General features: G+C 70.0%; 35 protein-coding genes (2 of these 35 cut by a window edge). 22 read left to right on the forward strand and 13 right to left on the reverse strand.

Going from position 1 to position 57,671, the window contains the following annotated elements:
- From PE066_RS09540 to PE066_RS09560, 5 genes are all read left to right on the forward strand, one after another.
- On the forward strand, positions 1-102 hold the end of the coding sequence (locus PE066_RS09540) for an ABC transporter permease (RefSeq protein ID WP_271236313.1). Its footprint begins 696 nt before the window's first position; 102 of the gene's 798 nt are visible here — the last part of the coding sequence; the start codon falls outside the window, past its left edge; the stop codon is at positions 100-102.
- Between the two features lie 115 nt (positions 103-217).
- Positions 218-637: an organic hydroperoxide resistance protein gene (locus tag PE066_RS09545; RefSeq protein WP_271236314.1), complete on the forward strand. Its 420-nt coding sequence runs from the start codon at positions 218-220 to the stop codon at positions 635-637.
- A gap of 95 nt (positions 638-732) precedes the next feature.
- The gene (locus PE066_RS09550; RefSeq protein ID WP_271236315.1) at positions 733-1,035 is read left to right on the forward strand and encodes a hypothetical protein; all 303 of its coding nucleotides are present in this window, start codon (positions 733-735) and stop codon (positions 1,033-1,035) included.
- Positions 1,036-1,176: 141 nt separating this feature from the next.
- Positions 1,177-1,467, forward strand: coding sequence for a universal stress protein (locus tag PE066_RS09555; RefSeq protein WP_336298462.1), 291 nt, complete (start codon positions 1,177-1,179; stop codon positions 1,465-1,467).
- Positions 1,468-1,477: 10 nt separating this feature from the next.
- Positions 1,478-2,488 carry a serine/threonine protein kinase gene (locus tag PE066_RS09560; RefSeq protein ID WP_271236316.1) on the forward strand — a complete coding sequence of 337 codons (1,011 nt, stop codon included), beginning with the start codon at positions 1,478-1,480 and terminating at the stop codon, positions 2,486-2,488.
- A 10-nt stretch (positions 2,489-2,498) separates the two neighbouring features.
- Here PE066_RS09560 and PE066_RS09565 read toward each other — a convergent pair whose 3' ends face one another.
- Together PE066_RS09565 and htpG are read right to left on the reverse strand one after the other, a co-directional pair.
- Positions 2,499-2,885, reverse strand: a complete 387-nt coding sequence (locus PE066_RS09565; protein ID WP_271236317.1) for a hypothetical protein — start codon at positions 2,883-2,885, stop codon at positions 2,499-2,501.
- 70 nt (positions 2,886-2,955) lie between these two features.
- Positions 2,956-4,869, reverse strand: coding sequence for a molecular chaperone HtpG (htpG, locus tag PE066_RS09570; protein ID WP_271236318.1), 1,914 nt, complete (start codon positions 4,867-4,869; stop codon positions 2,956-2,958).
- A 220-nt stretch (positions 4,870-5,089) separates the two neighbouring features.
- Between htpG and PE066_RS09575 the strand changes: the two genes are divergently transcribed.
- The 6 genes from PE066_RS09575 to PE066_RS09600 all read left to right on the forward strand — a co-directional run bounded on the left by PE066_RS09575 (position 5,090) and on the right by PE066_RS09600 (position 10,328).
- On the forward strand, positions 5,090-5,425 hold the full coding sequence (locus PE066_RS09575) for a hypothetical protein (protein WP_271236319.1): 336 nt from the start codon (positions 5,090-5,092) through the stop codon (positions 5,423-5,425).
- 220 nt (positions 5,426-5,645) lie between these two features.
- On the forward strand, positions 5,646-6,143 hold the full coding sequence (locus PE066_RS09580; RefSeq protein WP_271236320.1) for a hypothetical protein: 498 nt from the start codon (positions 5,646-5,648) through the stop codon (positions 6,141-6,143).
- Between the two features lie 64 nt (positions 6,144-6,207).
- On the forward strand, positions 6,208-6,693 hold the full coding sequence (locus PE066_RS09585) for a spore coat protein U domain-containing protein (protein ID WP_271236321.1): 486 nt from the start codon (positions 6,208-6,210) through the stop codon (positions 6,691-6,693).
- 12 nt (positions 6,694-6,705) lie between these two features.
- Entirely contained in the window at positions 6,706-7,461 is a 756-nt protein-coding gene (locus tag PE066_RS09590) for a fimbrial biogenesis chaperone (protein ID WP_271236322.1), read from the forward strand.
- Positions 7,462-7,531: 70 nt separating this feature from the next.
- Entirely contained in the window at positions 7,532-9,862 is a 2,331-nt protein-coding gene (locus PE066_RS09595) for a fimbria/pilus outer membrane usher protein (protein ID WP_271236323.1), read from the forward strand.
- On the forward strand, positions 9,846-10,328 hold the full coding sequence (locus PE066_RS09600; RefSeq protein WP_271236324.1) for a Csu type fimbrial protein: 483 nt from the start codon (positions 9,846-9,848) through the stop codon (positions 10,326-10,328). The genes PE066_RS09595 and PE066_RS09600 overlap by 17 nt, the downstream gene beginning before the upstream one ends.
- Before the next feature lie 13 nt (positions 10,329-10,341).
- Here PE066_RS09600 and PE066_RS09605 read toward each other — a convergent pair whose 3' ends face one another.
- From PE066_RS09605 to PE066_RS09615, 3 genes are all read right to left on the reverse strand, one after another.
- Complete coding sequence (locus PE066_RS09605) at positions 10,342-10,761, reverse strand: hypothetical protein (protein WP_271236325.1); 420 nt, start codon at positions 10,759-10,761, stop codon at positions 10,342-10,344.
- Positions 10,762-10,915: 154 nt separating this feature from the next.
- Positions 10,916-11,689 carry a pseudouridine synthase gene (locus tag PE066_RS09610; protein ID WP_271236326.1) on the reverse strand — a complete coding sequence of 258 codons (774 nt, stop codon included), beginning with the start codon at positions 11,687-11,689 and terminating at the stop codon, positions 10,916-10,918.
- A 10-nt stretch (positions 11,690-11,699) separates the two neighbouring features.
- Complete coding sequence (locus PE066_RS09615; RefSeq protein WP_271236543.1) at positions 11,700-12,431, reverse strand: Crp/Fnr family transcriptional regulator; 732 nt, start codon at positions 12,429-12,431, stop codon at positions 11,700-11,702.
- Positions 12,432-12,549: 118 nt separating this feature from the next.
- On the opposite strand from PE066_RS09615, the gene PE066_RS09620 reads away from it, so the two are divergent.
- From PE066_RS09620 to PE066_RS09660, 9 genes are all read left to right on the forward strand, one after another.
- Positions 12,550-14,496, forward strand: coding sequence for an AMP-dependent synthetase/ligase (locus tag PE066_RS09620; RefSeq protein ID WP_271236327.1), 1,947 nt, complete (start codon positions 12,550-12,552; stop codon positions 14,494-14,496).
- Between the two features lie 5 nt (positions 14,497-14,501).
- Positions 14,502-15,341, forward strand: coding sequence for an ABC transporter ATP-binding protein (locus PE066_RS09625; protein ID WP_271236544.1), 840 nt, complete (start codon positions 14,502-14,504; stop codon positions 15,339-15,341).
- Positions 15,342-15,356: 15 nt separating this feature from the next.
- Complete coding sequence (locus PE066_RS09630; protein ID WP_271236328.1) at positions 15,357-16,286, forward strand: branched-chain amino acid ABC transporter permease; 930 nt, start codon at positions 15,357-15,359, stop codon at positions 16,284-16,286.
- Between the two features lie 17 nt (positions 16,287-16,303).
- Positions 16,304-17,380 (forward strand): branched-chain amino acid ABC transporter permease, encoded by a 1,077-nt coding sequence (locus PE066_RS09635; RefSeq protein ID WP_271236329.1) that lies wholly within the window; start codon positions 16,304-16,306, stop codon positions 17,378-17,380.
- 107 nt (positions 17,381-17,487) lie between these two features.
- Positions 17,488-18,819, forward strand: a complete 1,332-nt coding sequence (locus tag PE066_RS09640) for an ABC transporter substrate-binding protein (RefSeq protein WP_271236330.1) — start codon at positions 17,488-17,490, stop codon at positions 18,817-18,819.
- A 104-nt stretch (positions 18,820-18,923) separates the two neighbouring features.
- Entirely contained in the window at positions 18,924-19,733 is an 810-nt protein-coding gene (locus PE066_RS09645) for an ABC transporter ATP-binding protein (RefSeq protein WP_271236331.1), read from the forward strand.
- 157 nt (positions 19,734-19,890) lie between these two features.
- The gene (locus PE066_RS09650; RefSeq protein ID WP_271236332.1) at positions 19,891-21,138 is read left to right on the forward strand and encodes a phenylacetate--CoA ligase family protein; all 1,248 of its coding nucleotides are present in this window, start codon (positions 19,891-19,893) and stop codon (positions 21,136-21,138) included.
- 134 nt (positions 21,139-21,272) lie between these two features.
- Positions 21,273-22,259 (forward strand): tripartite tricarboxylate transporter substrate-binding protein, encoded by a 987-nt coding sequence (locus PE066_RS09655; protein WP_271236333.1) that lies wholly within the window; start codon positions 21,273-21,275, stop codon positions 22,257-22,259.
- 264 nt (positions 22,260-22,523) lie between these two features.
- Complete coding sequence (locus tag PE066_RS09660; protein WP_271236334.1) at positions 22,524-23,528, forward strand: Bug family tripartite tricarboxylate transporter substrate binding protein; 1,005 nt, start codon at positions 22,524-22,526, stop codon at positions 23,526-23,528.
- Between the two features lie 168 nt (positions 23,529-23,696).
- Here the strand turns inward: PE066_RS09660 and PE066_RS09665 are convergent, their stop codons facing one another.
- Together PE066_RS09665 and PE066_RS09670 are read right to left on the reverse strand one after the other, a co-directional pair.
- Positions 23,697-24,020: a DUF1840 domain-containing protein gene (locus PE066_RS09665; protein WP_271236335.1), complete on the reverse strand. Its 324-nt coding sequence runs from the start codon at positions 24,018-24,020 to the stop codon at positions 23,697-23,699.
- A complete protein-coding gene (locus PE066_RS09670) occupies positions 24,020-25,288 on the reverse strand; it encodes a class I SAM-dependent methyltransferase (protein WP_271236336.1) in 1,269 nt (422 codons plus the stop codon). Before PE066_RS09670 ends, PE066_RS09665 begins: the two co-directional genes overlap by 1 nt.
- 155 nt (positions 25,289-25,443) lie before the next feature.
- On the opposite strand from PE066_RS09670, the gene PE066_RS09675 reads away from it, so the two are divergent.
- Positions 25,444-25,911, forward strand: coding sequence for a MarR family winged helix-turn-helix transcriptional regulator (locus PE066_RS09675; protein WP_271236337.1), 468 nt, complete (start codon positions 25,444-25,446; stop codon positions 25,909-25,911).
- Positions 25,912-25,936: 25 nt separating this feature from the next.
- Positions 25,937-27,547, forward strand: a complete 1,611-nt coding sequence (locus PE066_RS09680; protein ID WP_271236338.1) for an AMP-binding protein — start codon at positions 25,937-25,939, stop codon at positions 27,545-27,547.
- Positions 27,548-27,627: 80 nt separating this feature from the next.
- Here PE066_RS09680 and PE066_RS09685 read toward each other — a convergent pair whose 3' ends face one another.
- The 6 genes from PE066_RS09685 to PE066_RS09710 form a co-directional block, all read right to left on the reverse strand.
- Positions 27,628-29,778: an efflux RND transporter periplasmic adaptor subunit gene (locus tag PE066_RS09685; protein WP_271236339.1), complete on the reverse strand. Its 2,151-nt coding sequence runs from the start codon at positions 29,776-29,778 to the stop codon at positions 27,628-27,630.
- On the reverse strand, positions 29,779-31,104 hold the full coding sequence (locus tag PE066_RS09690) for an efflux RND transporter periplasmic adaptor subunit (RefSeq protein WP_271236340.1): 1,326 nt from the start codon (positions 31,102-31,104) through the stop codon (positions 29,779-29,781).
- A gap of 6 nt (positions 31,105-31,110) precedes the next feature.
- Entirely contained in the window at positions 31,111-31,971 is an 861-nt protein-coding gene (locus PE066_RS09695) for an efflux RND transporter periplasmic adaptor subunit (protein ID WP_271236341.1), read from the reverse strand.
- A 32-nt stretch (positions 31,972-32,003) separates the two neighbouring features.
- Positions 32,004-33,926: a TolC family protein gene (locus PE066_RS09700; protein WP_271236342.1), complete on the reverse strand. Its 1,923-nt coding sequence runs from the start codon at positions 33,924-33,926 to the stop codon at positions 32,004-32,006.
- Positions 33,927-34,028: 102 nt separating this feature from the next.
- The gene (locus tag PE066_RS09705; protein ID WP_271236343.1) at positions 34,029-48,005 is read right to left on the reverse strand and encodes an Ig-like domain-containing protein; all 13,977 of its coding nucleotides are present in this window, start codon (positions 48,003-48,005) and stop codon (positions 34,029-34,031) included.
- Positions 47,984-57,671 carry the 3' portion of a DUF4347 domain-containing protein gene (locus PE066_RS09710; protein WP_271236344.1) on the reverse strand. It continues 4,328 nt past the right edge of the window, so the window shows 9,688 of its 14,016 coding nt (coding positions 4,329-14,016); its start codon lies off the right edge, out of view; its stop codon occupies positions 47,984-47,986. The genes PE066_RS09705 and PE066_RS09710 overlap by 22 nt, the downstream gene beginning before the upstream one ends.

Below are 57,671 nucleotides of genomic sequence, written 5' to 3' on the forward strand. Positions count from 1 at the left end.
TGGCCGGCCGACCCGCTGCGCAACGCAGCGGTGCTGGCGGGTTATGCAGCGGCCGGCTTCTGGGCCGCGCTGGTGCTGACCCGGCGGCGCTTCGCGACCTGAACCAAGGCCTTTGCGGCCACGCTCGCGCCGGCCCTGTGGTGCAATGTCCTTTCGACCCCGCGGCCCGTCCCGACGCGGCCTGCGCCATGCCCTCTCCAACCAGCGAAAGGTCCCGATGAACAAGCTCGACAAGGTCGTTTACACCGCCCGCGCCCACACCACCGGCGGCCGCGAAGGCGGCCACTCGCGCACCGACGACGGTCGGCTCGAAGTCAACCTGAGCTCGCCCGGCGGCAAGGGCCAGGGCACCAACCCCGAACAGCTTTTCGCGGCCGGCTACTCGGCCTGCTTCATCGGCGCAATGAAGGCGGTGGCCAGCCGCCAGAAGGTCACCCTGCCGCAGGACCTTGCGATCGACGCCGAAGTCGATCTCGGCCCGGTCGGGCAGGCCTTCGGCATCGCGGTGCGGCTCAACGTCAGCCTGCCCGGCATGGAGGCCGGCCAGGCGCAGCAGCTGCTGGACGCCGCGCACCAGGTCTGTCCTTACTCGAACGCGACGCGCGGCAACATCGACGTGCAGATCAGGCTGGCCTGAAGCCGCCGCAGGGCCCCAGGGCCGCCGGCGGCGATGGCGCCGCGACCGCGGCATCTCTATCATCGGTCGGCCATGCGCCTCGCCCGCTCTCGGACGTGCACGCCAACCTCCCGGCGGTGCGCGGGCTGGACGGCTCCTCGGCCGGCCAGGCCGGTGCCGCCTGGACCCACGCCCAGCTCACGCCCGGCCAGCGCGAGTTCCTGCGCGCGCTGCCCCTCAGTGCGCGCGTGGGCGGGGCGCTGCTGGCGCATGCCAGCGCCGACGACCCGCAGGCCTGGCACTACGTCAGCCATCCCGGACGGGCCTCGGCCAGCCTCGCGGCGGCGCAGGCGGCGGGGCGACTCGCTGGTGCTGGGCGGGCACGTGCACGAGCAGCGGCTGTTCTACGAGGGCCGTGACGGGCGCCTGGCCACCTTCGAGCCGGCGCCGGGGGTGCCCGTGCCGCTGGGGTCGCATCGCCGCTGGCTGGCCACCGTGGGGTCGGTGGGCCAGCCGCGCGACGGCGACGTACGGCGCTGCAGCGCGAGCACCTGGCGCGGCTGCGGCGCTGGGCCGGGGCGCTCGAGCTGCCGAGCCATCCCGTGTCGTTCCACGTGCTGCACGCCGGCGACGTGGCGCAGGCACTGGTCGCCTTTGCCCAGGCCAACCACGCGACCCTTCTCATCCTTGGGAGCGCCACCCACGGGCTGTCGCTGCAGCGGGTGGTGCCCACGGTGCCGGTGCGCGTGGCGATGGCTGCGCCCTGCAGCGTGCTGATGGTCAAGCAGGCACTGCCCGTCTCGGCCTTGCAGGCAGGCCCGGCGCCGCCCGCCGCGCGCCCGCTGCGCTGACAATCGCGGCATGCCGGACCCGCACCCCTACCAGGCGCTCACCCCCGACCTCGTGCTCGACGCGCTGGATGCCATCGGGCTGCGCGGCGATGGCCGCCTGATGGCGCTGAGTTCGTACGAGAACCGCGTCTACCAGCTGGCGCTGGAAGAACCCTTCGAAGGCCACGCCCAGGTCGTCGCCAAGTTCTACCGCCCCGGGCGCTGGAGCGACGAGCAGATCCGCGAGGAGCACGCCTTCGCGCGCGAGCTGGCGCAGGCCGAAGTGCCCGCGGTCGCGCCGCTGGAGGTCCAGGGCAGGCTGCTGCACCACCACGGCGGCTTTGCGTTCAGCGTCAGTCCGCGCCGCGGCGGCCGCACGCCCGAGCTCGACGACGAGGAGGTGCTGGCGTGGATCGGCCGCTTCCTGGCGCGCATCCATTCGGTCGGCGAGCGCCGGCCGTTCGAGCACCGGCCCCGGCTGGACCTGGCCAGCTTCGGCCGCGAGCCGCGCGACTGGCTGCTGCAGCACGAGATCGTTCCGCTCGACGTGCAGGCGTCCTGGCGCGAGGTCTGCGACCAGGCCCTCGATGCGGTGGGCCGGGCGCTGGGCGGGGAGGACGGCAACTACGGACCCGGCTGGCGCCTGCTGCGGCTGCACGGCGACTGCCACCCGGGCAACATCCTCTGGACGCCCGACGAAGGGCCGCACTTCGTCGACCTCGACGACGCGCGCACCGGACCGGCGGTGCAGGACCTGTGGATGCTGCTGTCCGGCGAGCGGGCGCAACGCCAGCGCCAGCTCGGCGCGCTGCTGGACGGCTACGAGCAGCTGCGCGAATTCGACCGCCGCGAGCTGGCGCTGATCGAGCCGCTGCGCACGCTGCGCCTGATCCACTACAGCGCCTGGCTGGGGCGGCGCTGGGACGATCCGGCGTTCCCGGCCGCCTTTCCGTGGTTCGGCAGCAGCGACTACTGGAAGGGGCAGGTGCAGGTGCTGCAAGACCAGCTCGAAGCGATGGCCGAGCCCCCCGTGGTGGCCTGAGGCCACGCGTTCAGGGCACGACTTGCTGAGATGCGCTCGGCGCCGCGGTGCCGGCCGGCGCCGGCAGCACGGGCGCCGGCGCCAAGTGGTTGGCCGGGTCGTAGATCACGGTGCCCGTGCCGACCCCGACCCCCGCCCGCACCGGCCCGCCGCCGATCGGCACGCTGGCGCCGACGCCGACACCGCCGGTCACCTGGCCGCGCTGGTTGACGCCAACGCCGACGCCGACCGGCCCGACGCCGGTTCCCACGCCGACATTGACGCCGCCGGTGCCGCCGCCCACGCCGATCGTGACCGGGCCCACCGGCACGCCGATGCCCACGCCAACGCCCGGCGACGCGCAGCCGGCGAGCGCGGCGCAGGCCAGGGCCACTGCGAGGAGGGATGCCGCTTTCATGCGTCCATTGTGGTTGCCGCGCCGCATCGGCGCTGCCCGCCGGCTCCCCCTGTCGCGGTAGGCGCGGGGCTCAGGCCAGCAGCGCATTGACCCGCTTGACGTACGCAGCCGGGTCGTCCGGCATGCCGCCCTCGGCCAGGAGTGCCTGGTCGAACAGGATCTGCGCCAGGTCGTGGAAGTGGACCGAGCCGTCCAGCTTCCTGACCAGCGGGTGTTCGGGGTTGACTTCCAGCACCGGCTTGGCGTCGGGCACTTGCTGGCCGGCCTGCTTGAGCATGCGCGCCAGCTGCGTGCTCATGCCGCCGTCGCTGACCACCAGGCAGGCCGGCGAGTCGACCAGGCGCGAGGTGACGCGCACGTCCTCGGCCTTGTCCTTGAGCGCCTCCTTCAGCCGGGCCAGCACCGGCTTGAACGCCTCGGCCGCTTCCTCCGCCGCCTTCTTCTCGGCCTCGTCCTGCAGCTTGCCCAGATCGACGGCGCCCTTGGCCACCGACTGCAGCGGCGTGCCGTCGAACTCGTGCAGGTAGTTCAGCGCCCACTCGTCGACCCGGTCGGTCATCAGCAGCACCTCGATGCCCTTCTTGCGGAACACCTCCAGTTGCGGGCTGTTCTTCGCGGCCGCCAGCGTGTCGGCGGTGATGTAGTAGATCGCCTCCTGGCCCTCCTTCATGCGGGCCTTGTAGTCGGCGAAGGAAACGCTCACGGTATCCGACTGCGTGGAGGCGAAGCGCAGCAGCCTGGCCAGCCGCTCGCGGTTGGCGAAGTCCTCGCCCAGGCCCTCCTTGAGCACGGCGCCGAACGCGGCATAGAACTTCGCGTAGCGCGCCTTGTCTTCGGCCGATGCGCTGTCGTCCTTCTCGGCCTTGGCCATGTCCTCCAGCATGGCCAGCACCCGCTTGGTGCTGCCCTCGCGGATCGCGCGAACGTCGCGGCTTTCCTGCAGCAGCTCGCGGCTGACGTTGAGCGGCAGATCGGCCGAATCGATCACGCCGCGGACGAACCGCAGGTACACCGGCATCAGCGCCTCGGCCTCGTCCATGATGAAGACGCGCTTGACATACAGCTTCACGCCGGCGGCCTTGTCGCGGTTCCACAGGTCGAACGGCGCGTGCGCCGGGATGTACAGCAACTGCGTGTACTCGGTCGCGCCTTCCACCCGGTTGTGGCTCCAGGCCAGCGGGTCCTCGTGGTCGTGGCTGGTCTGCTGGTAGAAGGCCTTGTACTGGTCGTCCGTGACGTCCTTCTTCGGCCGGGTCCAGAGCGCGCTGGCCTGGTTGACGGTCTCCCACTCGTCGGTGAGCACCATCTCGCCGCCCTTGTTGTCCTCGCCCTCCTTCCACTCCTCCTTGTGCATCAGGATGGGCAGCGAGATGTGGTCGGAGTACTTGCCGATGATGGACTTGAGCTTCCAGGTCGAGAGGTACTCGCCGGCCTCGTCCTTCAGGTGCAGCGTGATGCTGGTGCCGCGCTGGGCGCGGGTGATCGCCTCGACCTCGAAGTCGCCGGTGCCGGTGCTGGACCAGCGCACACCCTGGTCGGCCGGCAAGCCGGCGCGGCGCGACTCGACCGTGATGCGGTCGGCCACGATGAAGCCGGAGTAGAAGCCCACGCCGAACTGGCCGATCAACTGGGCATCCGCCTTCTGGTCGCCGGTCAGGCGGCCCATGAATTCGCGCGTGCCGCTCTTGGCGATGGTGCCCAGGTTGTCGATCGCTTCCTGCTGCGACAGACCGATGCCGTTGTCAGAGATGGTGATCGTCCGGGCAGCCTTGTCGAAGCTCACCCGCACTTCCAGGTTGGGCGCGTCCTCGTACAGCGCGTTGTCGGCCAGCGCCTCGAAGCGCAGCTTGTCGCAGGCGTCGGAGGCGTTGGAGACCAGCTCGCGCAGGAAGATTTCCGGGTTCGAGTAGAGCGAATGGGTGACCAGGTGCAGGAGCTGGGCAACTTCGGCCTGAAAGGAGAGGGTTTGCTTGTTCTGGGACATGGGAGTCTTCTGGGAGCGGAGAAATCGGAAACGCGAGCACAGCTTGCGGTCGCAGCGGCGATTTTCAAGCGGCACGCTGCGGGGATGGTTTCCCCATTGCTGCAACAGCGCCAGCCGTTGCGCGTGAACTTGTCGACGGGCCGGCGCGGCACCTGCAGGGCGCGCTCGCCAGGGCAGGACGGCGGGTTGTTACAGTGCGCCGCAGTTCACGTCCCCGCCCATGTTCATCGAGCTACCCGCCTTCAGCCTGGATTTGGCCCGACCCGACCGCCCTGCCGACGCCCCTGAACGGCACCAGGCGCTCACCGTGGACCGCCAGCGCGGCGGCAAGCCCAGTTCCGCCCGGATGACACTCTCGGGTGCACGGCGCACGGGCCGGCCCGGGCCCCAGCGCATCTCTGTCAGTGGCAGGGATCCAGAAGCCTTCGCCGCCTTCACGAGCACGCCACGGCCAGGCGAGGTCGAACCCGAGCACGGCAGCACCTGTCTTGTGGCCTTTTCGCTTCATCCGACGACCGGCGACGAGCCGGCGATCAGCGGCTCGGCTGGCCGCTGATCGCCGGCAAAGAGCCGAATATCCGTCCTGAAGTCACTTGATTTGTAACAGCACCCGACAATTTCGTGGAAAAACCACGAGCTTTCGTCGCTAAACCGATGCTTCCGCTGGGATCGAGGTTGCAAAGCCAGTCACGCCTGGTTACATTCAGCTCAACCCATAGGGAATTTCCCTAGGGCTTCTAAGCAGATCAGCAACCTTGCTCAACAGGAGCGTCCTCATGAATCGATCGCACCTTGCTCGCCTGGCGGCGCTCACCCTGGCAGCCGTCGCCTGCGGCCCCAGCCTGGCCGCCGACAACACCACCCTCAACGTCTCGGCCACCGTGCAGGGCGTCTGCAAGCTGTACACCTCGGCCACCGGCGCGGCGCTGGGCGCCGGCACGCTGGCCATGGCCTTCACGCTCGACCCCTCGGTGGGCGGCGCGGCCACCCAGACCACCGACGTCTTCTACAAGTGCACCAGCGGCACGTCCGCCATCGCCATTCAGCTGGCCGGCGCCGGCTCGCCGTATGCCGGCACCCTGACGGGCACCGGAACGGCGCTCGGGAACAGCATTCCCTACTCGATCAGCTGGACCAACCCGGCCACGGCCGGCGCGGGCTTCGCGAGCGATGCGCAGTTCGTCACCCTGACCGGCACGATCGCCGCCGCCGACTACATCGCCAAACTGGCCGGGCCGTACGGTCAGAACGTCCCCCTGACGCTGACGCCGTAACAGCAACCAGCCTGCTGGCTCTGCGCGGGAAAGCACTGACTTTCCGCGTAGCGCGGCGACTGCCATGGCGATCTGCAGTTTCCAGACGGGGGCACGGCTCGCCCTCATGCTCCTGGCCTGTGCCGGCGGCGCCGCCGCCGGCCAGAGCACGACGCTGGCTGTTTCGGCCAACGTGCTGTCCAAGAGCAACTGCAAGTTCGACTCGAATGCGGTCAGCGCGCTGAACTTCAACATCGACCCCTCCTCCGCGAGCGACCTCACGGTTTCCACCACGCGCACGTTCACCTGCAACGGCAGCGCCAACCCGGCTTCGTTCTCGGTGACGGCAAGCAACGGCAACCATGCGAGTGGCGGCACGCGCCGCATGCGGCACGGCGTCACGCTGACCGCCTACCTGCCCTACACACTGTCGTTCTCGCCCGCATCCGGATCGGTCGCCAAGGGCGCATCCAGCACGCTGACGATCAGTGGCACCGTGGCGAGCGCTGACTTCCAACCGGCTCTGCTCGGCAGCTACTCGGATACAGTCACGGTCACCCTGTCTCCCTGAATTGCGTCCGTCGTGACCTTCCTGCATGACACAAGGCGGCGCGTCCGTCGCACCCTCTGGAGCCTGCTTGCCGCGGCCCTCGCGCTGTGCCAGGCGCCGGCATTCGCCGCCGAATTCTCGATCACGCCGATCCGCATCGAACTCAAGCCCGGTGTGATGAGCGAAACCGTCACCGTGATCAACCACGCGGACAAGCCGCTGCGGGTCACGGTCAAGCTCGCGGCCTGGACCCAGGACGAGCAAGGCAAGGACGTCTACACGGACAGCGCCGACCTGGTCTACTTCCCGCGCCAGCTCGACTTGCCGCCGGATTCCAAGCGGCTGGTGCGCGTCGGCTTGAAGACCCCCGCCGGGAGCACCGAGCGCGCTTACCGCCTGTTCGTCGAGGAAATCCCCGAGGTGGCGGCGATCACCCAGCCCCAGGTCAATTTCACCTTCCGCTTCGGTGTGCCGATCTTTCTGCCGCCGGTCCAGCCGCGCGCGCAGTTCGAGGTGCTCGAGCCCAAGCTGTCAGCCGGCCAGTTGTCGATCGGCGTTCGCAACGCCGGCAACCAGCATGTGCGCCTGACCAAGCTGACGATCAGCGACGGCGGCAGCTACCAGCAGGAGCTGGCCGGCTGGTACTCGCTCGCAGGAACGCAGCGCAGCTATGCCGCGAACCTCCCGGCCGACGTGTGCCGCCGGGTCAGGAAGCTGGACATCACGGTGGAAGGAAACGGCTTGCGCGTCGACCGGCAACTGCATGTCGATCCCGGCAGCTGTTCGTGATCCCTCCCCACGGACCGGCACCGCGTCCTTGCCGGGCCGCCAGCGGCCCCGCCCCGTTCCAGCGCGCTGGTTGCTGAATCTGTTGCTGGCGGCGGTCCTGCTGCCGCCGGCCACGGCCCTGTCGCAGGTCGCCGCGCCAGCCAAGGCGGCACAGCCGACGGGCGAAGAAGCGATTCTCACTGTCACGGTCAACGGCATCCCCCGGGGCGAGTTCACCCTCATCAAGCAGGTTGACGACTACTGGCTGGGCGCCGGCGAGGTGCAGCGACTCAACCTGCAGCGCCCACCGCCTCCGGCCCAGGGCGGCTACGTGTCGGTCAAGTCACTGGGCGCGCGCAGCGTCCGCTTCGACGAGGCACAGCTTGCCCTGCACCTGGAGTTCCCGGGCGAGAGCCTGCAGGGCACCCGCATCGACCTGTCCAGCCTGCCCAAGACGGTGCCGCTCAGCGAAGCCCCGCCCAGCCTGATCCTGTCGTACCGGCTGTCCAACCGTTCGGCCATGAGCGCCGGCCGGGAATGGACCGCCATCACGGACCTGAACGTGCGAACCGGACCGCTGCTGCTGCGCCAGGAGCACCGGCTCGACATCGCCGGCAGCCAGCGTCGGCTGGCGCGCGGGCGCACGCAGGCCATCCTCGACCAGCCGGCCGCCGCACGGCGCTGGATTGGCGGCGATGTCGTCTCCACAGCCGGCAACTTCGGCTCGTCCATCACGGCGGCCGGCCTGCTGGTGACGAAGATCTGGAACATGACGCCGGACGCCGTCCGGCAACCGCGCGCAGCCCTGCATGCATCGACCGTGCTTCCAGCGGAAGTCGAACTCAGCGTGGACGGCAGCACCGTCTTTCGCGGCAATGTGGGACCCGGACCGATCGAGCTGGACAACCTGATCCTCCATGGAGGCGCACGCAACCTGCGCCTGACCGTCACCGACGTCGCGGGTCGACGCCAGGTCATCGAGCAGCCGTTCCTGTTTGCCGATTCGGCGCTCGCCAAAGGCGTGCACGATTACAGCTACTTCATCGGCCGGCGCTCGGAGCTTGGCCCGGACTTTCGCTGGCGCTATCGCGAGGGCGCCTGGCAGGCCTTCCATCGCTACGGCGCCACCGACAGCCTCACCGTGTCGGCCGGCGGCGAGGGTAGCCCTGACTTCACGACGGCCGGGGTCGGAGCGACCTTGCGCAGCGACCACGCCGGCTTGCTGTCGCTCGACCTGCTGGGCCAACGACAGCGATCAGGTGGCGCTGCCGGCGGCTGGTCGGCCCGCTACGCCTACCAGACCCCGCGCTTTTCCACCCTGCTGGGCGTGCGCCAGTTCGAGCCCAACTTTCGCAGCTTCGCCATCGGCGCCGGCAGCTTTCCCCGGCGCGAGTGGCTCGCCGCCGCTTCGACCAGCTGGGGGCTGGCGACGCTCGCGGCGGAACTGACCCGGGTGGAGTCGGGGGCCGACTCCCGCTCCATCGGCACCCTGCGGCTGTATGCCAATCTCGACCGCGCGTCCCTCCTCAGTGCGGAGTGGCAGACCACGCGCAGCCGCAGCCAGCAGGATCACCGGCTGGCGCTGGTCTACCGCGCCTTCCTGGATGCCAACAACTGGGCTGGCGGTTCGGCGGAGGTCAGTTCCGGGGCCCACACCGTGACCCTGGAAACCGGACGGCACATCCCCCAGTCGGAAGGCTTTGGCTACCGGGCTGCGCTGAGCAGCACGCACCAGGCAGGGCAGGAAAGCCAGACCGCATCCCTGGCGGGCGCCCTGAACCTGCGCCCGGCGACCCTGGAGCTCGCCACGACGCAGCAGACCGGTGGCCGCGGATTCTCCGAGTTCGCCCTGTCGGGGTCGCTCGTCGCCGTCGATGGCGAGATCGGATTGACCCGCAGCGTGCACGACAGCTTCATCCTGGCTCGGCTCGGTGCGCCGCAACCGGGCATCCAGGTGATGTTGAACAACCAGGTGCAGGGCACGACCGACGACAAGGGGCGCGTGTTCATCCCCAACGTGGGCGCCTTCGATCGCCAGGAAGTGTCGGTCAACGACCGCCAGATCCCGATGACCTATCAGCTCGGCCATCGGGTCCAGCCGATTGCGCCGCCCTATCGCAGCGGCCTGCTCGTGGACTTCAAACTGCGCCGCATGCACGCGCTGGTGGGGATAGCCCGGCGCGCCCAACCTCAGGCTCCCGTGGCCTCGGCAAGCTGGTCCATGACGGCTCCCTCGGGCAAGGACGTGCTGATCGAGACCACTTCGACCGGCGACTTCTACCTGGAAGACGTCGAGGCCGGCACCTACCGGGGCACGCTGGAGGTCGACGAAAGCCGCTACGCTTGCCGCCTGACTGTGCCCGAGTTCGACGAACCGATTTATGAATCTGCGGAAGGCATCCTCTGTGAACAGGTTCGATAGATGGCTGCTGCTGGCGCTCGCACTGCCATGCGGCATCGCCCAGGCGCAGACCGTGTGCCGCTTCGACACCTCCGGCAGCCTCGGTTTCGGCGTTTACGACGTGCTTGCCACTACCCCACGCGACTCGCAGACAGATATCCACGTCACCTGCAATCGCGACAGCGGGCCCGCCAACATCAGCCTGACGATCGGGCTGGGGCCGGGCACCAACAGCACGTCGACCAGTTCCCGCAAGCTGGTGTCCGCCACCGGGACCACGCCGCTCAGCTACGAACTGTTCCAGGACAACGCGCGCACGATCCACTGGGGCAACAGTGCGGCAATCGATGCCGCCACCCGCACGCAGTTCATCCCGAACAAGACGCCGACAGCGGTCTTGTTCACCGTGTATGGCCGCATTCCCCCCCGGCAGGACGCGGTGGCCGGCACCTACGCCGATTCGGTGCAGGTGAACCTGACGCCCTGAGGCCTGTCACTCCTCAGTTCGCGACGGCCACCTGGGCGGGCCACCGGTAGCGGCCGGGTGCGACCGACCCGGCGAGCCAGACCCGGAAGCGCAGCTCGACCTGCAACTGCCCCGGGCTCGGGGTCAGCAGCACTTGACCGCCTTCCGGGCCGAGGTGAAGCGCCGCAGGCAGTCCCTGGACGTCCATGCCCGAGACCCATTCACCCTCCAAGGTGAAGCGCAGCATCAGGGCACGCAGGCTGTTGCTGCGCACTGTGAGCGACAGGGGCGCCGGCACGTCCACGTAGCCACGCGAGACGTCGCCGGTGCTGATCTCCAGCGCTGTCGGTTGCGAGCGAAGTTCGATGCTGGCGCTAGGCAGCAGCACGGCGCTGACGCCCAGGGTGGCCGCCCAGCCCGGAGCGCCGAACCCCATGGCCGCTGCCAGTGCCACGCAAAGCGCAACCCGCCGCACCCGCTTCCCCTGTCATGATCCTGATCGGGACCATGCTAGGAAGCCCGCCATGGGCGAGCGTAGGGAGATGGGCCGAGCCCATGCGGTGATTTCCCCGGCAGCTCGTAAGCCAACGACCTAGGCGACCGAAGCGTCAGAACGTCTCGCCTTCCCCCAAGTACCGCCACATCCCCAGCGGCAACTCCCCCAGCCGCACGCGCCCGATGCGCACGCGCTTGAGGCCGACCACCTTCAAGCCGACCAGCTCGCACATGCGCCGGATCTGGCGCTTGCGGCCTTCGGTCAGGACGAAGCGCAGCTGCTCGGGGTTCTGCCATTCCACGCCGGCCGGCTTGAGCGCGCGGCCGTCGAGCGACAGGCCGTGGCGCAGGCGCGCCAGTTGCGCGGCCGGGAACGCCGCCTGCACGTCGCGCGCCACCTCGCCGTAGCTCACGCGCACCAGGTACTCCTTGTCGATGGTGGAGTCCTCGCCGATCAGCTGGCGCGCCACGCGGCCGTCCTGCGTCAGCACCAGCAGGCCGGTCGAGTCGATGTCGAGCCGGCCGGCCGGCGCCAGGCCGCGCAACTGCGCCGGCGCGAAGCGGTGCGCTGAGCGGTCGCCGCTCCAGTGGCTGCGCGCCTGCACCAGCGCGGCCGCCGGCTGGTAGCCATCCTCGGCCTGGCCGCTGACGTAGCCCACCGGCTTGTGCAGCAGGATGGTGACCTGCTGCTGCTGCTGGCCGCGCGCGCGCGGGTCGACCTCGATGCGCGCCTGCGGCCCCACCTGCAGGCCCATCGGCGCGACCTGGCCATCGACGCGCACCCAGCCGCGCCCGATCCAGTCGTCGGCTTCGCGGCGGGAGCACAGGCCGAGTTCGGCCATGCGCTTGTTCAGTCGGGTGGTGGCGGGGCCGGTGGCGTCGGGCATGGGGCCGCGATTATCGGGTGGCCGCCGGCGCGCCACGGCCGCTGCTGCGCAGGGCCTCCAGATCCAGGATGCGCACGCCGCCGTACTCGATGCGGATGGCGCCCTGCGCCTGCAGCTCGCCCAGCGCCTCGTTGACCCGCTGCCTGGACAGGCCGACCAGGTAGGCCAGTTCCTGCTGCGTGATGCGCAGCAGCTCGCCGACGCCGGGGTACAGCACCGGGTTGAACAGCGCGGCCAGGCTGCGCGCCACCCGCAGTTCGGGGCTGGCCATGCGGTCGATCTCCAGCGCCGCGATGAACTGCGCGAGCCGCTCGTTCAGCTGGTTCATCACGAAGCGGTTGAAGCCGATCGAATGGTCCAGCAGCCAGTGGAAGGTGTCGACCGGCAGCCCGGCCACCACGCTGTTGCGCAGCGGCTGAATGTTGTAGCGGTAGTCCTCGCGCTTGAGGGCGGTCCCCTCGCCGAACCAGCCGCCGGGCGGCACCCCGGTGAAGGTCATGGTCTGGCCCTGCTCGCTGTCGGTGCTCATCTTCAGCAGGCCCTCGATCACGCCGAACCAGTAGGTCACCGGGCGGCCGACGCGGCAGACGAAATCGCCGGGCCGGGCATCTCCCACCGTGATCTGGCTGACCGCCCGCTCGTACTCCGGCGCCTGCAGCAGATGCAGCCAGGGAATGCCGGCCAGTTCGGCAGGCGTGGGGCGCCGGCGGCGCTGGTGCAGCGGGAGCTGGTCGGCCTTCATGCGGGAAAACACCCTCAAGGGAATTCCCGGAAATTGTCGTTGCAAAGACAAGCCGGCGTCAAAGTGGCTTCTACCATTCGCGCCATTCAGCCCGGCATCCGCCGGTGCGAGGACCCGGATGGACACCACCTTCCCCCGCCTGCTGCTCCAGCACGCCGCCCAGCGCCCGGCCGCGCCGGCCATGCGCGAGAAGGAATACGGCATCTGGCAAAGCTTCGACTGGTCGGCGCTGGCGCGGCTGGTCGAGCACCTCGCCTGCGGCCTGCACGAAGCCGGGCTGCGCCGTGGCGAGCACATGGTCGTGATCGGCGCCAACCGCCCGCGCCTGTACGCCACCATGCTGGCCGCGCAGTCGCTCGGCGCCATCCCGGTGCCGCTGTACCAGGACGCGGCGGCCGCCGAGTGCGTGTTTCCCATCACCAATGCCGAGGTGCGCTTCGCCTTTGCCGAGGACCAGGAGCAGGTCGACAAGCTGCTGGAGATCCGCCCGCAGTGCCCGCTGCTGCAGGCGATCTGGTACGACGACCCGCGCGGCTTGCGCAACTACACCGAGCCGGGCCTGGCCTCGCTCGACCAGCTGGCGCAGGCCGGCGAAGCGTTCGCGAGTCGCCACCCCGGCTTCTTCAAGGCCGAGGTGGACCGGGCCACGCCCGACGACGTGGCCTCGATGTTCTTCACCTCCGGCACCACCGGCAACCCGAAAGGCGTGGTGCACACGCACCGCACGCTGCTCGACCGCGCCAAGGCCGGCGCCGACTTCGACAGGCTGACCGAACGCGAGGAGGTGCTGGCCTACCTGCCGCCGGCCTGGATCGGCCAGAACATCTTCAGCTATGCCCAGTGGCTGGCCTGCGGCTACGTGGTCAACTGCCCGGAGTCGGGCAGCACGGTGATGATCGACCTCAAGGAGATCGGCCCCACCTACTACTTCGCGCCGCCGCGCGTGTTCGAGGGCCTGCTGACCACGGTGATGATCCGCATGGAGGATGCCGGCGCGCTCAAGCGGAGCATGTTCCACGCCTTCATGAAGCTGGCGCGCCGGGTCGGCCCGGCGCTGATGGACCGCCAGCCGGTCGGGCTGGCCGACCGGCTGCTGTACCGGCTGGGCGACGCCATGGTCTACGGCCCGTTGCGCAACAACCTGGGCTTCTCGCGGGTGCGCGTGGCCTACACGGCCGGCGAGGCGATCGGGCCCGACCTGTTCAGCTTCTACCGCTCGATCGGCATCAACCTCAAGCAGCTGTACGGCTCCACCGAGACCGCGGTGTTCGTCTGCCTGCAGCCGGACGACCAGGCCCGGGCCGACACCGTGGGCGTGCCGATCCAGGGCGTGGAGATCAAGGTGGCCGACAACGGCGAGATCCTGGTGCGCTCGCCCGGGCTGCTCAAGGGCTACTACAAGAACCCGCAGGCCACGGCCGAGGTGCTGACCAACGACGGCTGGTACCACACCAGCGACGCCGGCTTCATCGACGGCCAGGGCCACCTGAAGATCATCGACCGCGTCAAGGACGTCGGCCGCATCAAGGGCGGTGCCAGCGACGGCGCCATGTTCGCGCCCAAGTACGTGGAGAACAAGCTCAAGTTCTTCCCGCACATCAAGGAAGCGGTGGCCTACGGCGACGGCCGCGAGAAGGTCTGCGTGATGGTCAACATCGACTTCGAGGCGGTGGGCAACTGGGCCGAGCGGCGCAACCTGCCCTACGCCGGCTACACCGACCTGGCGCAAAAGCCCGAGGTGTACGGCCTGATCAAGGAATGCGTCGAGAAGGTCAACGCCGACCTCGCGGCCGACGAGAAGCTGGCCGGCTCGCAGATCAGCCGCTTCCTGGTGCTGCACAAGGAGCTGGACGCCGACGACGGCGAGCTGACCCGAACCAACAAGGTCCGCCGCGGCTTCATCGCCGAGAAGTACCAGGCGCTGGTGGACGCCCTGTACGCCGGCAGGACCGAACAGTACGTGGAGACGCAGGTGAAATTCGAGGACGGCCGCACCGGCAAGGTGAGCGCGACGCTGAAGATCGCGGACGCGCGCACCTTCGAGCCGGTCCAGGTGGCGGCATGAACATGATGACCGACGTGGCGTCCGTGCTGGTGCAGGAACAGGAGCCCGAGCAGGCCGCCGCCCCGGCGCGCAAGCTCGGCGACGTGATCCTCGAGGTGCGCAACATCTCGCTGTCGTTCGGCGGGGTGAAGGCGCTGACCGACATCTCGTTCGACGTCCGCGAGCACGAGATCCGCGCCATCATCGGCCCCAACGGCGCCGGCAAGAGCTCCATGCTCAACTGCATCAACGGCGTGTACCAGCCACAGCAGGGCAGCATCACCTTCCGCGGCCGGACCTTCAGCCACATGAAAAGCCGGCAGGTGGCGGAGATGGGCTTTGCCCGCACCTTCCAGAACCTGGCCCTGTTCAAGGGCATGAGCGTGCTGGACAACATCATGACCGGCCGCAACCTGCGCATCCGCAGCAACCTGCTGCTGCAGGCGCTGCGCATCGGGCCGGCCGAGCGCGAGGAGATCCGCCACCGCGAGTACGTCGAGCGGATCATCGACTTCCTGGAGATCCAGGCGTACCGCAAGACCCCGGTGGGCCAGCTGCCCTACGGCCTGCAAAAGCGCGTCGACCTCGGCCGCGCGCTGGCGATGGAGCCGCAGGTGCTGCTGCTGGACGAGCCGATGGCCGGCATGAACCTGGAGGAAAAGCAGGACATGTGCCGCTTCGTGCTGGACGTGAATGACGAGTTCGGCACCACGGTGGTGCTGATCGAGCACGACATGGGGGTGGTGATGGACATCTCCGACCGCGTGGTGGTGCTGGACTACGGCAAGAAGATCGGCGATGGCGCGCCCGACGAAGTGCGCAGCAACCCCGACGTGATCAACGCCTACCTGGGCACCGCGCATTAAGGGAACCGAGACGCAATGGGATTCTTCCTCGAGACCCTGCTGGGCGGCCTGATGGCCGGCATGCTGTATTCGCTGGTGGCGCTGGGCTTCGTGCTCATCTTCAAGGCCTCCGGCGTCTTCAACTTCGCCCAGGGCGCGATGGTGCTGTTCGGCGCCCTGGCCATGGCGCGCTTTGCCGAATGGATCCCGGGCTGGACCGGCATCGAGAGCAAGCTGGTCGCCAACGTGGCGGCGTTCATGGTGGCCGGGGCCATCATGTTCGCGGTGGCCTGGCTGGTGGAGCGGCTGGTGCTGCGCCACCTGGTCAACCAAGAAGCGGCCACCCTGCTGATGGCGACGCTGGGCATCGCCTACTTTCTGGAGGGCGTCGGCCAGACGCTGTTCGGCAGCAACATCTACAAGATCGACATCGGCATGCCCAAGGATCCGGTGATCGCGTTCGACCAGGTGTTCGAGGGCGGCATCCTGATCAACAAGGAAGACCTGATCGCCGCTCTGATCGCCGCCGCGCTGGTGGCGCTGCTGACGGTGTTCTTCCAGAAGACCTCGACCGGCCGGGCGCTGCGCGCGGTGGCCGACGACCACCAGGCGGCCCAGTCGATCGGCATTCCGCTGTCGCGCATCTGGGTCATCGTCTGGTGCGTGGCCGGCATCGTGGCCCTGGTGGCCGGGATGATCTGGGGCAGCAAGCTGGGCGTGCAGTTCTCGCTGACCACGGTGGCGCTGCGCGCACTGCCGGTGCTGATCCTGGGCGGGCTGACCTCGGTGCCGGGCGCCATCATCGGCGGGCTGATCATCGGCGTCGGCGAGAAGCTGTCCGAGGTCTACATCGGCCCGCTGGTGGGCGGCGGCATCGAGATCTGGTTCGCCTACGTGCTGGCCCTGGGCTTCCTGCTGATCCGCCCGCAGGGGCTGTTCGGCGAAAAGATCATCGATCGAGTGTGACGGCCGGAGTTCGAGCCATGCTTTACAGAGAAAACGGCCAGTTCAAGACCAGCTACCGCGCCGACCAGCAGATCTTCCCGATCCAGCAGGACCGCATCTTCATCGGCCTGCTGCTGGCGGTGGCCTTCGTCGTGGTGCCGGGGCTGGCCAGCGACTACCTGTTCCGCGCCATCCTGATCCCGTTCCTGATCATGGCGCTGGCGGCGCTGGGCGTGAACATCCTGGTCGGCTACTGCGGCCAGATCTCGCTCGGCTCGGGCGCCTTCATGGCGGTGGGCGCCTACGGCGCCTACAACTTCTTCGTGCGCATCCCCGGCATGCCGCTGGTGCCGGCGATCCTGCTCGGCGGACTGTGCGCCACCGCCTTCGGCATCCTGTTCGGCCTGCCCAGCCTGCGCGTCAAGGGCCTGTACCTCGCGGTGGCCACGCTGGCGGCGCAGTTCTTCTCCGACTGGATGTTCCTGCGGGTGAAGTGGCTGCTGAACGACTCGCCCTCCGGTTCGGTCGGCGTGACCAACCTGCAGGTGCTGGGCTGGCCGATCGACAGCGCGGCGAGCCGGTACTGGTTCTGCCTGGTGTTCCTGGTGGTCATGGCCCTGCTCGCCAAGAACCTGGTGCGCAGCGCCATCGGCCGCGAATGGATGGCCATCCGCGACATGGACGTCGCCGCCGCGGTGATCGGCATCCGCCCGATGTACGCCAAGCTCAGCGCGTTCGCGGTCAGCTCCTTCGTCGTCGGCGTGGCCGGCGCGCTGTGGGCCTTCGTCTACCTCGGCACCTGGGAGCCGGCCGCGTTCTCGGTGGACCTGTCGTTCCGCCTGCTGTTCATGGTGATCATCGGCGGTCTGGGCTCGATCATGGGCGCCTTCTTCGGCGCGGCCTTCATCGTGGTGCTGCCGATCGTGCTCAACCAGGTGCTGCCGCTGCTCGCATCGCTGGTCGGCGTCGAGTTCTCGACCACCGCCGTGTCGCATGCCGAACTGATGATCTTCGGCGCGCTGATCGTCTGGTTCCTGGCGGTGGAGCCGCACGGCCTGGCCCGGCTGTGGTCCACCGGCAAGCAGAAGTTGCGGCTGTGGCCCTTCCCCCATTGATCGCGCGGATGCAAGCCAACGCCTTGCTCGCATTCACCGATGCGCCGGCAATCCGTCCCGGTTCCACTGACGCTTCCCGTTCGCTTCACCTCAGAAGGAGACATCCCATGAAGCTTCGTTCCCTCCTCGCGGCCGCCCTCGTGGCCGGCACCGCGCTGGCTTCGGCCCCCGCGGCGATCGCCCAGGCCAAGGAGCAGTTCTTCCCGCTGCTGTCCTACCGCACCGGGCCCTACGCGCCCAACGGCACGCCCTGGGCCAACGGCAAGCAGGACTACCTGAAGATGGTGATGGCGCGCGACGGCGGCATCAACGGCGTCAAGCTCACCTGGGAAGAGTGCGAGACCGGCTACGCGACCGACCGTGGCGTCGAGTGCTACGAGCGCCTCAAGAGCCGCCCGGGCGTGACGCTGTTCGACCCGCAGTCCACCGGCATCACCTTCGCGCTGACCGACAAGGCCCTGCACGACAAGATCCCGCTGCTCACGCTGGGATACGGCCTGTCGATCTCGGCCGACGGCATGGCGTTCCCCTGGAACTTCGAGCTCATGGGCAGCTACTGGACCGGTGCCGACATCCTGGTGCAGCACCTGGGCAAGAAGGAAGGCGGGCTGGACAAGCTCAAGGGCAAGAAGATCGCCCTCGTCTACCACGACTCGCCGTTCGGCAAGGAGCCGATTCCGCTGCTGCAGGAGCGCGCGCGCATGCACGGCTTCGACCTGTCGCTGATTCCGGTCACCGCCCCTGGCGTGGAGCAGAAGGCCGCGTGGCTGCAGGTGCGCCAGCAGCGTCCGGATTACGTGTTCCTCTGGGGCTGGGGCGTGATGAACTCCACCGCCCTGAAGGAAGCGCAGGCCACCGGCTACCCGCGCGAGAAGATGTACGGCGTGTGGTGGGCCGGGGCCGAGCCTGACGTCAAGGACGTGGGCGCGGGCGCCAAGGGCTACAACGCGCTGGCGCTCAACCCCAGCAGCCAGCAACCCAAGGTGATCCAGGACATCCTGAAGTACGTGCACGACAAGGGCCAGGGCACCGGGCCGAAGGATGAAGTCGGCCACGTGCTGTACACCCGCGGCGTGATCATCCAGATGCTCAGCCACGAAGCGGTGCGGCGCGCGCAGGAGCGTTTCGGCAAGGGCAAGGTGATGACCCCCGAGCAGGTGCGCTGGGGCCTGGAGAACCTGAACCTCGACCAGAAGCGGCTCGACGCGCTCGGCTTCAATGGCGTGATGCGGCCGCTGTCCACCAGCTGCACCGACCACCAGGGCTCCACCTGGGCCCGCATCCACACCTGGGACGGCAGCAAGTGGAACTTCTCGAGCGACTGGTACCAGGCCGACGAGCAGATCCTCAAGCCGATGGTCAAGGCCGGCGCCGAGAAGTACCTCGCCGACAAGAAGCTCCAGCGCCGCAATGCGTCGGAGTGCCAGTCCGCGGGCTGACGGCGACGTACCGTTCCCCTCCCGCCCGGCGGGATGGGGGAGCGCGGCGGCTCTGGTGAGCCGCCAATCGAAAGGCCCGGCGCCTTTCGATTGGTGAAGACAACATGGCCACATCCAACATCGTTCTGAACGTCAACGGCATCGAGGTCATCTACAACCACGTGATCCTGGTGCTCAAGGGCGTCTCGCTGCAGGTGCCCGAGGGCGGCATCGTCGCCCTGCTGGGCGGCAACGGTGCCGGCAAGACCACCACGCTGCGCGCCGTCTCCAACCTGCTCAAGGGCGAGCGCGGCGAGGTGACCAAGGGATCGATCGAGCTGCGGGGCGAGCGCATCGAGAACCTGTCGCCGGCCGAGCTGGTGCGGCGCGGCGTGGTGCAGGTGATGGAGGGGCGCCACTGCTTCGCCCACCTGACCATCGAGGAGAACCTGCTGACCGGCGCCTACACGCGCGCCAGCAAGTCCGAGGTCGCAGCCAACCTGGAGAAGGTCTATGCCTACTTCCCGCGCCTGAAGACGCGGCGGACCTCGCAGGCGGCCTACACCTCGGGCGGCGAGCAGCAGATGTGCGCCATCGGCCGGGCGCTGATGGCCAATCCGCGCATGGTGCTGCTGGACGAGCCCTCGATGGGCCTGGCGCCGCAGATCGTCGAGGAGGTGTTCGAGATCGTGAAGGACCTCAACGCCAAGGAAGGGGTCACCTTCCTGCTGGCCGAGCAGAACACCAACATGGCGCTGAAGTACTCCAGCTACGGCTACATCCTGGAGAGCGGCCGCATCGTCATGGACGGCCCGGCCCAGGAGCTGGCGCGCAACGAGGACGTCAAGGAGTTCTACCTGGGCATGGGCGGCGGCGAGCGCAAGAGCTTCCGCGACGTCAAGAGCTACAAGCGGCGCAAGCGCTGGCTGGCATGACTCCCCCCCGAAGCGCCTTCGGCGCCTCCCCCCAAAGGGGGCGCCACCAGCGGCCCGGCGGAGCCGGTTCCGCGGTGGCACTGGAAGGCGGCCGCGGGCATCGCTGCCGTGCAGGTGGCGTGCCGGCAGTGGAGAACCGAGAGCAAGGACGTATTCGATGAGCGAGTTCTTCGACGCGCTGGAAACGCGCGATCCGGCCGAGCGCGAGGCGGCGCTGCTGCGGGCGCTGCCGCGCCAGGTCGCGCATGCGCAGCGGGCATCGGCGGCCCTGGCGCAAATCCTGGACGGCGTGGATGCCGCCGCCGTCACTTCGCGCGCGGCGCTGGCGCGGCTGCCGGTCACGCGCAAGCACGAGCTGCTCGAGCGCCAGCGCGCCCAGGTCGCGAGCGATCCGTTCGGCGGCTTCTCGGCGCTGGTGCGCGGGCCGGCCATGCCGCGCGTGTTCTCGTCGCCCGGCCCGATCTACGAACCGGAGGGCGGCACCCGCGACTACTGGCGCACCGGCCGCGCCCTGTTCGCCGCCGGCTTTCGCTCCGGCGACCTGGTGCACAACGCCTTCAGCTACCACATGACGCCGGGCGCCTTCATCATGGAAGCGGGCGCGCATGCGGTGGGCTGCACGGTGTTCCCGGCCGGCATCGGCCAGACCGAGCAGCAGCTGCAGGCGATCGCCGAACTGCGTCCCAACGGATACACCGGCACGCCGAGCTTCCTGCGGATCCTGGTGGAGAAGGCGCAGGAGGCCGGCGCCGACATCGGCAGCCTGCGCAAGGCACTGACCGGCGGCGAGGCCCTGCCGGCCAGCCTGCGCGACTGGTTCGCCGAGCGTGGCGTCGACGTCTATCAGAGCTACGCCACGGCCGACATCGGCCTGATCGCCTACGAGACCCCGCCCCGCGAGGGGCTGGTGCTGAGCGAGGACATCCTGGTCGAGATCGTGCGCCCCGGCACCGGCGACCCGGTGGCCGAAGGCGAGGTCGGCGAGGTGGTGGTGACCACGCTCAACCCGGCCTACCCGCTGGTGCGCTTCGGCACCGGCGACCTGTCGGCCCTGATGCCGGGCGCCTGCCCGAGCGGGCGCACCAACGCGCGCATCCGGGGCTGGCTGGGTCGCGCCGATCAGACCACCAAGGTGCGCGGCATGTTCGTTCACCCGGCCCAAGTCGCCGAGATCGCGCGCCGTTTCCCCGAGGTCGTCAAGGCGCGGCTGGTGGTCAGCGGCGAGATGGCCAACGACCGGATGACGCTCAAGGTCGAAGCGGCCGCGTGGCCGCAAGGCCTGGACGCGCGCATCGCCGAAGCGATCCGCGACGTCACCAAGCTGCGCGGCGAAGTCGAGTGCCTGGCACCCGGCGCGCTGCCGAACGACGGCAAGGTGATCGAGGATGCCCGCAGCTACCGGTAGCGCGCCGGCCCGCTTTGACGGGCATCAAGCACCGGCGTGGATTCGGGGTTTTCCATCAGGCGACGCTAAGTAATTTCCGCGATGGGCCCGGCAAGACCGCTGCCTATCATGGCGACTCTCTCAGAGGAGCATTCATGAAGCTGCTTTACAAGACCGCTCTGCCGATGGCGCTGCTGGCCGTTGCCGCCACCGCCGGTGCCCAGGACTTCCCGGGCTCCAAGCCCATCACCATCGTCGTGCCGTTCGCCGCCGGCGGACCCACCGACCTGGTGGCACGCCAGCTGGCCGAAGCCATGCGCAAGCCCCTGGGCGGCGCGACGATCCTGGTCGACAACGCAGCCGGCGCCGGCGGCACCATCGGCGCCAACAAGGTCGCCAAGGCTTCGGCCGACGGCCACACGGTGCTGCTCCACCACATCGGCGTCGCGACCGCGCCCGCCCTGTACCGCAACCTGCCGTACAAGACGCTGGACGACTTCGAGTACGTCGGCATGGTCAACGAAGTGCCCATGACCGTGATCGGCCGCCCCACCCTGCCGGCCAACAACTACGCCGAGCTGACCAAGTGGCTGGAGGCCAACAAGGGCAAGGTCAACCTGGCCAACGCCGGTCTGGGCGCCGCCTCGCACCTGTGCGGCCTGCTGTTCCAGAGCTCGCTGAAGATGGAGATGACCACCGTGCCGTACAAGGGCACCGGCCCGGCCATGACCGACCTGATCGGCGGCCAGGTGGACCTGATGTGCGACCAGACGACCAACACCAGCTCGCAGATCGAGGGCAAGAAGGTCAAGGCGTTCGCCGTCACCACCCGCCAGCGCCTGGCCACCCCGGCGCTGAAGGACCTGCCGACGATGCAGGAAGTCGGCTACAAGGACTTCGAAGTGAACGTCTTCCACGGCCTGTACGCCCCCAAGGGCGTGCCGGCGGCGGCCCTCAAGAAGCTGAACGACGCGCTGAAGGTCGCCCTGAAGGACCCGGACTTCGTGCGCCGCCAGAACGAACTGGGCGCGGTGATCGTCTCCGACAAGCGCGTCGAGCCGGCCGAGCACAAGAAGTTCATCGCCGCCGAAATCAACAAGTGGACCCCGGTGATCCGTGCCGCCGGCGTGTACGCCGACTGACGCGGGCCGACGCTCGCACCTGCAAGCCGCCTTCGGGCGGCTTTTTCATGCTCGCGCCTGCGAGGCCGGCTCCGCCGGCTTTTCACGCTGCGCCTGAATGTCGACTTCGCCGGCTTTTCATGCTGCGCCTGAAAGCCGCCTTCGGGCGGCTTTTGCATGGGCGCTGCGTTCTGCTGTTTGGCCGTTCGGGCCGAGGTCGCGTCGGCGGGGCCGCGGTGGCATCATGCCGATGCCAGATAACTTCACACCAACAGGAGACAAGCCATGATCCCGACCCGTCTTTTGCGCCGCCGCGTGCTGGCGCTGGCCGCCGCCGGCGCCGCAACCCTCGCCCTGCCGGCCTGGTCGCAGTCCGGCTGGCCCGCCAAGCCGGTGCGCATCGTGGTGCCGTTCGCGCCGGGCGGCACCACCGACATCCTGGCGCGCGCGGTCGCGGTCGAATTGACCAAGGCCTTCAACCAGTCGTTCGTGGTCGAGAACAAGCCGGGTGCGGGCGGCAACATCGGGGCCGACCTGGTGGCCAAGTCGGCGCCCGACGGCTACACGCTGCTGATGGGAACGGTCGGCACCCAGAGCATCAACAAGTGGCTGTACAGCCGCATGCCGTTCGATCCGCAGAAGGACTTCACCCCGGTCACGATGGTGGCGGCCGTGCCCAACGTGATGGTGGTGCCGGTGGAAAAGGCGCGGGCCAACAACATCAACAGCGTGGCCGATTTCATCCGCTACGCGAAGGCCCATCCGGGCAAGCTGAACATGGCGTCCAGCGGCAACGGCACCTCGATCCACCTGGCCGGCGAGCTGTTCAAGTCCATGACCGGCACCTACATGACGCACTTCCCGTATGGCGGCTCCGGCCCCGCGCTGATGGCGCTGATCGGCGGCGACATGGACGTGATGTTCGACAACCTGCCGGCGTCGATGCCGCACATCAAGGCCGGCAAGCTCAAGGCGCTGGCGGTGACCAGCGCCCAGCCGTCGGCGGCGTTGCCCGGCGTCCCCACGGTCGAGCAGGCCGGCAACCTCAAGGGCTACGAAGCCAGCTCCTGGTTCGGCCTGCTCGGCCCGGCCGGACTGCCCCCGGAGATCGCCAACCGCATCCAGCAGGAAGTGGCCAAGGCGCTGAACGCGCCCGACCTCAAGGAAAAACTGCTGGCGCAGGGCGCCATTCCCAGCGGCAACACCCCGCAGCAATTCGCGGCGCACATCGACGCCGAACTGAAGAAGTGGCAGCCGGTGGTCAAGGCCTCCGGAGCCAAGGTGGATTGACCCCGGCAGTGCGCACCTGACCCCAATTTCGCCCGCGGCGCGCGGGCGCTTCCGTTCGCGCGGAATAACATGCAGCGCGAACACCCCTCGGGCGAGGATCGGGCTTTGCCGGTCCTCGCCCGACTGACTAGAGCACTCGGGAAGCGCGCAACGTTTTCCGAGTGGATGTCACACGCCCCACACGATGTCCTTGCCGGCCTTCTCGCAGCGCTTGAGCATGTCGATGAACGGCAGCGCGCGCTGGCGCAGGGAGACTTCGGCAAAGGTCGGCGGCACCTGGCCCTTGGCCCGGGCTTCGTCGACCAGCGCCTGCTGCTCGGCTTCCTCCCGGGCGATCGCCGCCTCCAGCGCGGCGATGGCGCCGGGCATCTGCGGCGGCTCGATGATGCCCTGGGGGCCGGGCTCCTTGCCGATGATTTCCAGCACCCGGCGCCCATTGGGCTCGAGCATGATCAGGTCGCCGGCGGCCTTGCTTTTGAACTTGTAGAGCATCAGTGGGCGTAGATGTAGGCGCGGTTGAACGGATAGGCCGATTGTGAGCCGCGCAGGGAGCCGGTCTCCAGCCTGCCGTCGGGCCGCGCCGCCAGCACCTGGTGCAGCGAGATCCAGCCCTGCTCGAAACTCATCGCGCAGCCGGCCAGGTACAGCCGGTAGGCACGCAGCACCTTGCCCGCGTTGCGGACGCTGCCGGTCGTCTCCAGCACGCGGCTGGCCTCGTCCAGCCGCTCTTCCAGCGCATCCGACCAGGCCCACAGCGTGCGCGCGTAGTGCGGCCGCAGGTTCTCGGCATCGACCATCTCCAGCCCGGCCAGCGCCAGCTCGCGCAGCACGTGGCTGACGTGCAGCAGTTCGCCGCCCGGGAAGATGTACTTGCCGATGAAGTCGCCCATGCCGGCGCCCAGCTGCGAGGTGGCGACGCCGCCGGCGGTGATGCCGTGGTTCATCACCAGGCCGCCCGGCGCGAGCAGCCGCTGCACCTTGCCGAAGTACACCGGCATGTTGGCGCTGCCCACGTGCTCGAACATGCCGACCGAGGCGATCTTGTCGTAGCTGTGCCCTTCGTCGAGTTCGCGGTAGTCGCGCAACTCCATGCGCACCCGGCCGGCCAGGCCCTTTTCCGCGATCAGGCGGTTGACGTGGGCATGCTGGTTCTTCGACAGCGTGATGCCGGTGGCGTCCACGCCGTAGTGCTCGGCCGCCCACAGCAGCAAGCCGCCCCAGCCGGCGCCGATGTCGAGGAAGCGCTCGCCGCTGCGCAGCATCAGCTTGCGGCAGATGTGGTCGAGCTTGGCTTCCTGCGCCTGCGCCAGCGACAGGCCGGCGTCGCGGTAGTAGGCGCAGGAGTACACGCGCCGCGGATCCAGCCAGAGCGCGTAGAAGTCGTCCGAGACGTCGTAGTGGAACTGGATCTTTTCAGCGTCCTTCTGCGGCGAGGCGTGCGCCGCCAGCGACCGGGCGTGGCGCACCATCTGGGTCCACCAGCCGGTGTCGCTGCCCACCGGGCTGCCGGGCAGCAGGTGGGCAGCGGCCGCCATCAGGTCGCGCATGCGGCCCTGCACCTCGACCCGGCCCTCCACGATGTCCTCGGCCAGCTTGCCGATCTGGCCGGCGGCCAGCACCGCCACGGCGGACCAGTCCGACAGGGTCAGCGTCACGGATGGTTGGACCGCGCCGAGACGCCTGCCACCGGGCAGGACCAGCGCGACGGCAACGGGCAGCGCCTCGACTTGCGCCGCGATCTTTCGCTCCAGGGGTTCCATGGGCAACCGCTCCAGGGGAGTTGGCGTAGGCAAATTCTTGCCACCCCATCGGGCCGGGGTCAACTGCTCAGCTGTAGGACAGCTTCGCTTCTTTCCATTGACAGCAATTGCTTGAGGCTTAAACTATTTAAACCTTCACTCCTTCGACACGCCCCATGGACATGGAAGCGCGGGCGCACAGCGAGCACCCCGAGGCGCTGCGGCTGTGGCTGCGCCTGCTGACCTGCACCCAACTGGTGGAAAAGCAGTTGCGCACCCGCCTGCGCGAGCGCTTCGACACCACGCTGCCGCGCTTCGACCTGATGGCGCAGCTCGAGCGCGCGCCCGAAGGGCTGAAGATGAACGAGCTGTCGCGCCGCATGATGGTCACCGGCGGCAACGTCACCGGCATCACCGACCAGCTGGCGCAGGAGGGCCTGGTCGACCGGGTCGATGTCGAAGGCGACCGCCGCGCCTACCGGGTGCGCCTGACCCCGCGCGGGCGCAAGCTGTTCAACGAGATGGCGCAGCAGCACGAAGACTGGATCGTGCAGGCCTTCTCGGCCCTGTCCGACAAGGATCTGGCCACCTTGCACCGCCTGCTGGGCAAGGTGAAGGAGCACACGCTCGAAAGTGGCCGGTAACCGGCCGCCACCCGCAGGAGCACCGATGTCCGCACAGACCGACCGATTCGTCCACGACCGCCTGCCGCCGCGCGAGCAGTGGCCGCTCATGCGCTACGACCTGCCCGAGCTGCAGCTGCCGCAGCGCCTGAACCTGGTCGAGGAGCTGCTCGACAAGGCGGCGGACAAGGGCTGGGCCGACCGGCCGATGCTGCGCTCGCCGAAGATCACGCTCACGTACGCCGACGCGCGCGAGCGGGTCGACCGCATTGCGCGCGTGCTGGTCGAGGACCTCGGGCTGGTGCCGGGCAACCGCGTGCTGCTGCGCGGCGGCAACTCGATCGGCATGGCGCTGGCCTGGCTGGCCGTGGTCAAGGCCGGCCTGGTGGCGGTGGCCACCATGCCGCTGCTGCGCGCGCGCGAGCTGGGCGACATCATCGACAAGGCTCAGCCCGCGGTCGCCCTGTGCGACGCCAGGCTGCTGGACGAGTTGCAGCAGGCACGCGAAGGCCGGCCGGTGCTGCGCGAGATCGTGCCCTTCAACGCGCCCGACCAGCCCGGCTCGCTGGCCGTGCGCGCGGCGCAGAAGGACGGCGACTTCCCCCCCTGCCCGACCGCGGGCGACGACATCGCCCTGCTGGCCTTCACCTCCGGCACCACCGGCAAGCCCAAGGCCGCCGTGCATTCGCACCGCGACGTGCTGGCGGCCTGCGAAGCCTGGCCGCGCCACGTGCTCAAGGCCACGCCCGACGACATCGTGATGGGATCGCCGCCGCTGGCCTTCACCTTCGGCCTGGGCGGCCTGTTGCTGTTCCCGATGTGGGCCGGCGCCTCGGTGTACTTCCCCGACATCCCGTACACGCCGGAAGCGATGGTCAAGCTGATCGGCGAAGTGGGCGCCACCATCTGCTACACCGCGCCGACCTTCTACCGCCAGATGGCGCCGTTCGCGCGCCAGCACGGGCTGCCCACGCTGCGCCAGTGCGTCAGCGCCGGCGAAGGCCTGCCCGACGCCACCCGCCAGCTGTGGAAGCAGGCCACCGGCATCGAGATGTGCGACGGCATCGGCGCCACCGAGATGTTCCACATCTTCATCTCCTCGGCCGGCGCCGAGGTGCGCCCGGGCGCCATCGGCAAGGTGGTGCCGGGCTACCAGGCCAAGGTGGTCGATGACGAGGGCCGGGAAGTGCCGCGCGGCACCGTGGGCAAGCTGGCGGTGATCGGCCCGACCGGCTGCCGCTACCTGGACGATGCGCGCCAGACCAACTACGTGCAGGACGGCTGGAATTTCCCCGGCGATGCCTTCGTGCAGGACGCCGACGGCTACTTCTTCTACCAGGCCCGCGCCGACGACATGATCATCACGGCCGGCTACAACGTCGGCGGCCCGGAGGTCGAGGACGCGCTGCTGCGCCACCCGGCGGTGGCCGAGTGCGGCGTGATCGGCAAGCCCGACGACGAGCGCGGCATGGTGGTCAAGGCATTCTGCGTGCTCAAGCCCGGCCACGAGCCCGGACCCGAGCTGGTGCGCGCGCTGCAGGACCACGTGAAGGCCACCATCGCGCCCTACAAGTACCCGCGCGAGATCGAGTTCCTTGCCAGCCTGCCGCGCACCGAGACCGGCAAGCTGCAGCGGTTCAAGCTGCGCCAGCCGTAGGCGCGTTGCGCTGGATCCTGCGCCTGCGCGGAGGATGACAAGCTGAATGGAGGGCCGGTGCGGGTGCAAGCGCTCCGGCGCTAGAACCCCGACTCGCGCACCAGCACCGTCAGGAACTGGCGCAGCGAAGCCACCACGGCTTCCCCCGGCCCCGTGGGCACGTGCAGGTGGCCGGCCAGCAGCCGCCCGGGGGCGGGGCTGTCGGTCTCCACGTCGACCTGGTAGAGCGCCTGGCGCATTTCCCATTCGCCGCGGGCGTTCTGGCTGGTCACCAGGTCGCCGCCATGCTGGCCGGCCAGCAGCGCGTGCGGCAGCAGGCGCGAGCCGGTCGTGTCGATGCGCACGATGCGGCCGCCGATGCGCGGCTGCTCCGGCAGCCGCGGCGTGAAGTGCACCAGCTGGCCGAGTGCCAGCCGCCGCACCTGCGATTCGGTCACCCAGGCGCGCACCTGGCCGCGCTCGCTGGCCACCACGCGCCCGAGCAACTGCTTGGGGTGGACCCAGCGGCCGGATCGCAGGTCGGGCGGCATGTCGACCACCCGGCCGGCATGGCCGGCCCGCTGGGCGAGCAGCGCCGACTCCTCCTGGATCGCCTGCAGCTCCGACAGGGCCTGGGCCAGTTCCTCCTGCAGCACCTGACTGCGCTCGCGCTGGCGCTCGCTGGCCGGGATGCGCGCCAGTTCGCCCTGCGTGCGCTCGATCCGCACCTGGGTTGACTGGGCGCGAAACGCCAGGTCGGGCGCCTCCAGCTGCAGCAGCAGCTCGCCGGCGCCGACGCGCTGGCCCGGCCGCACGGCGACCTGCGCGATGCGGGCCGGCGCCGGCGCGAACAGCCGGCTCTCCTCGGCCGCCATGTACAGCCCGGACGAGCGCGACTCGGCCGCCCAGGCCCACAGCGTGAAGCCGCCCAGCACGGCCAGCAGCAGCGCTCCCAGCCGCCACTTGCGCGGGCGCAGCTCGGAGCGGATCTTCCACAGCTCGCGCGCCTCGCTCACCACCGGCCTGGCGATGAACCAGCCGAGCTCCACCAGCATCAGCACGATGCCCAGCAGCTTGAAGAAGGCGTAGTAGACCAGCAGCGCGATGCCCAGGAACACCACCAGCCGGTAGGCCCAGGTCACATAGGCGAAGACCACCAGGAAACGCGCCATCGCGCGCGGATGCGGCTCCGGCGGCGGCACCTGCAGGCCGAACAGGGTGCGCCGCATCCACCAGCGCGCCATGGCGCCGCTGCGCTCGTGCAGGTTCGGAAAGTCCAGTGCGTCGGACAGCAGGAAGTAGCCATCGAAGCGCATGAAGGGGCTGGCGTTGATCGACAGCGTCAGCAGCAGCGAGGTGGTGGACAGGAAGAACAGCGCCGAGCGCAGGCCGCCCGGCGGCGTGACGGTCCACAGGAACAGCGCCACCAGCGCCAGCGCCAGCTCGGTGGCCATGCCGGCGGCGGCGATGCGAAAGCGCGCCCGGTGGTCATGCAGCTTCCAGCTGTCGCTGGTGTCCGTGTACAGCATCGGGAACATGACCAGGAAGGCCACGCCCATCACCGGCACCCGCACGCCGTGGTGCCGGGCCACGAAGGCATGGCCCAGTTCGTGCAGGATCTTGGCCAAGAAGGCCGCCGCCGCCGACGCCACGATGCCGTCGAAGGTCAGCAGCCCGGCCAGCGATTCGGTCCAGGCGGTCCACTCGCGCGCCAGCAGCACCGGCGTCACCAGCGCCAGCACGACCAGCAGCGCCAGCACCGGCGCCGCCACCAGCCGGCGCACCAGCGGCAGCCGGCGCTCCAGCCAGGCGTCGGGCCGCACCAGCGGCACGCGGAAGAACAGGTAGTGGTGCAGCAGCCAGGTGAGCCAGTGCACCCGGCTGCGCCGCCACAGGTCGCGCAGCAGCATGTAGCTGCCGCCATCGTCGGCCGCCACCAGCTGGTGGCGCATCAGCAGGCCGTGCAGGGCCACCACCTCGCCGGCCTCGACGGCCGCGGCGCCCTCCTGCTCCAGGCGCGCCGCCAGCTCGCGCGGCGACTCGCCGGCGCGCCAGTGGGTGAGCAGCTCGACGTCCAGCAGGCCCAGCTCGAAATAGCGGTTGCGCAGCGGGTCGTGGATGCGAAAGCGCGGCGAGCCGTCGCGAAAGCTGCCGACGCGCTGGATGTGCAGGTCGCTGCGCAGCGGCGGCAGCGGCAGCTCGGCCGGATCGGGCGGGTCGCCGCCGAGCGCGGCTGCGGGCAGCGCGCCCACCTACAGCCCCAGCAGGCGCCGCAGCGACGCGAGCGGCCGGCGCAGCAGGTAGTAGCCCAACGGCACGGACTCGCCGTGGACCTTGGCGGTGCCGCGCATGCCCAGGCGCGGCAGCTCGGTGCCGGCCGCGAACTCGGCCCGCAGCACGTAGGCCAGCCCGGCATCGACGGTCTGCTCGGCCTCGTAGCCGATCTCGGTGACCCGCGCGTCGAGCGCCTGCAGCGGCGCCACGTTCTGGAAGAAGCGCACCTCGGCGCCGCGCTGCCAGGCGATGGCGTCGTCGGCCGGCACGTGGATGGTGAGCCCGGCGTGGGCCGGATCGGCCACGCTGGCCACGCGCTCGCCGGTGACCAGGGTACGGCCGATCCATTCATCGGGGTGGGAGTAGATCACCAGGCCGGCGCGCGGGGCGCGCAGCTGGATGCGGCCCAGCAGGTCCTCGGTGTAGGCGACCTCGGCCTGCTTCTCGTCCACCCGCGCCTTGAGCGTGAGCAGGTCGGCCCGGCTCTGGTCGTCGCCGAAGGCCTTGGAGCCGGCGCGGGCCAGCTCGGCCCGGGCGATCTCCAGCCCCTTGAGCGACACCGCATGGCGGTTGCGCAGCACCGTGTCGTCCATCGACGCGACCAGGTCGCCGGCCCGGACCACCGTGTTGGGCGGCACGTGGAAGCGGGCCAGCACGCCTTCGGTCGGCGCGGTGACCGAGGCCGGCGCCAGCGGCGAGACTTCGGCCGGCGACAGCGAGGTCAGGCGCACCGGCACCAGCATCAGCAGCCCCAGCGCGAGCCCGGCCGCCAGCACGACCTTGCGCGTGAACACGCGGCGCAGCGCGCCCAGGCCGAACCAGCGGCGCGCCTGCCAGGCGCCCAGCACCAGCGTCACCTGGCGCGCCGCCAGCCGCAGCAGCGCCTGCGCCGGCTCCGGCAGCGGCTGCTCGAAGGCGACCAGCAGCCAGCCGACCAGCGCTCCGGCGGGGGTCGACAGGCGGCACAGCGCGGCATGCTCGGGCAGCCATTCGGCCCAGTCCTGGGCCAGCTCGGCGGGGATGCCGGCGGCGCTCAGCAGCGCCAGTTCATCGTTGCCCGCGTGCCGGGCCAGGCGCCCCAGCCACTGCGCGAACGGGGCGTTCTCGTCGACCTCGTACAGGTGCGAGACGGCGGCCACGCGCGCGTGCCGCACCGGGTCGGGGCGCAGCAGCACCGCCAGCCGGAACGGCAGGATGCTGCCGAGCCGGTTGACGGCGACGAAGGCGGCCTCGGCCGCCGACCCTGCGGCCACCAGCTCCGCTTCGTAGCGAAGCAGGGCCTGGGCCGGGTCCTGCGATTCCATCGGGCGCTATCTCGCCTCCGGGAAGCTGGCCTTCCCGATCATGCCCGGCAGCAGGTTGGCCGGCAGCTTGTCGAAGCGGGCCAGCACTTCCACCGTCTGGCTGGCGCCGTCGATGCGGCCGCTGATCTTGGTCACGCGCGCCGTGTAGGTCTGGCCGGTCTCGTCGACCACCAGGGTGAAGGCCTTGCCCGGCTTCATCCAGCGCACCCACGACGAGGGCACGAACAGCTGCGCGCGCAGGCTGGCGAGGTTGACGATCTCCAGCAGCGGCTGGCCCAGCTGCACCGACTCGAAGGCCTTGGCCCGCACCCGCACCACCTTGCCGGCGTAGGGCGCATGCACGAAGCAGTACTTCTCCTGGGCCTGGGCCAGCGCCAGCTGCGACTTGGCCTTCTCGGCGGTGGCGGCCGCCAGCGTCACGTCGAGGTCGCTGACCGCGCCCAGGCTCTGCAGCTTGAGCTTGGCCAGGTGCGTCTCGCGCGCCCCCAGCACCTCGGCCTGGGCCGCCTTGACGGTTGCCTGGCGCTCCTGGCAGTCGAAGCCGGCCAGCAGCTCGCCGGCCGCGAAGACGTCGCCGACCTGCTTGGGCATGGCGGTGATGCGGCCGGCGAACTGGGACGAGAGGGTGGCCTCCTGGTCGGCCACGATCAGGGCCCGGACCGCGCCACTGTCGCCGGCAGCCGGCCGGGGCGCCGGCGCCGCGGCAGGCGGCACCGCGGGCGCGCCGGCGGGGCCGTCGGCCGCCAGGGCGGAGGCGGCGGACGCGGCGGGCGGCGCCGATGCGGCCGGTTGCGCCAGCGCCAGCGCGCCCTGCGCCAGCAGGAGGGCGGCCAGGGCGCCGCGCAAGGGGGTGAGGGTCTTGGACATGGGCTTGGGGTCTCGGGAATCTCGGATGCGGCTCACGGTGTGGCGGGCGTCGGGGCCGGCCCGGTCCAGCGCCGGTCCAGCTTGAGCGTGTTGCCCTCGGTCAGGGCCAGGGTGTCGGCCGCGGCGGCAGCCTGCAGCCCGCCGCCGAGCAACTGGCGCAGGTTGTCGGCCACCCGGAACACGGCGGCCTCGCCCAGCACCTGCCACTGGTCGGCGGTGACCGGCTCGACCAGCATCGACTTCATCTCGGCGGTGTGCAGCACCCGCTGGCCGCCGCCGCCGAGCAGGGTCACCTTCAGGGTGACCGGCCGGCCGGAGGACTGCGGGGGCGCCAGGCTGACGGCCACGTCGGCGCGCACCGCGCCGCCCTGCTCCGCCACCGGGATGCGGATCACGCGCAGCACGGTGCGCATGGCCTCGGTGAAATCGCGCTGGGCGGCATCGGGCAGGCCGGCCACCCGGCCGATCGTGACCTGCTCCATCGGCGCCAGCGCCTGCACGCTGAAGTTCCGGCCGAGGAACTGCTCCAGCGATTCGGCGAGCTGGCGCGCCAGCGTGGGGGCCTCGTCGACCGGCGTGTCCGGAGTGACCACGTCGTAGCCGACCGAGTTCATCACCCGACCCATCGCGTGCTCGAGGTTGGCGTGCACCACGTCGCGGTTGATCTGGGTGATGGCCAGGCGGGCGGCGGCGCGGATCAGCTCCAGCTCGGTCTCCAGCCCCGACTCCTGGGTCGCGCGCATGGCCCGCACCAGCGCCCGGTCGTCGCCCAGCGCCTCGTTCCAGATGCCCAGCTCGTGCTTGAGAAGCTGGTAGCGGTTGACGGCGATGCGCGTCTGCGTCATCACCGCCATCGCCACCGCCATCCGGCGCGCCTTGTCCAGCTGCTCGACCGCTTCCTGCGAGCGCTGCATGGCCGGCAGCGACAGCAGCTTGAGCAGGTTGAACGACAGCAGCGTGCCGGCCTCGTTCCACTGGTTGTTGACCAGGAATCGGTTGCTGTCGTAGTTGGAGCCGACGCTCAGGTTCAGGCTGGGCAGCACCGACAGCCGCTGCTTGCGGCCTTCGACGGCGCTGATGCGCTCGCGGTAACGCTCCTCGCCGAGCTCGGGCCGGCGCTCCAGCGCCATCGCCTCCAGGTCGTCGGCGCGGGTGATCAGGTCGGGCAGGCGCGAGCTGGCGGGCTCGGGCGTGGCCACGCGGAAGTTCTCGCCGGGACGCAGGCCGACCAGGTCGGCGAACTCGGCGCGCCACTGGGCCAGCTCCTGCCGGCGCGCGCTGAGCTGCTGCTGCAGGTCCAGCAGCGAGCGGCGGTAGGCAATGATCTGCAGCGGCGGCAGCAGCCGCCGCACCTCGATCATCCGCGAGCGGTCGGCGCCGCGCTCGATGTCGGCCAGCATGGCGTCGATCTGCGGCAGCAGGCGCTGGGCCGCCTCGGCGCGCCACCAGGCCAGGCGCACGTCCAGCATCAGGTTCTGCAGCGCGCGGCGGCGGCGCTCCTCCATCACCAGCACCTGGTCGGCGCCCTGGCGGGCGCGGTAGTAGCTGACGCCGAAGTCCAGGATGTTCCAGGTCAGGGCGGCGTTGGCCGTGCCGCGCGACTTCTCGACCGCCGCGCTCGGCACCGTGCTGATGGTGCCGTTGGGCTGGTAGCCCAGGCCGAAGGCGTCGTTGTCACGCGCCGTGTAGCCGGCCGACAGGGCCAGCCGCGGCAGCATGTCATAGCGCGACAGATCGAGCTGCCGCGCCTGCAGGGCGGCCTCCATCTGGCGGACCTTGAACTCCAGGTTGTGGCGGATGGCGCGCGCCATCGCCTCGGCCAGGGTGAGCGGCGCCGTCACCGGCTCGGTGGCGCCGATCACCGCTGCCAGGTCGGCCTGGGCCTGGGTCGATTGCTCCTGGGCCGTCAACGGCTCGGGCGTGACGGCGCAGCCGGCCAGGAAGGCGGCCGCCACGGCGGCGGCTGCGAGACGCGCGAGTCCGCGTGGGCGCGGTCCGTGCGCGCCATCCATGCAATTTGCCAAACCAGTACCCCTCTTCTTCGTTGCCTGCATCCGTCACTGCATCCGCTGGGCCACGGATTTGTCCCCGTGGCCGGCCAGCGCGCGTGCAAGCAAGGCGTCGGCGTTCTGACCGGAGCCCTGCTCGCGCACCTGGCGCAGCTGGTCGGCAAAGCTGGGCGCGCCCCGCTTGACCTGAATCTTGTCATGGCCCTCGGCCGACTTGCCGGTCTGGGAAATCCGGGTCGGCTCGCCCCGTTGCTCCGCCGCGTCACCGGCGTGCTCGGCTTGCGCGCGCGAAGGCCCGTCGACCGATGGCTCGCCGTCACCGTCGGCGCCGGCGCGCTGCTCGGCCCCGGCGGGATCCGCCGGCGCGCGCAGACCGGCGACCTCGGGATCGCCGATGGTGAGCGCGAACTCGCTGACCGCCTCCAGCCCCTGCTGGTCGCGGGCCACCACGCGGATGTCCAGCACGCCCCGGAAGTCCGGCGGCGGCGTGCCGCTCAGGCGGCCGGTGATGCCGTCGAACGCCATCCAGCCGGGCAGCGGGTCGCCGTTGCGCAGCGTCGCCTGCAGCCGCACCAGCGCGCGCGGGTTGGTGTGGGCGAAGGCGTCGCTCGGGATGTTGAACCCCAGGCCGCGCCCGACCTCCAGCCGCAGCTGGGAGATCGGCTGGTAGCGCACCAGCAGCTCCGAGCCGTCGCCCGGGCGCGCCAGCCCCAGCTGCGACGGCGTCAGCCGCAACACCGGGAAGCCACGATCGGTCGAATCGAGCGCGGGCGGCAGGCGGCCGATGTCCTCGCCCAGCACCGTGAAGGTGGTGCGCGCCTGCCGGCCGGCGTCGTCGCGGGCGGTGACCTCCACCTGCAGCGTGGACAGCGCCTGGCCGGCGGGCCGGCCGTTGAACAGGCCCGAGATGCCGTCGAACGCCAGCCAGGACGGCAGCGGCTGGCCATCGAGCAGCCGGGCCTCCAGCTTGACGATGGCCTTGCCGTCGGTGTGCACGAAGGCGTCGCGCGGCACCGGGTAGTTCAGGCCGCCGTGGGCGGCAACCAGATTGGGAATGCCGTTGAGCACCGCGAGCATCGCGCCGTCGGTCGTGGTCCCGCTGGCGCTGCCAATCCCAGCAGCGGCGCTGTCGCGCAGGGCGGGAAAGCCCTTGTCGAGGGACTCCAGGACGTCGGGGCGGATCCCCAGCTGCGCCACGTGCACCGGGGTGACGGGCTGCAGGGTGGCCGAGCCGTAGTGGCCGGGGGCCGCGCCAAGGTCGTTGAGGGGCGACAGGGACGGGAGGATGAAGGGTGAGGAGCCGAGGGTGGGGGAGGAGGGCGGCTGCGGGGCCTCGAGGCCTGGCAGGGATGGGGGGATCACCACGGGGGCGGTGGAAGCCCAGGGGGCAGTGAGGGATGCTGACGGGGTGGTCGCCTCGCGGACTTGTTCGGGGGGGGTGGTGTAGCTGTCGCCCACCGCCACCGGCGCGTCGTTGACCGGCGTCACCGTCAGGCTCACCGTCACCGTGTTGCCGTCCACCGTGCCGTCGTTGACCTTGTACGTGAAGCTGTCGCTGGTCGTCTCGCTGCCGTTGTGCGTGTAGCTGAAGCTGCCGTCCGCGTTCAGCGTCAGCGTCCTGTTCGCCGGCCCGCTCACCAGGAGCGCGCTCAGACCGTCGCCTTCGGCGTCCGTGTCGTTGGCCAGCACTCCCGTGCCCACCGCCACCGTCAGCGTCCCGCCTTCGGCCACCGTGTAGCTGTCGCCCACCGCCACCGGCGCGTCGTTGACCGGCGTCACCGTCAGGCTCACCGTCACCGTGTTGCCGTCCACCGTGCCGTCGTTGACCTTGTACGTGAAGCTGTCGCTGGTCGTCTCGCTGCCGTTGTGCGTGTAGCTGAAGCTGCCGTCCGCGTTCAGCGTCAGCGTCCCGTTCGCCGGCCCGCTCACCAGGAGCGCGCTCAGACCGTCGCCTTCGGCGTCCGTGTCGTTGGCCAGCACTCCCGTGCCCACCGCCACCGTCAGCGTCCCGCCTTCGGCCACCGTGTAGCTGTCGCCCACCGCCACCGGCGCGTCGTTGACCGGCGTCACCGTCAGGCTCACCGTCACCGTGTTGCCGTCCACCGTGCCGTCGTTGACCTTGTACGTGAAGCTGTCGCTGGTCGTCTCGCTGCCGTTGTGCGTGTAGCTGAAGCTGCCGTCCGCGTTCAGCGTCAGCGTCCTGTTCGCCGGCCCGCTCACCAGGAGCGCGCTCAGACCGTCGCCTTCGGCGTCCGTGTCGTTGGCCAGCACTCCCGTGCCCACCGCCACCGTCAGCGTCCCGCCTTCGGCCACCGTGTAGCTGTCGCCCACCGCCACCGGCGCGTCGTTGACCGGCGTCACCGTCAGGCTCACCGTCACCGTGTTGCCGTCCACCGTGCCGTCGTTGACCTTGTACGTGAAGCTGTCGCTGGTCGTCTCGCTGCCGTTGTGCGTGTAGCTGAAGCTGCCGTCCGCGTTCAGCGTCAGCGTCCCGTTCGCCGGCCCGCTCACCAGGAGCGCGCTCAGACCGTCGCCTTCGGCGTCCGTGTCGTTGGCCAGCACTCCCGTGCCCACCGCCACCGTCAGCGTCCCGCCTTCGGCCACCGTGTAGCTGTCGCCCACCGCCACCGGCGCGTCGTTGACCGGCGTCACCGTCAGGCTCACCGTCACCGTGTTGCCGTCCACCGTGCCGTCGTTGACCTTGTACGTGAAGCTGTCGCTGGTCGTCTCGCTGCCGTTGTGCGTGTAGCTGAAGCTGCCGTCCGCGTTCAGCGTCAGCGTCCTGTTCGCCGGCCCGCTCACCAGGAGCGCGCTCAGACCGTCGCCTTCGGCGTCCGTGTCGTTGGCCAGCACTCCCGTGCCCACCGCCACCGTCAGCGTCCCGCCTTCGGCCACCGTGTAGCTGTCGCCCACCGCCACCGGCGCGTCGTTGACCGGCGTCACCGTCAGGCTCACCGTCACCGTGTTGCCGTCCACCGTGCCGTCGTTGACCTTGTACGTGAAGCTGTCGCTGGTCGTCTCGCTGCCGTTGTGCGTGTAGCTGAAGCTGCCGTCCGCGTTCAGCGTCAGCGTCCCGTTCGCCGGCCCGCTCACCAGGAGCGCGCTCAGACCGTCGCCTTCGGCGTCCGTGTCGTTGGCCAGCACTCCCGTGCCCACCGCCACCGTCAGCGTCCCGCCTTCGGCCACCGTGTAGCTGTCGCCCACCGCCACCGGCGCGTCGTTGACCGGCGTCACCGTCAGGCTCACCGTCACCGTGTTGCCGTCCACCGTGCCGTCGTTGACCTTGTACGTGAAGCTGTCGCTGGTCGTCTCGCTGCCGTTGTGCGTGTAGCTGAAGCTGCCGTCCGCGTTCAGCGTCAGCGTCCTGTTCGCCGGCCCGCTCACCAGGAGCGCGCTCAGACCGTCGCCTTCGGCGTCCGTGTCGTTGGCCAGCACTCCCGTGCCCACCGCCACCGTCAGCGTCCCGCCTTCGGCCACCGTGTAGCTGTCGCCCACCGCCACCGGCGCGTCGTTGACCGGCGTCACCGTCAGGCTCACCGTCACCGTGTTGCCGTCCACCGTGCCGTCGTTGACCTTGTACGTGAAGCTGTCGCTGGTCGTCTCGCTGCCGTTGTGCGTGTAGCTGAAGCTGCCGTCCGCGTTCAGCGTCAGCGTCCCGTTCGCCGGCCCGCTCACCAGGAGCGCGCTCAGACCGTCGCCTTCGGCGTCCGTGTCGTTGGCCAGCACTCCCGTGCCCACCGCCACCGTCAGCGTCCCGCCTTCGGCCACCGTGTAGCTGTCGCCCACCGCCACCGGCGCGTCGTTGACCGGCGTCACCGTCAGGCTCACCGTCACCGTGTTGCCGTCCACCGTGCCGTCGTTGACCTTGTACGTGAAGCTGTCGCTGGTCGTCTCGCTGCCGTTGTGCGTGTAGCTGAAGCTGCCGTCCGCGTTCAGCGTCAGCGTCCCGTTCGCCGGCCCGCTCACCAGGAGCGCGCTCAGACCGTCGCCTTCGGCGTCCGTGTCGTTGGCCAGCACTCCCGTGCCCACCGCCACCGTCAGCGTCCCGCCTTCGGCCACCGTGTAGCTGTCGCCCACCGCCACCGGCGCGTCGTTGACCGGCGTCACCGTCAGGCTCACCGTCACCGTGTTGCCGTCCACCGTGCCGTCGTTGACCTTGTACGTGAAGCTGTCGCTGGTCGTCTCGCTGCCGTTGTGCGTGTAGCTGAAGCTGCCGTCCGCGTTCAGCGTCAGCGTCCCGTTCGCCGGCCCGCTCACCAGGAGCGCGCTCAGACCGTCGCCTTCGGCGTCCGTGTCGTTGGCCAGCACTCCCGTGCCCACCGCCACCGTCAGCGTCCCGCCTTCGGCCACCGTGTAGCTGTCGCCCACCGCCACCGGCGCGTCGTTGACCGGCGTCACCGTCAGGCTCACCGTCACCGTGTTGCCGTCCACCGTGCCGTCGTTGACCTTGTACGTGAAGCTGTCGCTGGTCGTCTCGCTGCCGTTGTGCGTGTAGCTGAAGCTGCCGTCCGCGTTCAGCGTCAGCGTCCTGTTCGCCGGCCCGCTCACCAGGAGCGCGCTCAGACCGTCGCCTTCGGCGTCCGTGTCGTTGGCCAGCACTCCCGTGCCCACCGCCACCGTCAGCGTCCCGCCTTCGGCCACCGTGTAGCTGTCGCCCACCGCCACCGGCGCGTCGTTGACCGGCGTCACCGTCAGGCTCACCGTCACCGTGTTGCCGTCCACCGTGCCGTCGTTGACCTTGTACGTGAAGCTGTCGCTGGTCGTCTCGCTGCCGTTGTGCGTGTAGCTGAAGCTGCCGTCCGCGTTCAGCGTCAGCGTCCTGTTCGCCGGCCCGCTCACCAGGAGCGCGCTCAGACCGTCGCCTTCGGCGTCCGTGTCGTTGGCCAGCACTCCCGTGCCCACCGCCACCGTCAGCGTCCCGCCTTCGGCCACCGTGTAGCTGTCGCCCACCGCCACCGGCGCGTCGTTGACCGGCGTCACCGTCAGGCTCACCGTCACCGTGTTGCCGTCCACCGTGCCGTCGTTGACCTTGTACGTGAAGCTGTCGCTGGTCGTCTCGCTGCCGTTGTGCGTGTAGCTGAAGCTGCCGTCCGCGTTCAGCGTCAGCGTCCTGTTCGCCGGCCCGCTCACCAGGAGCGCGCTCAGACCGTCGCCTTCGGCGTCCGTGTCGTTGGCCAGCACTCCCGTGCCCACCGCCACCGTCAGCGTCCCGCCTTCGGCCACCGTGTAGCTGTCGCCCACCGCCACCGGCGCGTCGTTGACCGGCGTCACCGTCAGGCTCACCGTCACCGTGTTGCCGTCCACCGTGCCGTCGTTGACCTTGTACGTGAAGCTGTCGCTGGTCGTCTCGCTGCCGTTGTGCGTGTAGCTGAAGCTGCCGTCCGCGTTCAGCGTCAGCGTCCCGTTCGCCGGCCCGCTCACCAGGAGCGCGCTCAGACCGTCGCCTTCGGCGTCCGTGTCGTTGGCCAGCACTCCCGTGCCCACCGCCACCGTCAGCGTCCCGCCTTCGGCCACCGTGTAGCTGTCGCCCACCGCCACCGGCGCGTCGTTGACCGGCGTCACCGTCAGGCTCACCGTCACCGTGTTGCCGTCCACCGTGCCGTCGTTGACCTTGTACGTGAAGCTGTCGCTGGTCGTCTCGCTGCCGTTGTGCGTGTAGCTGAAGCTGCCGTCCGCGTTCAGCGTCAGCGTCCCGTTCGCCGGCCCGCTCACCAGGAGCGCGCTCAGACCGTCGCCTTCGGCGTCCGTGTCGTTGGCCAGCACTCCCGTGCCCACCGCCACCGTCAGCGTCCCGCCTTCGGCCACCGTGTAGCTGTCGCCCACCGCCACCGGCGCGTCGTTGACCGGCGTCACCGTCAGGCTCACCGTCACCGTGTTGCCGTCCACCGTGCCGTCGTTGACCTTGTACGTGAAGCTGTCGCTGGTCGTCTCGCTGCCGTTGTGCGTGTAGCTGAAGCTGCCGTCCGCGTTCAGCGTCAGCGTCCTGTTCGCCGGCCCGCTCACCAGGAGCGCGCTCAGACCGTCGCCTTCGGCGTCCGTGTCGTTGGCCAGCACTCCCGTGCCCACCGCCACCGTCAGCGTCCCGCCTTCGGCCACCGTGTAGCTGTCGCCCACCGCCACCGGCGCGTCGTTGACCGGCGTCACCGTCAGGCTCACCGTCACCGTGTTGCCGTCCACCGTGCCGTCGTTGACCTTGTACGTGAAGCTGTCGCTGGTCGTCTCGCTGCCGTTGTGCGTGTAGCTGAAGCTGCCGTCCGCGTTCAGCGTCAGCGTCCCGTTCGCCGGCCCGCTCACCAGGAGCGCGCTCAGACCGTCGCCTTCGGCGTCCGTGTCGTTGGCCAGCACTCCCGTGCCCACCGCCACCGTCAGCGTCCCGCCTTCGGCCACCGTGTAGCTGTCGCCCACCGCCACCGGCGCGTCGTTGACCGGCGTCACCGTCAGGCTCACCGTCACCGTGTTGCCGTCCACCGTGCCGTCGTTGACCTTGTACGTGAAGCTGTCGCTGGTCGTCTCGCTGCCGTTGTGCGTGTAGCTGAAGCTGCCGTCCGCGTTCAGCGTCAGCGTCCTGTTCGCCGGCCCGCTCACCAGGAGCGCGCTCAGACCGTCGCCTTCGGCGTCCGTGTCGTTGGCCAGCACTCCCGTGCCCACCGCCACCGTCAGCGTCCCGCCTTCGGCCACCGTGTAGCTGTCGCCCACCGCCACCGGCGCGTCGTTGACCGGCGTCACCGTCAGGCTCACCGTCACCGTGTTGCCGTCCACCGTGCCGTCGTTGACCTTGTACGTGAAGCTGTCGCTGGTCGTCTCGCTGCCGTTGTGCGTGTAGCTGAAGCTGCCGTCCGCGTTCAGCGTCAGCGTCCTGTTCGCCGGCCCGCTCACCAGGAGCGCGCTCAGACCGTCGCCTTCGGCGTCCGTGTCGTTGGCCAGCACTCCCGTGCCCACCGCCACCGTCAGCGTCCCGCCTTCGGCCACCGTGTAGCTGTCGCCCACCGCCACCGGCGCGTCGTTGACCGGCGTCACCGTCAGGCTCACCGTCACCGTGTTGCCGTCCACCGTGCCGTCGTTGACCTTGTACGTGAAGCTGTCGCTGGTCGTCTCGCTGCCGTTGTGCGTGTAGCTGAAGCTGCCGTCCGCGTTCAGCGTCAGCGTCCCGTTCGCCGGCCCGCTCACCAGGAGCGCGCTCAGACCGTCGCCTTCGGCGTCCGTGTCGTTGGCCAGCACTCCCGTGCCCACCGCCACCGTCAGCGTCCCGCCTTCGGCCACCGTGTAGCTGTCGCCCACCGCCACCGGCGCGTCGTTGACCGGCGTCACCGTCAGGCTCACCGTCACCGTGTTGCCGTCCACCGTGCCGTCGTTGACCTTGTACGTGAAGCTGTCGCTGGTCGTCTCGCTGCCGTTGTGCGTGTAGCTGAAGCTGCCGTCCGCGTTCAGCGTCAGCGTCCTGTTCGCCGGCCCGCTCACCAGGAGCGCGCTCAGACCGTCGCCTTCGGCGTCCGTGTCGTTGGCCAGCACTCCCGTGCCCACCGCCACCGTCAGCGTCCCGCCTTCGGCCACCGTGTAGCTGTCGCCCACCGCCACCGGCGCGTCGTTGACCGGCGTCACCGTCAGGCTCACCGTCACCGTGTTGCCGTCCACCGTGCCGTCGTTGACCTTGTACGTGAAGCTGTCGCTGGTCGTCTCGCTGCCGTTGTGCGTGTAGCTGAAGCTGCCGTCCGCGTTCAGCGTCAGCGTCCTGTTCGCCGGCCCGCTCACCAGGAGCGCGCTCAGACCGTCGCCTTCGGCGTCCGTGTCGTTGGCCAGCACTCCCGTGCCCACCGCCACCGTCAGCGTCCCGCCTTCGGCCACCGTGTAGCTGTCGCCCACCGCCACCGGCGCGTCGTTGACCGGCGTCACCGTCAGGCTCACCGTCACCGTGTTGCCGTCCACCGTGCCGTCGTTGACCTTGTACGTGAAGCTGTCGCTGGTCGTCTCGCTGCCGTTGTGCGTGTAGCTGAAGCTGCCGTCCGCGTTCAGCGTCAGCGTCCTGTTCGCCGGCCCGCTCACCAGGAGCGCGCTCAGACCGTCGCCTTCGGCGTCCGTGTCGTTGGCCAGCACTCCCGTGCCCACCGCCACCGTCAGCGTCCCGCCTTCGGCCACCGTGTAGCTGTCGCCCACCGCCACCGGCGCGTCGTTGACCGGCGTCACCGTCAGGCTCACCGTCACCGTGTTGCCGTCCACCGTGCCGTCGTTGACCTTGTACGTGAAGCTGTCGCTGGTCGTCTCGCTGCCGTTGTGCGTGTAGCTGAAGCTGCCGTCCGCGTTCAGCGTCAGCGTCCTGTTCGCCGGCCCGCTCACCAGGAGCGCGCTCAGACCGTCGCCTTCGGCGTCCGTGTCGTTGGCCAGCACTCCCGTGCCCACCGCCACCGTCAGCGTCCCGCCTTCGGCCACCGTGTAGCTGTCGCCCACCGCCACCGGCGCGTCGTTGACCGGCGTCACCGTCAGGCTCACCGTCACCGTGTTGCCGTCCACCGTGCCGTCGTTGACCTTGTACGTGAAGCTGTCGCTGGTCGTCTCGCTGCCGTTGTGCGTGTAGCTGAAGCTGCCGTCCGCGTTCAGCGTCAGCGTCCCGTTCGCCGGCCCGCTCACCAGGAGCGCGCTCAGACCGTCGCCTTCGGCGTCCGTGTCGTTGGCCAGCACTCCCGTGCCCACCGCCACCGTCAGCGTCCCGCCTTCGGCCACCGTGTAGCTGTCGCCCACCGCCACCGGCGCGTCGTTGACCGGCGTCACCGTCAGGCTCACCGTCACCGTGTTGCCGTCCACCGTGCCGTCGTTGACCTTGTACGTGAAGCTGTCGCTGGTCGTCTCGCTGCCGTTGTGCGTGTAGCTGAAGCTGCCGTCCGCGTTCAGCGTCAGCGTCCCGTTCGCCGGCCCGCTCACCAGGAGCGCGCTCAGACCGTCGCCTTCGGCGTCCGTGTCGTTGGCCAGCACTCCCGTGCCCACCGCCACCGTCAGCGTCCCGCCTTCGGCCACCGTGTAGCTGTCGCCCACCGCCACCGGCGCGTCGTTGACCGGCGTCACCGTCAGGCTCACCGTCACCGTGTTGCCGTCCACCGTGCCGTCGTTGACCTTGTACGTGAAGCTGTCGCTGGTCGTCTCGCTGCCGTTGTGCGTGTAGCTGAAGCTGCCGTCCGCGTTCAGCGTCAGCGTCCTGTTCGCCGGCCCGCTCACCAGGAGCGCGCTCAGACCGTCGCCTTCGGCGTCCGTGTCGTTGGCCAGCACTCCCGTGCCCACCGCCACCGTCAGCGTCCCGCCTTCGGCCACCGTGTAGCTGTCGCCCACCGCCACCGGCGCGTCGTTGACCGGCGTCACCGTCAGGCTCACCGTCACCGTGTTGCCGTCCACCGTGCCGTCGTTGACCTTGTACGTGAAGCTGTCGCTGGTCGTCTCGCTGCCGTTGTGCGTGTAGCTGAAGCTGCCGTCCGCGTTCAGCGTCAGCGTCCTGTTCGCCGGCCCGCTCACCAGGAGCGCGCTCAGACCGTCGCCTTCGGCGTCCGTGTCGTTGGCCAGCACTCCCGTGCCCACCGCCACCGTCAGCGTCCCGCCTTCGGCCACCGTGTAGCTGTCGCCCACCGCCACCGGCGCGTCGTTGACCGGCGTCACCGTCAGGCTCACCGTCACCGTGTTGCCGTCCACCGTGCCGTCGTTGACCTTGTACGTGAAGCTGTCGCTGGTCGTCTCGCTGCCGTTGTGCGTGTAGCTGAAGCTGCCGTCCGCGTTCAGCGTCAGCGTCCTGTTCGCCGGCCCGCTCACCAGGAGCGCGCTCAGACCGTCGCCTTCGGCGTCCGTGTCGTTGGCCAGCACTCCCGTGCCCACCGCCACCGTCAGCGTCCCGCCTTCGGCCACCGTGTAGCTGTCGCCCACCGCCACCGGCGCGTCGTTGACCGGCGTCACCGTCAGGCTCACCGTCACCGTGTTGCCGTCCACCGTGCCGTCGTTGACCTTGTACGTGAAGCTGTCGCTGGTCGTCTCGCTGCCGTTGTGCGTGTAGCTGAAGCTGCCGTCCGCGTTCAGCGTCAGCGTCCTGTTCGCCGGCCCGCTCACCAGGAGCGCGCTCAGACCGTCGCCTTCGGCGTCCGTGTCGTTGGCCAGCACTCCCGTGCCCACCGCCACCGTCAGCGTCCCGCCTTCGGCCACCGTGTAGCTGTCGCCCACCGCCACCGGCGCGTCGTTGACCGGCGTCACCGTCAGGCTCACCGTCACCGTGTTGCCGTCCACCGTGCCGTCGTTGACCTTGTACGTGAAGCTGTCGCTGGTCGTCTCGCTGCCGTTGTGCGTGTAGCTGAAGCTGCCGTCCGCGTTCAGCGTCAGCGTCCTGTTCGCCGGCCCGCTCACCAGGAGCGCGCTCAGACCGTCGCCTTCGGCGTCCGTGTCGTTGGCCAGCACTCCCGTGCCCACCGCCACCGTCAGCGTCCCGCCTTCGGCCACCGTGTAGCTGTCGCCCACCGCCACCGGCGCGTCGTTGACCGGCGTCACCGTCAGGCTCACCGTCACCGTGTTGCCGTCCACCGTGCCGTCGTTGACCTTGTACGTGAAGCTGTCGCTGGTCGTCTCGCTGCCGTTGTGCGTGTAGCTGAAGCTGCCGTCCGCGTTCAGCGTCAGCGTCCTGTTCGCCGGCCCGCTCACCAGGAGCGCGCTCAGACCGTCGCCTTCGGCGTCCGTGTCGTTGGCCAGCACTCCCGTGCCCACCGCCACCGTCAGCGTCCCGCCTTCGGCCACCGTGTAGCTGTCGCCCACCGCCACCGGCGCGTCGTTGACCGGCGTCACCGTCAGGCTCACCGTCACCGTGTTGCCGTCCACCGTGCCGTCGTTGACCTTGTACGTGAAGCTGTCGCTGGTCGTCTCGCTGCCGTTGTGCGTGTAGCTGAAGCTGCCGTCCGCGTTCAGCGTCAGCGTCCCGTTCGCCGGCCCGCTCACCAGGAGCGCGCTCAGACCGTCGCCTTCGGCGTCCGTGTCGTTGGCCAGCACTCCCGTGCCCACCGCCACCGTCAGCGTCCCGCCTTCGGCCACCGTGTAGCTGTCGCCCACCGCCACCGGCGCGTCGTTGACCGGCGTCACCGTCAGGCTCACCGTCACCGTGTTGCCGTCCACCGTGCCGTCGTTGACCTTGTACGTGAAGCTGTCGCTGGTCGTCTCGCTGCCGTTGTGCGTGTAGCTGAAGCTGCCGTCCGCGTTCAGCGTCAGCGTCCCGTTCGCCGGCCCGCTCACCAGGAGCGCGCTCAGACCGTCGCCTTCGGCGTCCGTGTCGTTGGCCAGCACTCCCGTGCCCACCGCCACCGTCAGCGTCCCGCCTTCGGCCACCGTGTAGCTGTCGCCCACCGCCACCGGCGCGTCGTTGACCGGCGTCACCGTCAGGCTCACCGTCACCGTGTTGCCGTCCACCGTGCCGTCGTTGACCTTGTACGTGAAGCTGTCGCTGGTCGTCTCGCTGCCGTTGTGCGTGTAGCTGAAGCTGCCGTCCGCGTTCAGCGTCAGCGTCCCGTTCGCCGGCCCGCTCACCAGGAGCGCGCTCAGACCGTCGCCTTCGGCGTCCGTGTCGTTGGCCAGCACTCCCGTGCCCACCGCCACCGTCAGCGTCCCGCCTTCGGCCACCGTGTAGCTGTCGCCCACCGCCACCGGCGCGTCGTTGACCGGCGTCACCGTCAGGCTCACCGTCACCGTGTTGCCGTCCACCGTGCCGTCGTTGACCTTGTACGTGAAGCTGTCGCTGGTCGTCTCGCTGCCGTTGTGCGTGTAGCTGAAGCTGCCGTCCGCGTTCAGCGTCAGCGTCCTGTTCGCCGGCCCGCTCACCAGGAGCGCGCTCAGACCGTCGCCTTCGGCGTCCGTGTCGTTGGCCAGCACTCCCGTGCCCACCGCCACCGTCAGCGTCCCGCCTTCGGCCACCGTGTAGCTGTCGCCCACCGCCACCGGCGCGTCGTTGACCGGCGTCACCGTCAGGCTCACCGTCACCGTGTTGCCGTCCACCGTGCCGTCGTTGACCTTGTACGTGAAGCTGTCGCTGGTCGTCTCGCTGCCGTTGTGCGTGTAGCTGAAGCTGCCGTCCGCGTTCAGCGTCAGCGTCCCGTTCGCCGGCCCGCTCACCAGGAGCGCGCTCAGACCGTCGCCTTCGGCGTCCGTGTCGTTGGCCAGCACTCCCGTGCCCACCGCCACCGTCAGCGTCCCGCCTTCGGCCACCGTGTAGCTGTCGCCCACCGCCACCGGCGCGTCGTTGACCGGCGTCACCGTCAGGCTCACCGTCACCGTGTTGCCGTCCACCGTGCCGTCGTTGACCTTGTACGTGAAGCTGTCGCTGGTCGTCTCGCTGCCGTTGTGCGTGTAGCTGAAGCTGCCGTCCGCGTTCAGCGTCAGCGTCCTGTTCGCCGGCCCGCTCACCAGGAGCGCGCTCAGACCGTCGCCTTCGGCGTCCGTGTCGTTGGCCAGCACTCCCGTGCCCACCGCCACCGTCAGCGTCCCGCCTTCGGCCACCGTGTAGCTGTCGCCCACCGCCACCGGCGCGTCGTTGACCGGCGTCACCGTCAGGCTCACCGTCACCGTGTTGCCGTCCACCGTGCCGTCGTTGACCTTGTACGTGAAGCTGTCGCTGGTCGTCTCGCTGCCGTTGTGCGTGTAGCTGAAGCTGCCGTCCGCGTTCAGCGTCAGCGTCCCGTTCGCCGGCCCGCTCACCAGGAGCGCGCTCAGACCGTCGCCTTCGGCGTCCGTGTCGTTGGCCAGCACTCCCGTGCCCACCGCCACCGTCAGCGTCCCGCCTTCGGCCACCGTGTAGCTGTCGCCCACCGCCACCGGCGCGTCGTTGACCGGCGTCACCGTCAGGCTCACCGTCACCGTGTTGCCGTCCACCGTGCCGTCGTTGACCTTGTACGTGAAGCTGTCGCTGGTCGTCTCGCTGCCGTTGTGCGTGTAGCTGAAGCTGCCGTCCGCGTTCAGCGTCAGCGTCCTGTTCGCCGGCCCGCTCACCAGGAGCGCGCTCAGACCGTCGCCTTCGGCGTCCGTGTCGTTGGCCAGCACTCCCGTGCCCACCGCCACCGTCAGCGTCCCGCCTTCGGCCACCGTGTAGCTGTCGCCCACCGCCACCGGCGCGTCGTTGACCGGCGTCACCGTCAGGCTCACCGTCACCGTGTTGCCGTCCACCGTGCCGTCGTTGACCTTGTACGTGAAGCTGTCGCTGGTCGTCTCGCTGCCGTTGTGCGTGTAGCTGAAGCTGCCGTCCGCGTTCAGCGTCAGCGTCCCGTTCGCCGGCCCGCTCACCAGGAGCGCGCTCAGACCGTCGCCTTCGGCGTCCGTGTCGTTGGCCAGCACTCCCGTGCCCACCGCCACCGTCAGCGTCCCGCCTTCGGCCACCGTGTAGCTGTCGCCCACCGCCACCGGCGCGTCGTTGACCGGCGTCACCGTCAGGCTCACCGTCACCGTGTTGCCGTCCACCGTGCCGTCGTTGACCTTGTACGTGAAGCTGTCGCTGGTCGTCTCGCTGCCGTTGTGCGTGTAGCTGAAGCTGCCGTCCGCGTTCAGCGTCAGCGTCCCGTTCGCCGGCCCGCTCACCAGGAGCGCGCTCAGACCGTCGCCTTCGGCGTCCGTGTCGTTGGCCAGCACTCCCGTGCCCACCGCCACCGTCAGCGTCCCGCCTTCGGCCACCGTGTAGCTGTCGCCCACCGCCACCGGCGCGTCGTTGACCGGCGTCACCGTCAGGCTCACCGTCACCGTGTTGCCGTCCACCGTGCCGTCGTTGACCTTGTACGTGAAGCTGTCGCTGGTCGTCTCGCTGCCGTTGTGCGTGTAGCTGAAGCTGCCGTCCGCGTTCAGCGTCAGCGTCCCGTTCGCCGGCCCGCTCACCAGGAGCGCGCTCAGACCGTCGCCTTCGGCGTCCGTGTCGTTGGCCAGCACTCCCGTGCCCACCGCCACCGTCAGCGTCCCGCCTTCGGCCACCGTGTAGCTGTCGCCCACCGCCACCGGCGCGTCGTTGACCGGCGTCACCGTCACCGAGGACGCAACCCCCACCCCTGCCGTATCCACCCCCCCATTCCCCACCCCCCGCTGTCCTGCAGCTGGGTCACCGTGAATGTCCGGTTCCCGCCCGTGGGCGCATCGATGTGGGTGTTCTGGTACTGCAGCCCGTTCACCAGCGCCGACATGACGCTGGGCGCGACGCCGGCCGGCTTGACCAGCACGATGGTCGCCGCGCCGGCGCCGCCGAGCGTGACGGTGTAGGTCAATCCGTTCGTCGCCGTGGTGCCGGTGCCGTTGGCCCCGAGCGAGACCTGGGTGCCGTCGATGATCAGCGTTTCGGCGCCGCCGTCCTGCAGGCCGGCCGCCGTCAGGGTCAGTCCGACGAGGTTCTGCGCACTCTCGATGGTAGACACCACCGCGCCGGTGAACAGGCTCACCGCCGTGCCCTGGCTGCTGCCCGCACCCTCGGTGAAGGTGCCGCCGCTGCCGCCCACCGTCAGCGTGGGCGCGTCGTTTACCGGCGTGACCGTGACCGTGCTGTCCAGCGCCGCGCTGGTCTTGCCGCCCGTGTCGGTGACGGTGAAACGGATCGTGCGGCTGGTGCTGGACGGGTCGTCGCTGCCGTTCGCATAGGTAACCGAGCGCAGTGCCGCCTGGTAATGCGCCAGGCTGGCGCTGCCGCTCAGCGTCAGCTCGCCGGTCGCCGCATTGAAGCTGCCGGTGATTCCGCTGCCCATCGGGGCCGTGAAGGCGAGCACGTCCTGCCCCGGCACATACCCGGCCGCGATGCGGACGACGGCGCCGGCCGCGTTGGCGCTGTCGCTGTCCGACAGCACGAGCACGCCGTTGACCACCTGCGGCCCCTGTCCTTCGGTGAAGGTCAGCGTGCTGCCGCCGGCCAGCACCGGCGGGTAGGTGTCGTAAGTCGCCAGCGTGAGCGTGCGCTCGGCAGTGTCGGTGTCGGCGCCACCGAAAGCGGTGCCGCCGTCGTCCTGCACCAGGAATCGGAAGCTCGGCGATCCGGCGCTGCTGGCGGCCGTGTAGACCAGCTTGCCGGCCGCCAGGTCGGCCACGCTGACCACCACCGGACTGCCGAGCGTGGCGCTGCCGATCGCGACGCCATCGAGCACCAGCGTGCCGCCGGCCGGCACCGAGGTGATCAGCACCGCCGCAAAGTCGTCGGCCGGGCTGTCGCCCGGGTCGCTGAAGCCGAAGTCGCCCGCGCCGAACACATGGCTGGTGTTGATCAGCAGGGTGAGCGTCTTGTCGGTGCCGACCGGCGCATCGGCCACCGAGGTGACCGTGATCGCCGCGACATCCGTGTCTGCGGAGAACGCCGTGGTGCCGCCGTTGAGGGCGCCGCTGGTGTCGGCCGTGCCGCCATTGCTGCCGCTGCTGCGGTCCCAGGCGCGGAACGTCAGCGCGTTGGCGATCGTGCCGTTCGCATTGGCGGCCGGCCGGTAGTACAGGCGCGTCGCGCCATCTGCCGCCAGCAGCAGCGCAGCCGCGTCGCTCGGCGCCGCTCCGACCTGCGTCCAGCTCAGGCCGCCGTCGGTCGTGTAGTACCAACTGCCGGCTCCGCCCAGCTGGGTGACCGCGATGCCCTTGAGCGCAGCGGCACCGTCGACGTCGCTCTGGCCGCCGACCAGGTCGGCCACCGACGTGCCGACCACGCCGCTCGGCGCGTCGGCATCTTCCAGCACGCTGTCCAGCGTCAGACCGGGCGTGGCCGCCAGCATGGGTGCGTCGTTGCGGGCGGCCACCGTGATCGCCAAGTGGACCGTCGAGCTGCTGTTGGGCGTCCCCTCGTTGTCCTTCAGCACCACGCTGAGGGTGCGGGTGGCCGTGCTCGGCGCGTTGCTCGTGTTCTGGTACTGGACCGAGCGCAGCACGGCCTGCCAGTCGGCCAGCGTGGCCACGCCATTCAGGGTCAGCGTGCCGCCCGCGAAGCTGCCCGTGATGCCGGCCGAGCCCGTGAACGTCAGCAGGTCCTCGCCCGGCACGTAGCCGGTGAGCGTGAGGGTGGCCTGCTGCAGCTGCCCGGAATCGGGGTCGGTGACCACCACGCTGCCGAGAATGGGCACCGCGCCGTCGTCCTCGACGTAGACGACGTTGGCCGCGCCGGCCAGCACCGGCGGGTCGCCGGCCGTGACGGCGACCGCCATCGTGCGCGCCACCGGGTCGGTGTCGGCGCCGCCGTTGGCGGTGCCGCCGCTGTCGCGCACCTGGAAGCTGAAGGCGGACGAGCCCGGCACCGGGTTCGCCAGGAAGCGGAAGTTGCCGCCGCCGATGTCCGCTGCGGAGATGAACTCGCCCGCGCCCACGGCCACCCAGCTCGCACCGTCCCAGCGCTCGAGCGTGCCGCCCGCCGGCAGCGAGGCCACCAGGATGCCGGCGAAGCCGTGCCCGTCGAGCGCATCGACGAAGCCGAACTCGCTCGCGCCGAACACGTGCGAGGTGCCCTGCTTGATCGAGAGCGCGCCGTCGGCGCCCGAGGGCGCGTCGTTGACCGCCGCCACCGTGATCGCCACCGCGGCGCTGCTGCCCTGCAGCGGCCCGCCGGTGCCGGTGTTGCCGCCGTCGTCCAGCGTGAACACCACGGTGCGGCCGCCGGTGGACGGCGCGTCCGAGACGTTGCTGTAGGCGATGGCCCGCGCCAGCGCCTGGGTGGCAGCCACGCTCGCACCCGTCGTCAGGTGGATGCGCAGCGGCTGGCCGCCGACGCCGCCCAGTGCCGCGTCGATGCTGCCGATCACGATGCCTTCGTAGGTGATGGTGGTGCCAACCACCCCGATCTGGCCGGGCCCGCTGCCCGCATGCAGCACCGTGAGCCGGTCTTCCGCCGCCCCGCCGGAGGCGAACGCCACCTGCAGCCAGCCGCCGCCGAAGTTGGACGGCAGGTCCGGATCGGCGATGACGAGGCCGGCGTCGATCGCCGTGGCGGCCTGGTTCTCCACGTAGGCCAGCGAGCCGCCGGACGCGGTCAGGGTCGGCGCATCGTTCTCGCGGTCCATCGTGATGGTCGCGCTGACGACGTTGGAGTCCTGCGTGCCGTCGTTGACGATGAACGAGACGGAGCGCTCGGCCGTGCCCGGCGCGTCGCTCAGGTTGCGGTAGGTGACGGCGCGGAAGGCCGCCTGCCACTGGGCCTGGGTCGCGCCCGCGGCCGAGGAGAAGGACAGCACGCCGTTGACGGCGTCCCAGGCGGCGGTGATGTCGCCGTACAGCGCCGCGCTGGTGTTGCTGAACGCCAGCTCGTCCTGGCCGGAAACGAAGCCCCGGCTCATCACCACCATGCCCGACTCGAGCTGCGGGTTGTCGTCGTCGTGGACGGTGATGTTCGGGTTGACCACCTGCGCCACCGGCGGCGTCTGCTCGGCATAGGCCAGGTCGTTGCCGCCGGACAGGACCGGCGCCGACTGGCTGCCGACGTTGAAGACGATCGCCCGTTCGCTGGTATCGGTGTCGATGCCGCCGCCGGCGGTGCCGCCGTCGTCCTGCACCCGGAAGCGCAGGTTGCCCAGGCCCATGCCGGTCTGGTTCGCGGCGGCGGTGAAGCGCAGCTTGCCCGCCGCGATGTCGGCGGCGCTGATGGTGTCGCCGGCGCTCACCGCGACCCAGGTGCCGACGCCGTTGCGCCACTCCAGCAGGCCGGCACCGGCATCGGGCAGCGTACTGATCTGCACGGCGAGCAGGCTGTCCGGTTTGGCGGCATCGCCCGGGTCGCTGAAGCCGAAGTCGGCGGTCGCCAGCAGCCGGCTGCCGTTCTTGTCCACCCACAGGACGTTGTCCGTCCCGACCGGGGCGTCGTTGACCGGCGCAACGCTGACGTCGATGACGTCGGTGGCGCTCGAGAACGCGCTGCTGCCGCCGTTGACGCTGGCGTCGAACCGGCCGCCGTTGCTGCCGGCGGTGCGGTCCCAGGCCCGGAAGGTCACGGCGGCGGCGAGGTTGCCGTTGAAGTCGGCGCCCGGCCGGAAGTACAGGCGGGTGGCGCCGTCGGCGGCCAGCAGCAGGGCCGACGAGGCGCTCGGCGCGCCGGCCACCTCGGCCCAGCTGGCGCCGCCGTCGATGGTGTAGTACCAGCGGCCCTGGCTGCTGTCCAGGGCCGTGACGGCGATGCCCGCCAGCGCGCCGGCGTCGGCATCGCTTTGCCCGCCCACCAGCGCAGCAATGTCCACGCCGACTGCGCCGCCGGCGGGCGCTCCGGCATCCTCGGCCACCGTCAGGTCGTGGCCGACCGGCACCAGCACCGGCGCGTCGTTGAGGGCGGTCACCCCGACCGTGCTGGTCCAGGTGTTGCTTGCGTCGGCGCCATCGCTGACCTGGAAGCGGATCGTTCGCGCGGCGGTGGACGGGCTGTCGCTGCTGTTGGCGTAGGTGACCGAGCGCAGCGCGGCCTGGTAGTGCGCCAGGCTGGCCGCGCCGCTGAGCGTCAGCACGCCGGTGGCCGCGTCGTAGCTGCCGGTGATGCCGTTCTGGTCGATGAAGCCGAGCAGGTCCTGGCCGGCGGCGAAGCCCGCACCGATGCTGACCGTCGCGCCGCTCAGCTGGAGATGGTCCGGATCGGCCACCGTGATGGCGGAATTCACCACCACCGGCGCGCCGTTCTCGGTGAAATTGACGCTGGTGGCGACGCCACCGAGCACCGGCGCGTCGTTGACCGGCAGCACCGTGACGGTGGCGGTGACGGTGTTGGACAGGCCGGCGCCGTCGTCGATCTGGTAGCTGATCGTGCGGGCGGCGGCCGTCGGCGCATCGCTGCTGTTGCGGTAGGCCACCGCGCGCAGCGCCGCCTGCCACTCCTGAGCGGTGGCGCTGGCGCCGCTGGACACCAGCGTAAGCACACCGGTGGCGGCATCGAAGCTGGCGCTGATGTTGCCCATCGTGCCGTCGTTGGCGAAGGACAGCAGGTCCTCGCCGGCCACGTGGCCGGCGCTGATGCGGACCGTGGCGCTGGCCAGGCCTTCGCTGTCGACGTCGGCCACCGTGAGGCTGGGTGCGATCGGCGCGGCCGGGCCGTTCTCGATGTAGCCGAGCGTGTCGCCGCCCCCGCCCAGCGTGGGCAGGTCGTTGACGGCCGTGACCGTCACGGTCGCCGACACGATGTTCGAGGTGTCGGTGCCGTCGCCGACCTGGTAGCGCACGATGCGGGGCGTGCCGACCGGATCCTCGCTGGCGTTGGCGTAGGTGATCGAGCGCAAAGCCGCCTGGTAGTGGGCCACCGAGGCGGTGCCGCTCAGGGTGAGCACGCCGGAGACTGCGTCCCAGCTGCCGCTGATGCCGTTCTGGTCGGTGAACCCGAGCACGTCCTGGCCGGCGACGAAGTTCTGGATCCAGACCGTGGCCGACTGCAGGCTGGTGTGGTCCGCGTCGGACAGCGACAGCGCCGGGCTGATGGCGACGGCCGGGTCCTGCTCGGTGTAGGCGGCGGTGCCGCCGTTGGCCAGCACCGGGGCGTCGTTGACCGAGACGACCGACACGCTGCTGCTGGCGATCGTGTTGGAGGCGCCGTTGCCGCCGCCGTCGTTCACCTGGAAGCTGACGGTGCGCAGGGCCGTGTCCGGCGCCTGGCTGGTGTTGGCGTAGGTGACGGCCCGCAGCGCGGCCTGCCACTGCGCCAGCGTGGCCGTGCCGCCGGCAGAGGTGAGCGTCAGGGTGCCGGTGCCGGCGTCGAAGCTGGCGCTGATGTTCCCGTGCACCGCCGCGCCGGCGTTAGTGAAGGCGAGCAGGTCCTGGCCGCTGCGGTAGTTGCCGCTGATCGAGATCGTGGCGCTCACCAGCGTCGCGTTGTCCGCGTCGCTGACCGTGATCACGGTGTTCACCGGCGTGGCGGCGCCATCCTCGGTGTAGCTCACCTCGGTGCTGGCCGAAGCCAGGATGGGCGAATCGTTGGCGCCCACGATGTTCACGGTGAGCGTGCGCGTGTCCGAACCGCCGGACAGGTCGCTGACGGTGAAGGTGAAGCTCTCGCTCGGGGTCTGGCCGGCCTGCACCGCGTTGATGGCGGCACTGTCGGGAACGAAGCTGTAGGCGCCGGTGGCGCTGTTCAGGTACAGGGTGCCGTACGTGCCGATCTTCTGCCGATCCATGCCGGCCGGCGCGCCGGCTCCGGCCGCGCTGTCGCCGGTGATGCCGTACAGCGCGCCGGCGCCGTCCAGGTCGCTCACGGTCAGGATGCCGGTGGCGGCGAAGAAGCTTTGCGGGAAGCGGTCGTCGTTGTAGGTGAGCGGGCTGGGGCTCGACAGCGTGGGCGCGTCGTTGACCGCGGTCACGGTGACCGTGCTGGCCAGCTGATTGGACAGGCCGGAGAAGGTCGCCCCGTCGCTGACCTGGTACACCACACTGCGCGCCGCGGTGCTCGGGTGGTCGCTGCTGTTGGCGTAGCGCACCGAGCGCAGCGCCGCCTGGTAGTTGGCCACGCTGGACGAGCCGCTCAGGGTCAGCACGCCGGTGGCGCTGTCGAAGAGGCCGCTGATGCCGTTCTGGTCGGTGAACGACAACACGTCCTGGCCCGCCACGAAGTTGGTGATGCGGACGGTGGCGCCGGTGAGGTTGGCGCTGTCGGCGTCGCTCAGCGTGAGCACGCCGTTGATGGCCGCCGCGGCGCCGTTCTCGATGTAGGCCAGCGTCGCGCTGCCGGCCAGCACGGGCGCGGCGGTGCTACCACTGCCGCCGATGGCGATGGTGGTGGTCACGGCGCCCGAGTTGGCGGCGCCGTCGCTGACCACGAAGTTGACGGTGCGCGGCGTGCTGTTGCCGCCGCTGGCGTTGTGGAAGGTGACGGCGCGCAGCGCAGCCTGCCATTGCGCGAGGGTTGCGGTGTTGCCCGCAGAGCTCAGAGTCAGGATGCCCGTGCCGCTGTTGTAGCTGCCGGCGATGTTGCCCATCGTCGCGGCGTTGCTGATGAACGCTAGCGAGTCGCCCGCCTGCGGATTGGCCAGCGTGACGGTTGCCGACTGCAAGTTCAGGTTATCGACGTCGCTGACGTGCAACCAGGGATTGATGGCCGCCGGTGCTCCGGGACTGTAGGACAGGCTGCTACCGGCACTGGAGAGCACCGGGGCGTCGTTCACCGGGGTGACGCCCAGCGTGGCGCTGTAGGCCGTGCTCCAGTTGTCGGTCGCGACGCTGGTGCGCGTCGACACGCTGAAGGTGCGGGCTGCCGAGCTCGGGTTGTCGCTGCTGTTGGTGTACAGGACGGCCTTCAAGGCCGCTGCCATCTGCGCCTGCGTCGATCCAGCCGAGGTGAGCGTCAGGACACCGCCGCTGTAGGCCGCGGTGATGACGTTCGGACCCATCGTGCCGGCGTTGTAGGTGAAGCTCAGCACGTCTTCACCGGGAACGAAGTTCCCGCTGATCGCAACCTTGGCCGTGGTGTACGTGGCGTTCGACAGCGTGACCCCCGCGTCCACCAGGGCGAGGCCCAAAGCGTTTTCGGTGTAGGTCTTGTTGGTCAGTGCACCACCCAGCGTCGGCTTGGCGCCGGCGGCACCGACCTTCAGCGTCATCGTCGCGGCCGGACTATCGGCCCCCGCGTCGTCGCGCACCTGAAAGGTAAAGGTTCGGTCAGCGGTGTTCCCGTTGGCGCTCTGATAGTTCAGCAATCCGGAACGGATCTGGTCAACGGTCACGAAGGCGCCATTGCTCAATGCATTGGCGCCCAGCCGGATGGCGCCCCCGCTGGCGATCTGCGTCGTAATCACGATGCCCGCCATGCCGGAATCCACGTCCGAGAAAGCGAACTCGGCCAACGAAAACACGTAGTTGGCGCTCGGACCCGACGCAACATGCACCGTCTCACTGGCAGTGGACGGTGCATCGTTCACCGGCACCACCGTGATCGTCGTCACGACCTCGTTCGACAGGTTGGAGACCGACCCACCGTCGTCCACGACGAAGCTGACCGTGCGCGCCCCGCCGGTGGGCGCTTCGCTGCTGTTGACGTAGGTGATCGATCGCAGCGCCGCCTGGTAGTTGGCCAGGGTTGTCGTTCCCGTGAGGGTCAGCACGCCGGTCGCGCTGTTGAAGACGCCGCTGATGCCGTTCTGGTTCGCGAAGCCCAGCACGTCCTGGCCGGCCACATAACCCTGGATCCGCACGACCGCACCCGCCACCGTGGTGCCGTTGTCGGCGAGCGTCAGGCCGGCATCTACCGCGGTGTCCGCCTGGTTCTCCGTGTAAGTCCACGTATTGCCGCCACCCAGCACCGGCGCCGTGTTGCCCGGCACGGTGGTCACGCTGCTGTTGGCCAGCACGTTCGAATCCGCCGACCCATCGTTGACCCGGAAGGCGATCGTGCGGGTCGCCGTGCCCGGCGACCCCGTGCTGTCGAACGCGACGGCGCGCAGCGCGGCCTGCCACTGCGCCAGCGTGGCTGTCCCGCCCGCCGAACTCAGGCTGAGCACGCCGGTGACGCTGTCGTAGCTGCCCGCGATGTTGCCCATCGTCGAGCCGTCGTTGGTGAACAGCAGCCGGTCGTTGGCGTGGCGGTTGGCGGTGATGCTCACGCTTGCCGTAGCCAGGGTCGTGTTGTCCACGTCGGCCACGAACAGCCACGGGTTCACGGCGCGCGCCGCGGCCCCTTCGGCGTAGCTGACGCTGCTGGGCGGCCCCGACAGCACCGGCGCATCGTTGACCGCCGCCACCGTCAGCGTGCTGTCGATGCCGGCTGAGAACTCCACGCCGTCGCTGACGCTCCAGCGGACGGTGCGGGCGGCGGTGGCGGGGTCCTCGCTGGTGTTGTGGTAGGTGATCGAGCGCAGCGCCGCCTGCCACTGGGCCTGGCTGGCCGAGCCGCTCAGGCTGAGCACGCCGGTGGCCGCGTTGTAGACGCCGCTGATGCCGTTCTGGTTGGTGAACGACAGCACGTCCTGGCCGGCCACGAAGCCGGTCGTGATGCGCACGATCGCGCCCGTCATGTTGGACGAGTCGGGGTCGGTGATCGTCAGCACGCCGTTGAGCGCCACCGGCGCGCCGTTCTCGGTGTAGCTGGCCGCCGGCGTGCCCGCCAGCAGCGGGGCGACGTTGACGGTGCTGACCGACAGCGTCAGCGTGTTGGGCGTCGGGTCCAGGTCGACGCCGCCGTTGGCGGTGCCGCCGTCGTCGCGCACCTGGAAGGTGAAGCTGCTGGAGGTGGTGCCGGCAGGGGTGTACAGCAGCTGTCCGGCGCTGATCTGCGCCAGCGTGGCGGAGGCGCCCGCTGCCAGGACGACGCCGTTGAGCGTGAGGGTGCCCGCGGCCGGCAAGGTGGTGATGACCACGCTGTGCAGTCCGTGGGCCCCGGCGTCGGCGCTGTCGCGGAAGCCGAAGTCGGCCACCCCGAAGGCGTACGAGTTGCCCTGCAGCACGGTGAGGGTGCGGTCGGCGCCGGCCGGCGCGTCGTTGACTGCGACCACCGTGACGGTGCTGGTGGCGGGGTCGGAGTCGCCAGCGCCGTCGTTGACGGTGATGCCGATGGTGCGGACGGCGGTGCCCGGAGCGTCGCTGCTGTTGCGGTAGGTGACGCTGCGCAGGGCCGCCTGGTAGGCGGCGACCGAGGCGGTGCCGCTGAGCGTGAGCACGCCGGTGGCGGCGTCGTAGCTGCCGACGATGCCGGACTGGTTGGTGAACGCGAGCAGGTCCTGCCCGGCGACGAAGCCGCCGGTGATGGCGATGCGCGCGCCCTGCAGCGTCGTGTTGTCCTCGTCCGCGACGGTCAGCGCCGGATGAACCGCC

This window comes from Ramlibacter tataouinensis, from assembly GCF_027941915.1.
In the GTDB taxonomy this organism is placed as follows: domain Bacteria; phylum Pseudomonadota; class Gammaproteobacteria; order Burkholderiales; family Burkholderiaceae_C; genus Ramlibacter; species Ramlibacter tataouinensis_C.

What these genes read in the sequence shown, in the direction of transcription:
- PE066_RS09675 (WP_271236337.1), top strand. Translation starts at nt 25,444, where the DNA reads ATGGACATGGAAGCGCGGGCGCACAGCGAGCACCCCGAGGCGCTGCGG.
- PE066_RS09640 (WP_271236330.1), top strand. Translation starts at nt 17,488, where the DNA reads ATGAAGCTTCGTTCCCTCCTCGCGGCCGCCCTCGTGGCCGGCACCGCG.
- PE066_RS09560 (WP_271236316.1), top strand. Translation starts at nt 1,478, where the DNA reads ATGCCGGACCCGCACCCCTACCAGGCGCTCACCCCCGACCTCGTGCTC.
- PE066_RS09655 (WP_271236333.1), top strand. Translation starts at nt 21,273, where the DNA reads ATGAAGCTGCTTTACAAGACCGCTCTGCCGATGGCGCTGCTGGCCGTT.
- PE066_RS09575 (WP_271236319.1), top strand. Translation starts at nt 5,090, where the DNA reads ATGTTCATCGAGCTACCCGCCTTCAGCCTGGATTTGGCCCGACCCGAC.
- PE066_RS09565 (WP_271236317.1), bottom strand. Translation starts at nt 2,885, where the DNA reads ATGAAAGCGGCATCCCTCCTCGCAGTGGCCCTGGCCTGCGCCGCGCTC.
- PE066_RS09620 (WP_271236327.1), top strand. Translation starts at nt 12,550, where the DNA reads ATGGACACCACCTTCCCCCGCCTGCTGCTCCAGCACGCCGCCCAGCGC.
- PE066_RS09690 (WP_271236340.1), bottom strand. Translation starts at nt 31,104, where the DNA reads ATGGAATCGCAGGACCCGGCCCAGGCCCTGCTTCGCTACGAAGCGGAG.
- PE066_RS09585 (WP_271236321.1), top strand. Translation starts at nt 6,208, where the DNA reads ATGGCGATCTGCAGTTTCCAGACGGGGGCACGGCTCGCCCTCATGCTC.
- PE066_RS09610 (WP_271236326.1), bottom strand. Translation starts at nt 11,689, where the DNA reads ATGCCCGACGCCACCGGCCCCGCCACCACCCGACTGAACAAGCGCATG.
- PE066_RS09695 (WP_271236341.1), bottom strand. Translation starts at nt 31,971, where the DNA reads ATGTCCAAGACCCTCACCCCCTTGCGCGGCGCCCTGGCCGCCCTCCTG.
- PE066_RS09545 (WP_271236314.1), top strand. Translation starts at nt 218, where the DNA reads ATGAACAAGCTCGACAAGGTCGTTTACACCGCCCGCGCCCACACCACC.
- PE066_RS09580 (WP_271236320.1), top strand. Translation starts at nt 5,646, where the DNA reads ATGAATCGATCGCACCTTGCTCGCCTGGCGGCGCTCACCCTGGCAGCC.
- PE066_RS09650 (WP_271236332.1), top strand. Translation starts at nt 19,891, where the DNA reads ATGAGCGAGTTCTTCGACGCGCTGGAAACGCGCGATCCGGCCGAGCGC.
- PE066_RS09630 (WP_271236328.1), top strand. Translation starts at nt 15,357, where the DNA reads ATGGGATTCTTCCTCGAGACCCTGCTGGGCGGCCTGATGGCCGGCATG.
- PE066_RS09635 (WP_271236329.1), top strand. Translation starts at nt 16,304, where the DNA reads ATGCTTTACAGAGAAAACGGCCAGTTCAAGACCAGCTACCGCGCCGAC.
- PE066_RS09680 (WP_271236338.1), top strand. Translation starts at nt 25,937, where the DNA reads ATGTCCGCACAGACCGACCGATTCGTCCACGACCGCCTGCCGCCGCGC.
- PE066_RS09615 (WP_271236543.1), bottom strand. Translation starts at nt 12,431, where the DNA reads ATGAAGGCCGACCAGCTCCCGCTGCACCAGCGCCGCCGGCGCCCCACG.
- htpG (WP_271236318.1), bottom strand. Translation starts at nt 4,869, where the DNA reads ATGTCCCAGAACAAGCAAACCCTCTCCTTTCAGGCCGAAGTTGCCCAG.
- PE066_RS09665 (WP_271236335.1), bottom strand. Translation starts at nt 24,020, where the DNA reads ATGCTCTACAAGTTCAAAAGCAAGGCCGCCGGCGACCTGATCATGCTC.
- PE066_RS09645 (WP_271236331.1), top strand. Translation starts at nt 18,924, where the DNA reads ATGGCCACATCCAACATCGTTCTGAACGTCAACGGCATCGAGGTCATC.
- PE066_RS09625 (WP_271236544.1), top strand. Translation starts at nt 14,502, where the DNA reads ATGACCGACGTGGCGTCCGTGCTGGTGCAGGAACAGGAGCCCGAGCAG.
- PE066_RS09670 (WP_271236336.1), bottom strand. Translation starts at nt 25,288, where the DNA reads ATGGAACCCCTGGAGCGAAAGATCGCGGCGCAAGTCGAGGCGCTGCCC.
- PE066_RS09660 (WP_271236334.1), top strand. Translation starts at nt 22,524, where the DNA reads ATGATCCCGACCCGTCTTTTGCGCCGCCGCGTGCTGGCGCTGGCCGCC.